At 63.9% G+C, this 41,296-nt stretch carries 53 protein-coding genes and 1 pseudogene; 18 read left to right on the forward strand and 36 right to left on the reverse strand.

The window, feature by feature from the left end; translation table 11 throughout:
- Window positions 1-857: 857 nt before the first annotated feature.
- The 7 genes from V5F48_RS22550 to V5F48_RS22580 all read left to right on the forward strand — a co-directional run bounded on the left by V5F48_RS22550 (window position 858) and on the right by V5F48_RS22580 (window position 7,278).
- Complete coding sequence (locus tag V5F48_RS22550) at window positions 858-1,706, forward strand: electron transfer flavoprotein subunit beta/FixA family protein (RefSeq protein ID WP_394260395.1); 849 nt, start codon at window positions 858-860, stop codon at window positions 1,704-1,706.
- Between the two features lie 34 nt (window positions 1,707-1,740).
- Window positions 1,741-2,853 (forward strand): electron transfer flavoprotein subunit alpha/FixB family protein, encoded by a 1,113-nt coding sequence (locus V5F48_RS22555; protein WP_394110946.1) that lies wholly within the window; start codon window positions 1,741-1,743, stop codon window positions 2,851-2,853.
- Between the two features lie 12 nt (window positions 2,854-2,865).
- Window positions 2,866-4,173, forward strand: a complete 1,308-nt coding sequence (locus tag V5F48_RS22560; protein WP_394110945.1) for an FAD-dependent oxidoreductase — start codon at window positions 2,866-2,868, stop codon at window positions 4,171-4,173.
- 96 nt (window positions 4,174-4,269) lie between these two features.
- Window positions 4,270-4,569, forward strand: a complete 300-nt coding sequence (locus V5F48_RS22565) for a ferredoxin family protein (RefSeq protein WP_011995817.1) — start codon at window positions 4,270-4,272, stop codon at window positions 4,567-4,569.
- Between the two features lie 238 nt (window positions 4,570-4,807).
- A complete protein-coding gene (locus V5F48_RS22570) occupies window positions 4,808-5,575 on the forward strand; it encodes a 4Fe4S-binding leucine-rich repeat protein (RefSeq protein ID WP_394260396.1) in 768 nt (255 codons plus the stop codon).
- Between the two features lie 264 nt (window positions 5,576-5,839).
- Window positions 5,840-6,598 (forward strand): dienelactone hydrolase family protein, encoded by a 759-nt coding sequence (locus V5F48_RS22575; protein ID WP_394260397.1) that lies wholly within the window; start codon window positions 5,840-5,842, stop codon window positions 6,596-6,598.
- Window positions 6,599-6,948: 350 nt separating this feature from the next.
- Window positions 6,949-7,278 carry a hypothetical protein gene (locus tag V5F48_RS22580; protein ID WP_394260398.1) on the forward strand — a complete coding sequence of 110 codons (330 nt, stop codon included), beginning with the start codon at window positions 6,949-6,951 and terminating at the stop codon, window positions 7,276-7,278.
- 532 nt (window positions 7,279-7,810) lie between these two features.
- Here the strand turns inward: V5F48_RS22580 and V5F48_RS22585 are convergent.
- Window positions 7,811-8,296, reverse strand: a complete 486-nt coding sequence (locus V5F48_RS22585) for a hypothetical protein (protein ID WP_394260399.1) — start codon at window positions 8,294-8,296, stop codon at window positions 7,811-7,813.
- 257 nt (window positions 8,297-8,553) lie between these two features.
- On the opposite strand from V5F48_RS22585, the gene V5F48_RS22590 reads away from it, so the two are divergent.
- Together V5F48_RS22590 and V5F48_RS22595 are read left to right on the forward strand one after the other, a co-directional pair.
- Window positions 8,554-8,799, forward strand: coding sequence for a hypothetical protein (locus V5F48_RS22590; RefSeq protein WP_149576295.1), 246 nt, complete (start codon window positions 8,554-8,556; stop codon window positions 8,797-8,799).
- Window positions 8,800-8,913: 114 nt separating this feature from the next.
- Window positions 8,914-9,153 carry a hypothetical protein gene (locus tag V5F48_RS22595; protein ID WP_394110940.1) on the forward strand — a complete coding sequence of 80 codons (240 nt, stop codon included), beginning with the start codon at window positions 8,914-8,916 and terminating at the stop codon, window positions 9,151-9,153.
- 40 nt (window positions 9,154-9,193) lie between these two features.
- On the opposite strand, the gene V5F48_RS22600 is transcribed toward V5F48_RS22595, so the two are convergent.
- The 4 genes from V5F48_RS22600 to V5F48_RS22615 all read right to left on the reverse strand — a co-directional run bounded on the left by V5F48_RS22600 (window position 9,194) and on the right by V5F48_RS22615 (window position 10,735).
- Window positions 9,194-9,628 carry a group II truncated hemoglobin gene (locus V5F48_RS22600; RefSeq protein WP_394260400.1) on the reverse strand — a complete coding sequence of 145 codons (435 nt, stop codon included), beginning with the start codon at window positions 9,626-9,628 and terminating at the stop codon, window positions 9,194-9,196.
- A 61-nt stretch (window positions 9,629-9,689) separates the two neighbouring features.
- Window positions 9,690-9,857: a hypothetical protein gene (locus tag V5F48_RS22605; RefSeq protein ID WP_394110938.1), complete on the reverse strand. Its 168-nt coding sequence runs from the start codon at window positions 9,855-9,857 to the stop codon at window positions 9,690-9,692.
- A gap of 58 nt (window positions 9,858-9,915) precedes the next feature.
- Window positions 9,916-10,239 (reverse strand): DUF6156 family protein, encoded by a 324-nt coding sequence (locus tag V5F48_RS22610; protein WP_394260401.1) that lies wholly within the window; start codon window positions 10,237-10,239, stop codon window positions 9,916-9,918.
- A 46-nt stretch (window positions 10,240-10,285) separates the two neighbouring features.
- The gene (locus tag V5F48_RS22615; RefSeq protein ID WP_394260402.1) at window positions 10,286-10,735 is read right to left on the reverse strand and encodes a Rieske (2Fe-2S) protein; all 450 of its coding nucleotides are present in this window, start codon (window positions 10,733-10,735) and stop codon (window positions 10,286-10,288) included.
- 205 nt (window positions 10,736-10,940) lie between these two features.
- Here V5F48_RS22615 and V5F48_RS22620 point away from each other — a divergent pair, with 205 nt between their 5' ends.
- Together V5F48_RS22620 and V5F48_RS22625 are read left to right on the forward strand one after the other, a co-directional pair.
- On the forward strand, window positions 10,941-11,585 hold the full coding sequence (locus V5F48_RS22620) for a glutathione S-transferase family protein (protein WP_394260415.1): 645 nt from the start codon (window positions 10,941-10,943) through the stop codon (window positions 11,583-11,585).
- Window positions 11,586-11,659: 74 nt separating this feature from the next.
- Entirely contained in the window at window positions 11,660-11,944 is a 285-nt protein-coding gene (locus V5F48_RS22625; protein ID WP_394110935.1) for an aldehyde dehydrogenase, read from the forward strand.
- A gap of 185 nt (window positions 11,945-12,129) precedes the next feature.
- Here the strand turns inward: V5F48_RS22625 and V5F48_RS22630 are convergent, their stop codons facing one another.
- From V5F48_RS22630 to V5F48_RS22640, 3 genes are all read right to left on the reverse strand, one after another.
- On the reverse strand, window positions 12,130-12,525 hold the full coding sequence (locus V5F48_RS22630) for an iron-sulfur cluster assembly protein (RefSeq protein WP_282640212.1): 396 nt from the start codon (window positions 12,523-12,525) through the stop codon (window positions 12,130-12,132).
- Between the two features lie 102 nt (window positions 12,526-12,627).
- Window positions 12,628-13,107, reverse strand: a complete 480-nt coding sequence (locus V5F48_RS22635) for a tetratricopeptide repeat protein (protein WP_394110933.1) — start codon at window positions 13,105-13,107, stop codon at window positions 12,628-12,630.
- Window positions 13,108-13,149: 42 nt separating this feature from the next.
- Entirely contained in the window at window positions 13,150-14,013 is an 864-nt protein-coding gene (locus tag V5F48_RS22640) for a xanthine dehydrogenase (RefSeq protein WP_394260403.1), read from the reverse strand.
- Between the two features lie 382 nt (window positions 14,014-14,395).
- Between V5F48_RS22640 and V5F48_RS22645 the strand changes: the two genes are divergently transcribed.
- The gene (locus V5F48_RS22645; protein WP_138400518.1) at window positions 14,396-14,629 is read left to right on the forward strand and encodes a BolA family protein; all 234 of its coding nucleotides are present in this window, start codon (window positions 14,396-14,398) and stop codon (window positions 14,627-14,629) included.
- Between the two features lie 72 nt (window positions 14,630-14,701).
- Window positions 14,702-15,034: a Grx4 family monothiol glutaredoxin gene (grxD, locus tag V5F48_RS22650; protein ID WP_394260404.1), complete on the forward strand. Its 333-nt coding sequence runs from the start codon at window positions 14,702-14,704 to the stop codon at window positions 15,032-15,034.
- Window positions 15,035-15,419: 385 nt separating this feature from the next.
- Here grxD and V5F48_RS22655 read toward each other — a convergent pair whose 3' ends face one another.
- From V5F48_RS22655 to V5F48_RS22735, 17 genes and pseudogenes are all read right to left on the reverse strand, one after another.
- The gene (locus tag V5F48_RS22655; protein WP_394260405.1) at window positions 15,420-15,644 is read right to left on the reverse strand and encodes a hypothetical protein; all 225 of its coding nucleotides are present in this window, start codon (window positions 15,642-15,644) and stop codon (window positions 15,420-15,422) included.
- Window positions 15,645-15,869: 225 nt separating this feature from the next.
- Window positions 15,870-16,184, reverse strand: coding sequence for a ferredoxin (locus tag V5F48_RS22660; RefSeq protein ID WP_394110929.1), 315 nt, complete (start codon window positions 16,182-16,184; stop codon window positions 15,870-15,872).
- Between the two features lie 52 nt (window positions 16,185-16,236).
- Window positions 16,237-17,442, reverse strand: coding sequence for a DegT/DnrJ/EryC1/StrS family aminotransferase (locus tag V5F48_RS22665; RefSeq protein ID WP_394260406.1), 1,206 nt, complete (start codon window positions 17,440-17,442; stop codon window positions 16,237-16,239).
- Window positions 17,442-17,705 (reverse strand): DUF6129 family protein, encoded by a 264-nt coding sequence (locus V5F48_RS22670; protein WP_282640205.1) that lies wholly within the window; start codon window positions 17,703-17,705, stop codon window positions 17,442-17,444. Before V5F48_RS22670 ends, V5F48_RS22665 begins: the two co-directional genes overlap by 1 nt.
- An 87-nt stretch (window positions 17,706-17,792) precedes the next feature.
- Entirely contained in the window at window positions 17,793-18,122 is a 330-nt protein-coding gene (locus tag V5F48_RS22675; protein ID WP_394260407.1) for a DUF3024 domain-containing protein, read from the reverse strand.
- A 46-nt stretch (window positions 18,123-18,168) separates the two neighbouring features.
- Window positions 18,169-18,411, reverse strand: coding sequence for a nitrogen fixation protein NifZ (locus V5F48_RS22680; RefSeq protein WP_394110949.1), 243 nt, complete (start codon window positions 18,409-18,411; stop codon window positions 18,169-18,171).
- Window positions 18,411-18,728: a nitrogen fixation protein NifZ gene (locus tag V5F48_RS22685; RefSeq protein ID WP_394110926.1), complete on the reverse strand. Its 318-nt coding sequence runs from the start codon at window positions 18,726-18,728 to the stop codon at window positions 18,411-18,413. The genes V5F48_RS22680 and V5F48_RS22685 overlap by 1 nt, the downstream gene beginning before the upstream one ends.
- Entirely contained in the window at window positions 18,725-19,504 is a 780-nt protein-coding gene (locus V5F48_RS22690; protein ID WP_394110925.1) for a 4Fe4S-binding leucine-rich repeat protein, read from the reverse strand. The genes V5F48_RS22685 and V5F48_RS22690 overlap by 4 nt, the downstream gene beginning before the upstream one ends.
- Window positions 19,494-20,033: a tetratricopeptide repeat protein gene (locus V5F48_RS22695; RefSeq protein WP_394110924.1), complete on the reverse strand. Its 540-nt coding sequence runs from the start codon at window positions 20,031-20,033 to the stop codon at window positions 19,494-19,496. The genes V5F48_RS22690 and V5F48_RS22695 overlap by 11 nt, the downstream gene beginning before the upstream one ends.
- A 96-nt stretch (window positions 20,034-20,129) precedes the next feature.
- Window positions 20,130-20,444, reverse strand: a complete 315-nt coding sequence (locus V5F48_RS22700) for a HesB/IscA family protein (protein WP_394110923.1) — start codon at window positions 20,442-20,444, stop codon at window positions 20,130-20,132.
- An 11-nt stretch (window positions 20,445-20,455) separates the two neighbouring features.
- The gene (locus tag V5F48_RS22705; RefSeq protein WP_149576275.1) at window positions 20,456-20,680 is read right to left on the reverse strand and encodes a 4Fe-4S binding protein; all 225 of its coding nucleotides are present in this window, start codon (window positions 20,678-20,680) and stop codon (window positions 20,456-20,458) included.
- Between the two features lie 121 nt (window positions 20,681-20,801).
- Complete coding sequence (gene nifB, locus V5F48_RS22710; protein WP_394110922.1) at window positions 20,802-22,364, reverse strand: nitrogenase cofactor biosynthesis protein NifB; 1,563 nt, start codon at window positions 22,362-22,364, stop codon at window positions 20,802-20,804.
- Between the two features lie 315 nt (window positions 22,365-22,679).
- Complete coding sequence (locus V5F48_RS22715) at window positions 22,680-23,552, reverse strand: SIR2 family NAD-dependent protein deacylase (RefSeq protein WP_394260408.1); 873 nt, start codon at window positions 23,550-23,552, stop codon at window positions 22,680-22,682.
- Window positions 23,553-23,558: 6 nt separating this feature from the next.
- Window positions 23,559-23,774, reverse strand: a complete 216-nt coding sequence (nifT, locus tag V5F48_RS22720; protein ID WP_149576272.1) for a putative nitrogen fixation protein NifT — start codon at window positions 23,772-23,774, stop codon at window positions 23,559-23,561.
- A gap of 192 nt (window positions 23,775-23,966) precedes the next feature.
- Window positions 23,967-25,169, reverse strand: coding sequence for a cysteine desulfurase NifS (gene nifS, locus V5F48_RS22725; protein WP_394260409.1), 1,203 nt, complete (start codon window positions 25,167-25,169; stop codon window positions 23,967-23,969).
- 140 nt (window positions 25,170-25,309) lie between these two features.
- Window positions 25,310-25,576 (reverse strand): annotated as a pseudogene (locus V5F48_RS22730) (NifU family protein); the annotation flags it as partial.
- A 53-nt stretch (window positions 25,577-25,629) separates the two neighbouring features.
- On the reverse strand, window positions 25,630-25,950 hold the full coding sequence (locus V5F48_RS22735; protein WP_394110919.1) for a HesB/IscA family protein: 321 nt from the start codon (window positions 25,948-25,950) through the stop codon (window positions 25,630-25,632).
- A 480-nt stretch (window positions 25,951-26,430) separates the two neighbouring features.
- On the opposite strand from V5F48_RS22735, the gene V5F48_RS22740 reads away from it, so the two are divergent.
- A complete protein-coding gene (locus tag V5F48_RS22740) occupies window positions 26,431-27,018 on the forward strand; it encodes a hypothetical protein (protein WP_394260410.1) in 588 nt (195 codons plus the stop codon).
- A 466-nt stretch (window positions 27,019-27,484) separates the two neighbouring features.
- Here the strand turns inward: V5F48_RS22740 and V5F48_RS22745 are convergent, their stop codons facing one another.
- Both V5F48_RS22745 and V5F48_RS22750 read right to left on the reverse strand, forming a co-directional pair.
- Window positions 27,485-27,943: a Rieske (2Fe-2S) protein gene (locus V5F48_RS22745; protein WP_394110917.1), complete on the reverse strand. Its 459-nt coding sequence runs from the start codon at window positions 27,941-27,943 to the stop codon at window positions 27,485-27,487.
- Between the two features lie 11 nt (window positions 27,944-27,954).
- Window positions 27,955-29,589 carry a flavin monoamine oxidase family protein gene (locus V5F48_RS22750; protein ID WP_394110916.1) on the reverse strand — a complete coding sequence of 545 codons (1,635 nt, stop codon included), beginning with the start codon at window positions 29,587-29,589 and terminating at the stop codon, window positions 27,955-27,957.
- Between the two features lie 321 nt (window positions 29,590-29,910).
- Here V5F48_RS22750 and V5F48_RS22755 point away from each other — a divergent pair, with 321 nt between their 5' ends.
- The 4 genes from V5F48_RS22755 to V5F48_RS22770 all read left to right on the forward strand — a co-directional run bounded on the left by V5F48_RS22755 (window position 29,911) and on the right by V5F48_RS22770 (window position 31,940).
- Window positions 29,911-30,372, forward strand: coding sequence for a hypothetical protein (locus V5F48_RS22755; RefSeq protein WP_394110915.1), 462 nt, complete (start codon window positions 29,911-29,913; stop codon window positions 30,370-30,372).
- A gap of 119 nt (window positions 30,373-30,491) precedes the next feature.
- Window positions 30,492-31,352, forward strand: coding sequence for a sulfurtransferase (locus V5F48_RS22760; protein WP_394110914.1), 861 nt, complete (start codon window positions 30,492-30,494; stop codon window positions 31,350-31,352).
- 12 nt (window positions 31,353-31,364) lie between these two features.
- Complete coding sequence (locus V5F48_RS22765; RefSeq protein WP_394260411.1) at window positions 31,365-31,616, forward strand: hypothetical protein; 252 nt, start codon at window positions 31,365-31,367, stop codon at window positions 31,614-31,616.
- 6 nt (window positions 31,617-31,622) lie between these two features.
- The gene (locus V5F48_RS22770) at window positions 31,623-31,940 is read left to right on the forward strand and encodes a hypothetical protein (protein WP_394110912.1); all 318 of its coding nucleotides are present in this window, start codon (window positions 31,623-31,625) and stop codon (window positions 31,938-31,940) included.
- 382 nt (window positions 31,941-32,322) lie between these two features.
- Here V5F48_RS22770 and V5F48_RS22775 read toward each other — a convergent pair whose 3' ends face one another.
- From V5F48_RS22775 to nifD, 9 genes are all read right to left on the reverse strand, one after another.
- On the reverse strand, window positions 32,323-32,991 hold the full coding sequence (locus tag V5F48_RS22775; RefSeq protein WP_394260412.1) for a nitrogen fixation protein NifQ: 669 nt from the start codon (window positions 32,989-32,991) through the stop codon (window positions 32,323-32,325).
- Window positions 32,992-33,168: 177 nt separating this feature from the next.
- Window positions 33,169-33,462: a ferredoxin III, nif-specific gene (fdxB, locus tag V5F48_RS22780; RefSeq protein ID WP_394110910.1), complete on the reverse strand. Its 294-nt coding sequence runs from the start codon at window positions 33,460-33,462 to the stop codon at window positions 33,169-33,171.
- Window positions 33,463-33,480: 18 nt separating this feature from the next.
- Window positions 33,481-33,681, reverse strand: a complete 201-nt coding sequence (locus V5F48_RS22785; RefSeq protein WP_393994597.1) for a CCE_0567 family metalloprotein — start codon at window positions 33,679-33,681, stop codon at window positions 33,481-33,483.
- A 14-nt stretch (window positions 33,682-33,695) separates the two neighbouring features.
- A complete protein-coding gene (locus tag V5F48_RS22790) occupies window positions 33,696-34,166 on the reverse strand; it encodes a NifX-associated nitrogen fixation protein (protein ID WP_394110909.1) in 471 nt (156 codons plus the stop codon).
- Window positions 34,167-34,174: 8 nt separating this feature from the next.
- Window positions 34,175-34,570: a nitrogen fixation protein NifX gene (gene nifX / locus V5F48_RS22795; RefSeq protein WP_011995771.1), complete on the reverse strand. Its 396-nt coding sequence runs from the start codon at window positions 34,568-34,570 to the stop codon at window positions 34,175-34,177.
- Window positions 34,571-34,594: 24 nt separating this feature from the next.
- Window positions 34,595-36,022 carry a nitrogenase iron-molybdenum cofactor biosynthesis protein NifN gene (gene nifN, locus V5F48_RS22800; protein ID WP_394260413.1) on the reverse strand — a complete coding sequence of 476 codons (1,428 nt, stop codon included), beginning with the start codon at window positions 36,020-36,022 and terminating at the stop codon, window positions 34,595-34,597.
- Window positions 36,023-36,031: 9 nt separating this feature from the next.
- Window positions 36,032-37,933 (reverse strand): nitrogenase iron-molybdenum cofactor biosynthesis protein NifE, encoded by a 1,902-nt coding sequence (nifE, locus tag V5F48_RS22805; RefSeq protein WP_394260414.1) that lies wholly within the window; start codon window positions 37,931-37,933, stop codon window positions 36,032-36,034.
- Between the two features lie 119 nt (window positions 37,934-38,052).
- Window positions 38,053-39,612, reverse strand: a complete 1,560-nt coding sequence (gene nifK, locus V5F48_RS22810; protein ID WP_394110906.1) for a nitrogenase molybdenum-iron protein subunit beta — start codon at window positions 39,610-39,612, stop codon at window positions 38,053-38,055.
- A gap of 84 nt (window positions 39,613-39,696) precedes the next feature.
- A complete protein-coding gene (gene nifD, locus V5F48_RS22815) occupies window positions 39,697-41,202 on the reverse strand; it encodes a nitrogenase molybdenum-iron protein alpha chain (protein WP_394110948.1) in 1,506 nt (501 codons plus the stop codon).
- Window positions 41,203-41,296: the final 94 nt, after the last annotated feature.

Raw genomic sequence — 41,296 nt, forward strand, 5'->3', positions numbered from 1 at the left:
GCCGAGCTCACCGCCTGAGGTTGAACGACTTCGACGGGCCGGCCGCGCGCCGGCCCGTCGCCCCGGACGCCGAGCCGCGTGACAAGCAAAACTGGCTTGCCGCGAATATTTCAGAGGGCTGCGGCGTGACCTTTTCAATACGCTGTTTCATATAGCTTAGGCTTAAGTCTTCTCAGACGTCCCGGTCCCTCGCCTTCGGGCGAGGGACCTTTTGCTGAGGAAGGACCCGCCCTCGCCTTCGGGCGAGGGACCTTTTGCTGAGGAAGGACCCGCCCTCGCCTTCGGGCGAGGGACCTTTTGCTGAAGAAGGACCCGCCCTCGCCTTCGGGCGAGGGACCTTTTGCTGAAGAAGGACCCGCCCTCGCCTTCGGGCGAGGGACCTCTTGCTGAAGAAGAACCAGTCGCCCCTCAGCCGGACGTGCCCGCGGTCGCTTTCAGGGCCTCCGTCTTCAGGGCCTCCGTCCCCTGCGCGCCCCGATCCACCCCCCTTTGGGCGTGTCGCGATACCAACCCGACATGGCCTGAACATCCCGCACCCCGCGCTGGCTGTGTCGCGTCAGCCTCCGGACAGATCTCCCGAAACCTCACCTCCCGCCGTCGCAATTGCGACGCGCCATCGCGAAGCGCTCGCAAAATGACGGCGCTGCAACAGACCGGGGCCACGTCCCAGGCGCAGCTGTCGCCTTCCTGACAAGATTTCGCATCAGGCCATGGGAATGATGGTGCAATCGTGTCGCCGTTTCGCGACAATACTGCTCAAGTCATTGCCAATGCGAACGATTCACAGATGACGTCAGCTTGGTACGCGGTTTGCTAGTCACACTCCGAAGCCGTGGTGAAGGGCTCGGAGCGAATTCATGCACATCGTCGTCTGCATCAAACAGGTCCCGGACTCAGCTCAGATCCGTGTCCACCCCGTCACGAACACGATCATGCGGCAGGGCGTGCCGACGATCATCAACCCCTACGACCTGTTCGCGCTGGAAGAGGCCATGCGGCTGCGCGACAAGTTCGGCGGCGAAGTCACCGTGCTCACCATGGGCCCGCCCTCGGCCGAAGATTCGCTGCGCAAGGCGCTGACCTACGGCGCCGACCGCGCCGTGCTCCTGACCGACCGCTTCTTCGCCGGCTCCGACACCCTGGCCACCAGCTTCGCCCTCGCCACCGCCATCACCAAGATCGGCGAGACCTATGGCGTGCCGGACCTGGTCTTCACCGGCAAGCAGACCATCGACGGCGACACCGCGCAGGTGGGTCCCGGCATCGCCAAGCGCCTCGGCCTGATCCAGGTGACCTATGTGGCCAAGGTGGCCGACTTCGACCCCGCGGCGCGCACCATCACCCTGGAGCGTCGCGCCGAGGGCGGCACCCAGGTGCTCAAGAGCAAGCTGCCCTGCCTCGTCGCCATGCTGGAGGCCACCAACGAGATCCGCCGCGGCTCCATGGAGAACGCGCTGCGCGCTGCCCGCGCCGCAGTCGTGAAGTGGAACGCCAAGGAAGCCGGCGTGGAGGACATGAGCAAGTGCGGCCTGAAGGGCTCGCCCACCATCGTGAAGCGCGTGTTCGCGCCGAGCGCGCGCGCCGAGAAGGCGAAGTTCATCGACGCCCCCGAGGGCGGGAACCTCGCCGAGGCCCTGATCGCGGAAGTGTTTGCCCGCCAGCCCAATCTCGAAGCCGACCTGACCGCGCTGGCGCGCGGCTTCTGACGGCCGTCGACCCAGGAACAGAGAGCCGACCATCATGAGCGAGCCGAAGACACCCCCCGCCCCTGCCGCCGCCGGTGGACGCGCGTCCACCAAGAAGGAACTGCCGGAACACTTCAAGGCGTACAAGCACGTCTGGGTGTACATCGAGCAGGAACGCGGCCAGGTCCATCCCGTCTCCTGGGAACTCATGGGAGAAGGCCGCAAGCTCGCCGACAAGCTGGGCGTGGAACTGGGCGCCGTGGTCCTCGGCGCCGAGGGTGAGACGGTGCGCGGGGCGGTGGCGGAAGCCTTCTGCTACGGCGCGGACATCGCTTATGTCGTTGCCGACCCGGTGCTCACCGACTACCGCAACGAGGCCTACACGTCCGCGATGACGGACCTCGTGAACACCTACAAGCCGGAAATCCTGCTGCTCGGGGCCACCACCCTCGGGCGCGACCTCGCCGGCGCCGTGGCGACCACGCTACTCACTGGTCTCACCGCTGATTCCACCGAGCTGGACGTGGACACGGATGGCTCGCTGGCGGCGACCCGCCCCACCTTCGGCGGCTCCCTGCTCTGCACCATCTACACGCTCAACTATCGTCCGCAGATGGCCACCGTGCGCCCCCGCGTGATGTCCATGCCCATCCGCGTGGAAAAGCCGGTGGGCCGCGTCATCGAGCACAAGCTCGGCGTGGTGGAAGACGACATCATCACAAAGATTCTCAGCTTCCTGCCGGACCGCGATTCCAACAAGGCGAACCTCGCCTATGCGGACGTGGTGGTGGCCGGCGGCATGGGCCTCGGCTCGCCGGAGAACTTCCAGCTGGTGCGTCAGCTGGCCCAGGCCATGGGTGCCGAATTCGGCTGCTCGCGCCCGCTGGTGCAGAAGGGCTGGGTGTCCTCCGATCGGCAGATCGGCCAGACCGGTAAGACCATCCGCCCCCGGCTCTACATTGCCGCCGGCATTTCGGGCGCGATCCAGCATCGCGTGGGCGTGGAGGGCGCCGATCTCATCGTCGCCATCAACACCGACAAGAACGCCCCCATCTTCGACTTCGCCCATGTGGGCATCGTGACCGACGCCGTGCGCTTCCTGCCCCTGCTGACGGAAGCCTTCTCCAAGCGCCTGTCTGCCCACTCCCGCGACAAGCTCGCCAGCTGAAGGATAGCTCCGATGATCGACGAAAAATTCGATGCCATCGTCGTTGGCGCCGGCATGGCCGGCAATGCGGCGGCCTACACCATGGCCAAGCGCGGCCTCAAGGTGCTCCAGCTGGAGCGCGGTGAGTATTCCGGCTCCAAGAACGTTCAGGGCGCCATTCTCTACGCCGACATGATGGAAAAGATCATTCCCGACTTCCGGGAAGACGCCCCGCTGGAGCGCCATCTGATCGAGCAGCGCTTCTGGATGATGACGGACAATTCGCATACCGGCCTGCAGTACCGGTCTGACGAGTTCAACGAGGAAAGCCCGAACCGCTACACCATCATCCGGGCGCAGTTCGACAAGTGGTTCTCCAGCAAGGTGCGCGAAGCCGGCGCCCTCGTGGTCTGCGAAACCACGGTGACAGAGCTGGTCCAGGACGCCTACGGCAAGGTGATCGGCGTGAAGACCGATCGCGGCGGCGGCCAGATCCATGCGGACGTGGTGGTGCTGGCGGAAGGCGTCACCGGCCTGCTCGGCACCCGGGCTGGCCTGCGCAAGATCCCCAAGCCCACCGAGGTCGCCCTCGCGGTCAAGGAAATGCACTTCCTGCCGCAGGAGGTGATCGAGCAGCGCTTCAACCTCAAGGGCAACGAAGGCGTCGTCATCGAGGCGGTCGGAACCATCTCCAAGGGGATGACCGGCATGGGCTTCATCTATTCGAACCGGGAGTGCATCTCGGTCGGGCTCGGGTGCCTGGTTTCGGACTTCCAGGCCAGCGGCGTCTCGCCCTATCAGCTGCTTGAGAAGTTCAAGAGCCACCCGTCCGTCGCCCCGCTGCTGGAAGGCTCCGAGGTGAAGGAATATGCCGCCCATCTCATTCCCGAGGGCGGCTACAATGCAATCCCGCAGCTCTACGGAGATGGCTGGGTGGTGGTGGGCGACGCGGCCCAGCTCAACAATGCCATTCATCGCGAAGGCTCGAACCTCGCCATGACCTCGGGGCGCATCGCGGCCGAGGCGGTCTTCCAGGTCAAGTCCCGCAAGGACCCCATGACCGCCCAAAATCTGTCGCTCTACAAGAAGATGCTGGACGACAGCTTCATCATGAAGGATCTTAAGAAGTACAAGGATATGCCGAAGCTTCTGCATATCCAGTCGCAGAACTTCTTCCTCACCTATCCCCAGTTGGTCAACAAGGCCATGGAGAACTATCTGCGTGTCGATGGCACGCCGAAGAAGGAGAAGCAGAAGCTGACGATGAAGTCCTTCGTCTCCGCGCGGTCGTGGGCGGGCCTGTTCGGCGACGCCTTCCGCCTCGCGCGCGCCTGGCGCTGACGTCCTTTTCGGTCAGCCTTCTTAAGCTCGAACCCTGATTTGCTCGAACCCAGGCGGCGGATGTGATCCGCTGCCGCCAACCTTCGGGAGTTTCCCATGGCCACTACCGAAACCGCCGTTCGCGTCGAAGACAAGCTCTTCCAGAACCGTTACCTCGTGGATGCCGGCCGCGCCCACATCAAGGTGCGCCCGCATACCACCCCCTCCCCGGCCCTCAAAGCCCTGCTCACCACCTGCCCTGCCAAGTGCTACGAGATGAACGACAAGGGCCAGGTGGAAATCACCGCTGACGGCTGCGTCGAATGCGGCACCTGCCGCATCATCGGCGAGCCCTCCGGTGACATCGAGTGGAACTATCCGCGCGGCGGCTACGGCGTGCTCTTCAAGTTCGGCTGACACCCCGGGGCATCTTCCCACCGACTTTTTTCAAGGAAGATGTTTCCCCTATTTTTCATCGGATTTGTGCGCGCGAGCGGACAGCTATTGCGGTCAAGTGTTGAAACGCCTCCGGAGCGCCGACGATGAGCGCTCCGGAGGCGGTATTTTGATATGCCGTCCGGGCGCAGCGCCCTTATGTGCCGCCCACTGGAACAGTTCGATCTTCCCTCCTAGATTAGGTGCGGGAGGACGACAGATGTCCGCACATAAGGCTGAAGAGCCAGATACCACCATCGAAGCCCTCGACTGGCAGGGGCGCCCATTGCGTTGCCAGGATTGTCCGCATGAGGACATTCACGCCGAAGGCCGCTGCGACCTGGGCAAGGTCTGCGTGGCGGATCGCCGGCGCAAGCGCATTGACCGTTTCTTCTCCCAGAATGCTGCGCTGGCCGCCCGCTATCTCGACCATCCCTATTTCGAAGTGCGGGCGCTAGCCGCCAAGCATGCCAGCGTATTCCTGCTCGCATCGCTGAAGGATGATCCCGAGCCGGATGTGCGCGTGGTCGTCGCCACCCGGCTGCCGGCTGCACGGGTGAAAGAGATGCGTTTCGACCCGGAGCCCCGGGTGCGCATGGCCGTTGCCGAGCGCCTGGACGGCAGCGACCTCGTCGCACTGCTGGCGGATAGCGACTATCAGGTGCGCATCGTCGCGGCCCGCCGCGCCCCGCCGGACGCGCTGGTGTATCTCATGCACGATCCCGAGACCGATGTCCGCAGGGTGGTGGCGCGACGGTTACCGCAGGCCCAGCTTGCCCGCATGACGGCCGATGACGATCCCCTGGTGCGCCTGGTGGTGGCCGAGCATCTTGATCCCGACCGCCTGCCGCCCCTCGTCGGCGATCCGGACATGCGGGTCCGCTTCGTCGTTGCGGAGCGGATCGATCCTCGTTTTCTTGCGCCGCTGGCCGAAGACATCGTGCCGCCCGTGGCCGAGGTGGCGCGCCAGCGCCTTGGGGCGTCCTGACACAGAGCTCCCAACACACGTTTTGGCAAGAAAGGTCGGCGGACGGGTCCGCCGACCTTTTTCTTTGGGAAGATTGCGACCGACAATCATTTTCAAGTGAATACACCTGAAAACGGCGGCCGGTCCGCATATCCGTAATATTCCTGACTAGACAAGCGTCACGACACTTCTCTTGGCATCCAAACTGCATGGTTAAGCCGTTGATGAATGGCAGAGCGAGCGCCACTGCCCCGATCGAGAAGACGCTCGAGAACCGAGGATGCCATGATCGAAGTCACAGCGAATGAAGTGAAATTCTCCGCCTATCGGGCGGATCCCGAAGGCACTCCGAAGGGTGCCGTGGTGGTCCTGCAGGACGTGTTCGGGGTGAATGCCGACATCCGCAAGATTGCGGACGGCTTTGCTGCCGCCGGCTATGTCGCGGTCGCGCCATCCTTGTTCGACAAGGTGAAGTCCAACATCGAGCTTGACGCCTCGGCCGACGCCGAGGGCCGCTCCCTCACCGCCGAACTGGGCACCGACTGGCCGATCGAGGCCATCCAGGCCACCGTGGACACCGTGAAGGGCGCCGGCAAGGTCGCCCTCGTGGGCTATTCCTGGGGCGGCTACCTCGCCTATCTCGCGGCCAACAAGGTCAAGGGCCTCGCCTGCGCCATCGGCTATCACGCCGACGGCCTGCTGGAGGGGGTGATGGAGAAGCGTCGCATCCCGACCCTCATTCACTTTGCCGAGCAGGATCCGCTGATGCCCGAGGAAGACCGGGTCCAGTTCCGTGCCCGCCGGCCGGATGTATCCGCCTTCTCCTATCCCGATGCGTCCCGCGGCTTTGGTTATGAGGCCGGGCCTGCTTACAATGCGGAAGCGGCGGAAAAGGCCCAGGAGCGCACCCTGTTCTGGATCTCCCAATATGTGGTGGGCCAGGGTCCGGTGCTGCTGAAGAATGCGGGCGCCTACGCCCAGGCCAAGACGGAAAAGAAGCCCAAGAAGAAGGCTGACGACGACATGGGTCCGCCCACCGACTGACGCCGTCCGGTCGAGAGCATGTTCCACCCGCTCCGGGGTCAAGGAACATGCTCAGGCTTGCCCGGTCGTCACGCTTGCCAGATGGCCACGCTTGCTCGGCCTGAGATTGCGTTCGCGCGTCCCGCATGGTGGTTTGATCCACCAGCGGGATGTCCCGTCCCGATGCCCTGGAGCGGCCTTGCCGCCCGCCCCCTTGGGGATGGCTGCGGCCGTAGAGGCAGGGTCTCGCGAAGACTTGCGCGATCTCCGCTTTGCTGTCGATTCGGGATGGAAATATTTGCCGACTTGGTCCAAGCTCAAGGACGTTTCATCGGATACCGCCGACGCGGAAGTCCATCAAGGACGCCACCATGAGCGTGATCGAACATGATTTCGGCGCCGGCAAGCGGCGCAAGGAAAAGCGCTTCCGGGAACTGCTGAGCCTGGACGCCCTGCATGAACAAAATGTCCGGGCCAATCCGCTGCCGTATCTGGAGCGGGCGAGCGAGCGCATCTTCCAGCTGGAGCGCATATTGTTCGAGGCCGCCCTCGCCGGCCGGCCACCGGCTGAGGGCGATGCCGCCGGCGAGACCGTCACCATCAGTTCCGCCGAGTATCAGCGCCTGGTCGCCTGCCGCGCCGTGGTGGAGACCGCCTTCGCGGAAATCCAGGCCCGGCCCGAGAGTGACGACAGCGTCTAGAGACGCGTGTCATTCGATCAGATGTGATGCAATCTCACCGACGTGCCCGAGAGGGTTTTCCGCTTGCTCTGGCACACGGCAAATCACACGAGATGCCCGAAAACACGCAAGAGGCGCGCGGAGACGCGCTTTTCTGCTTGTCCGCTGGCCCGCCCGCTCGAATGCCAAGATAGACCAAGCCAAGATCTGCCGAGCAAAGATAGACCAAGCGCCGCCCGGACCGCACTAGAGCATTTCCCCGTTTCACTGAATCGGGGAAATGCTCTAGGTTATTGAGTTTACGCGTTTTCATTACGCGAACCGGTATCCACTTCGCTCGAAAACGCTCTAGGTTCGTCGACCATGGTGCAGCAACCGAGGCACGCCAACCAGGATACGCCAAGCGATCTGCTCAGACAGGCGATGAGCTTGACCCATCGCCTGTCTGGTAAGCGCCTGTCCTGGCAAGCGCCCGCGGCGCAGGGCACACCCGTCACGGCCCGGTCAATGACCGGGCCGTTGGCATGACGCCTTCACCGATGGACCGATCCCGTCAATTGTGGACCGAAGCCGGCGGTGTCCACTGATAGAGATCGCCCCAGCCGCTCTCTGCCTTCACCTCATGGGTGAAGCCCAGTTCGCCGAGGGCGGCCGCAAAACCGAGCTGCTCCCCGGTCTTCACGCTGGCGAGAAGCGGCACCTTCTTGTCCTGCAGATCGCCGAGAAGGGCCGGAAACACCTTGTCCTCGCGCACCGCCGGGGCCACGGCCGCATAGGCCACATGAATGGCCTCGCTGTTGCGGAAGCCCCATTCGAAATCGTCGCGGCGCGCCAGAAGGGCACCGACGATGCCCTTTTCATTGTCCACCAGCACCGGCGACAGGCCGGAGGTGCAGCAGGCCATCAGCTCGGACAGAAGGCTCTCCTGCTGCATCTCGTCCTCAACCTTGAAGGGGATGTCGGACGACACCTGGCGCAGCAGCCCCCAGATGCCCTGCACGTCGCTCAGCGACGCCATGCGTCGGGTCAATTCGGCCATAACATCTCTCCAGCGAAAACAAAAAATAACTTGCAGATTTTAGATGATCCGGCAGAATTTACAATATTGGTGATGGCTTCTGCTGAAAAAATCGAAAATGTCGCGAAGCATACCTGCTTGCGGCCTTGCTGTCGGATGCGCGACACGCTCGCCTCTCGGGCACGCGATTCCACGTTTCCACATCTGGCAAGAACCTTGCTCACCCCTCCGGAGCGGGGCTTGGAAGATGTGCTCCGCCTTATCTGCTGGAGCAAGGCATGTCAGAGAGTGAAGGCTTTTTCATCGACTGGGACGGCAACGCCCGCAGCGTCTCCGATCCCGGCGGCGGATATGTGTGCGACACCGACATGGTGGCCAAATACGTAGCGGTGAACACCAAGACCGGAGCACTGGTGCACGAAGGCACCTACTACAAGACCATCGAAGCCATCGCAAAGGCCGGCATCAAGGCGTCCTTCGTGCCAGGCTCCCATCCCTGGGGCTCGAAGAAGGACGGATTCTGAGCAGGCGGGCGGGCGCCCGCGCCCGCCCCTTGCCGCCACATATCGCGCACGCCGAAAGGCGGCGCACCGGTGAAGACGCACCCCGCGCACCCGACGCGAAAAGGAGACTCGGCGATGGTCCCGACGACGATTCTCATCGATGAGGCCCCCCGCTGCGTCGTTCGCCCGAACGACACCAAGGACCTCAACCGCTTCCTGCGCAATGCAAAATCTTACCTTCTGGCCGACCAGCCCGAAGGCAAGATTACGCACCGCAGCGCATCGGACGAGGAATTGGCGAAGTGGCGCAGCGCCCTCGCCCTGCATCAGGCCTGGGGCGGATCGGACGAGGATTTCTTCGGCGTCCCGCTTTAGGGCCGCGCCACCCAAAACTCAGGGCCGCGCCGCCCAAAACTCAGGGCCGCGCCGCGTGGCCCGTGGTATCGTGGGGATTGCCGGCGGTGTTGCGCATCCAGTCGGCAAGCTTCGCCATGGCGCCGTAGACCTCGTCGCGCGCCGCCGCGTCCGCCACGGTCTCATCCAGCGCCTCGCGCATGCACAACAGCCAAGCATCGCGCTCGCTGTTGCCGATGGTAAAGCCCATGTGGCGCTGGCGCAGGCGCGGATGGCCCTTCTCCACCGAATAGAGCTTGGGTCCGCCGGTCCATTCGGTCAGGTAGCGCTTCAGCACATGCTTGGTCTGGGCGAGATCGTCCGCATGCATGGCGCGGATGCCCTCGGCCTCCGCCAGCGTATCCATACGGTGGTAGAAGGCCTCGACCAGCCGGTCGATGACCACAGCGCCGCCCAGGCGCTCGAACATGGGTACCGCCTCGACCGTGTCGGACATGGGTCAACCTCACGCAAAGGGGTCACAACAAAAGCTGTCGACCGTATGGGCGGTAACCCGCCTATTCGTCCATGTTGGGCAGAAGAATCACTTCCGCCGGCGCACCCGCGCCCTGGGCCTCGACGAAATCGAACGCCGAGACGAGGGAGAGCCCGCCGTCGCTTTCCATCAGCACCACCGCGTCCGGCGGCAGCTTGCCGAGCGCCTCGATGAGTTGCGCCACCGTCATGCCCGTCCCTCGCCCGTCCCGCCGAAAAATCCCGGCCCTGATCCCGCCACGGCTGCGCTCAGCCCGGCCCCAGCGGCGCGCCCGCCTCGTCGAAGGCAAGCACCACCGTCTCTTCATCCATGGTCACCTCGGCCCGGCACAGCGCGCCGTTGCCGTGATACTCATAGCGGTGCGCCAGCTCGACCTCGCCATAGACCATCTTGTCGAAGCCGGTCAGCAGTCCGTCCGCCGCGAAATACGCGCGGATGAAGGTGTTGCGATGGGTCAACTGCGCCTCCGGAATGGCCTCCACCAGCCGGAAGGGCAATTTCACGCCCGTATAGGTCGTGTAGAAGCGGCATTCGCCCGCCCCCACGGCCGTAGTCTCCAGATCACCCGTCATCCCGTCTCCACCCCGGACATCTTCTTGCAACGCGATCCCGGCCCCGTCAGTCGGGCGAGATCATGATCTCCATGGTGTCGTCGAAATCGTCATACGGGAAGGGGCGCTGCTCTTCTTCCACCAGCCGCACCCCGCACAGGCACACGTCGCGGCCGACAACCGCAAGGGCGATCGGCTCCAGGTGCTTTCCCTCGCAGGCGCCTTCCACGCAGGCGCCACTCTCGATGTCGAACAGGGAGCCATGGCGGCCGCAGCGCAGGCGCGTGCGATCCGCGTTGAAGAACTCTCCGCCGCCGATATTCAGCCAGGTGCCCTGGTGGGGGCAGGCATTCACATAGCCCGCAAATTCCCGGACCGCGGTGCGGATCACCACGATGCGGAAGGGACGCGCCTCGCCATCATCCATGACCCGGGACAGGTCGAACGCCTTGGCCGTGCCGGGAGAAATCTGTTCAATCTCGCAGATGGCATAAATATCGATTTCGTCGGCAGACATGCCCATCCCGCTCCCGTCCTGCCTGAAACGCGCCGGCCTGACCATGCCGGCCCCTGTCGCAAATGAAACAGACTGTCGGACTTCCAGCCGCTGCAGCGGCCGGGCTCCGAACTGCCCCGATATTTGCATGAAGCATGCCGACTGCCGCCTTCCCCGCCGGGGGGCGCACGAGGATGCGCGCGAGGGATGACGCCTGATGGCCGCGATGAAGTTCTACATGACGCCCGGCTCCTGCTCCACCGGCATCCACATCATCCTGGAAGAGCTGGAAGAAGTCTTCGAGGCCCACGTCGTGAACCTGCCGGCCGGCGACCATTTCAAGCCCGAGTACGTGGCGGTGAATCCCAAGTCCACCATCCCGGCGCTGGTGCGGCCGGACGGCACCGCGCTGACCGAGGTGGTTTCCATCGCCTACTGGCTCGCGCACAGCCGCGGCCGGCTGTGGCCGGCCGACGCCGATGCGGCAGCGCGGGCCCTGGAGGCCATGGTCTATGTGGTAGGGACTGTACATGGCCAGGGCTTCGCGCGCATCTTCTCCACCCCGACCTTCGCCGCCAGCCCCACCGACCGGCCCAAGGTGGAGACCCTGGGCCGCGACATCGTCAGCCAGGGCTTCTCCATCCTCGACCAGGCGCTCACCGGCCGCGACTATGTGGCCGGCGAATTTTCCGCCGCCGATCCCATCCTGTTCTATGTAGAATTCTGGGCGGACAAGACCGGGATGGATTTGCCCCCCAACCTCGCCGCCCACTACCAGCGCATGCTGGATCGGCCGGTGGTGCAGCGGGTGCTGCGTGAGGAAGGCTACAATCTGGCCCTGCTCGGCGTGACGCAAAGCCTTCCCAACTGACATCGCGTGCCAACTGACATCATTTGCCAACCGACCCGATTTGCCAAACGTTCAAGCCCACAAGGAGAGTGCCCATGGCCGACATGTTCGTGGTGACCGAAGAAAACCGGGACGACATGTCCCGCAAGGCAGGCATCTTCCTCTATTCAGAAACCAGGCTCTGGCTGGAGGATGCCTGCGTGCACCGCACCGACGGTCCGGCCGTCATCTCCCCCGACGGGGTGGAGCGCTGGTACGTCCGCGGCACCGAGGTGACGCGCGGCGTCAAAGCCTTGTTTTCCGAGAACAAATGGCCGCTCACCAAGGGCCTCGACACCGACGAGAAGCGCGCCCGCTTCGCCGCGCAATTCCTCGGCTGAGAATTTCAGGGCTAGAGCGTCTTCCGTTCGCTCCGGCTCACGGCAACCGCTCTAGAGTATTGTTTTGACGCGTTTTCTTTATGCGAACCGGTATCCACTTCGCTCGAAAACGCTCTAAGCGCCATCTGAAACGGGAATGGCCGGCGCATGGCCGGCCATTCCTAAAGTCACACGCATCGATGGGATCAGATCAGTCCGAGCTCCAACTGGACCTCGTCGCTCATCCGCGACTTGTCCCATGGCGGATCGAACACCAGCTTCATCTTGACGTCCGAAACCCCCGGAACCACGACCACCGCCTCCTGCACCCAGCCGAGCATCTGCCCGGCGACCGGGCAACCCGGCGCGGTGAGAGTCATGTCGATTTCGACCAGGCCCTCGTCCTTGACCTCAATACGGTAGATCAGGCCAAGATCGTAGATGTTCACCGGAATTTCAGGGTCGGTCACCGTGCGCAAGCCGGCGATGATGGCTTCCATCAACGCCGCTTCATCTTCCGCAAACTCATCAATGCTCCGCACCTCACCATGGAGGATCATCGTGGTCGGAGCGGCAATGCCGTGATCACTTGGCTGAGTCATTTGCCGATTGCCTCCTGCCCCCTCGTCATACATTCCAGTAGCAAGTGCAATGCCAACGGCACGCCTGATACCACGGTGCGACCGGCTTTCCCACGCCGGGCCTCAGTCGAGCCCTTCCGCCAGGGCGGCCACCACCGGCCAGCCCACCGCGCCGGTGGGATCGAGGACCTTCAGGGCCTCAAGCTTTTCGGCGGCCTCATCGGGCCGGCTCTGGCGCAGATGGATGAAGGCCAGTGCCTTGAGCGTGTAAAGGGCAAATCGCCCCGGCCCGTCGGGCAAAACGTCGTGCGGCTGCCACCTGCGCCAGTCCAGGTCCCACCCCGCCTGGCTCGCCGCCTCCTTCAGGCCGCCCTCGGCCGCGGATTCCGCCTCATCCAGATTCCCCTGGTAGGTGTGGATCTTGTAGAGGCAGAAATAGACCGGCAATTCGGCGGGCGCGGTGGCGAGCGCCTGGCGGAACAATTCGTCCGCCCGCTGGCGATCGCCGCGATAGGCGATGACGCCCTGCTGGAGCAGCGCGTTCACCGCATCCGACACCTCGCCGAAATTGATGACATCCGTATTGGGCAGCAGGTCGATCATGACTTCGGCCCTTCGTTGGGGCTGGCGAAAGGCTTCAACCGATCATTTCACCAGATAGGGATGGGACGGCGCGTCGGCGGTCCGGGCCGTGCGGAAGGTCAGCGCCCGGCTCACCGCCTGGGCGATGACCAGGGCCCGGGCATCGAGCCCGGTCCAGTCGGCACCGCGACCGCGGGGGTCGATTTCCAGAAGCTTCACGCCCGAAGGCACTTCCGTGCCGTCCCGCACCACACCGCGCACGACACCGTCGAACGGCGCGCAGATGGACTCGCCGCCGAGATAGCCGATGTGGAAATCCTTGAAGGCGCGGGCACCGATCTCAATGGCGGTGTGCCAGCGGCCCGGCACCTTCGAATGCACGAAACGGTCGGCTGCCGCACTCCCGAGGGGGCGGGCGATCCCGTCCGGCGCGTCGGTGGGGCCGTGCTGGATGATCTGGCCTTCCTTGCCGGGACGCGTCTCGATGGCGAGGTCGCAATTGGCTCCGCCGCTGAACCCGGGCCCGAGCCCGATGGTGAGCTTGGCGAGGCGCCGCAGGTCCGGGGTCACCTGATACTTGTTCATGCGGGCATCGACCAGCAGATCGATGGTGCCCAGCACGATCAGGTCCAGCAGGCCGAGGCTGGTGACCAGCACCGCATTGCGCGCGAGGCCGGCGCGAACATGAACCCCGGTGTCCGCGCGCTCCGCCTTCACCCCGTCCACGCTCACGTCATCCTCGAACAGCGCGTCGTGGAACGCCATCTTGCGGCGAATGACCGGCGGCATGGGATCATGGGAGAGGACGACGCTGTAGCCGCCCCGATGCAGTTCGACCGCAACGGCCGAGGCAATCTCGTTAGTCCCCAGAATCGTTGCGAAAGCGCGGCGCGCGCGCGTTCGGCCCTGCTGTTGCAATTCGCTCATGACGGCTCTCGTTTCCTCGGGGCGACACTTTGTAAGCAAGAGCCGGGCCGCTTGGAACGCCTGCAAGTTGAAGCGCCGGATTGGCCCCGGAGCCGCTCCCGAGGCCTGACCGGACGCCCCCACAGCGTCCCGCATGGACCCCGCCTGAACCACACGGCCGAAGGGCTGTCACGTTTCCGACAGGATACGCCCACGGTACACGCCAAAGGCGCAGCCTTGGCGAACTGATGCCAATTGCCGGGTCGATCTCCCCCTCTGCAACACGGTGAAGGCGCTATCCGATCCCCTTGCCGAACCGGTTGATCAGCGCGTGCTCTGAGCGGGCATCAAGGCACTTGGTTTCGACCTTGCATGGCAACGCGCGAAACCAGGAGACAATGTAATGGCTATGGCCGCAGAGGAAATCGAGCGCCTCGTGAAGGAGGCGCTTCCCGACTCGCAGGTGGTGATCGTCGACCTCGCCGGCGACGGTGACCACTATGCCGCCCGGATCACTTCGGAAGCATTCCGGGGCAAGAGCCGGGTGCAGCAGCACCAGATGGTCTACGCCGCGCTCCAGGGCCACATGGGCGGCACGCTCCATGCCCTGAAGCTGGAAACGCTCTCCCCGAAATAGGATGCCCGGTTCAACCGCATCGAGGCGGTCTTGTTCCTTGCTTCAGTTTTTCTTCACACCGGAGTTCTTGCCATGGCCAGTTCAGCTGAACGTATCCAGGAAATTATTTCCGCCAGCGACGTGGTTCTCTTCATGAAGGGCGTGCCCGCGGCGCCGCAGTGCGGCTTTTCCTCCGCCGTCGTGCAGGTGCTGGCCCAGGTCGGCGTGCCTTACCACGCCGTTGACGTGCTGCAGGACCCCTTCGTGCGTGAGGGGATCAAGGCCTTCTCCAACTGGCCGACCATTCCGCAGCTCTACATCAAGGGCGAATTCGTCGGCGGCTGCGATATCGTGCGCGAGATGTTCCAGGCGGGCGAGCTGACCGCGCTCCTCGCCGAGAAGGGCGTGGCCGCACCCGTGGCCTGATCGGACCTTGCCCGGCACCCACACGGGCGAGATCGTCATAAAAACGGCCCGCCGGCAATCCTGCCGGCGGGCCGTTTTCGTGAGTGAGCCGTTTTCTGGGTTCAGCCGTTTTCTGGGTTCAGCCGTTTTCTTGGACGAGTCGTTTTCTTGGGTAAAAATCCGCCTGGCTTGCCGCCGTCGGAAGTGCAGATCTGAAGCGCCGGATGATCGTAGACGCGAAAAAGCTCCGGCGAGCCGAAAGGCTTCGCCGGAGCTTTCGCTGCAAGGCAACCTGTCGCAAAGCAGATACCAACCGCGCGCCTGAAAAACACCTGCGAGGCGGGCGACTACGTAGTCGCCCGGATTGCGCCGTGCGCCACGGACGGCTTCAATACAATCCAGTTGATCACGCGGCCTTGGTGGTCGCTTCGGTCTTGAGCGCATCCACCACCGAGCGCGTGAGACGGAAGACACCGCGGCCGCCGGCCAGGGCCTGATAGCTGTCCGCTGCCTGATAGGAGAGGAAGTTGAACCAATCCTGCGGGTCGAGACCCACAGGGCGTTCGCTGATCTCCACAATCGTGCCGTTGGGAGCGAACCGCGCGTGAATGATAACCGTTTCGGCGTCCATCGTGCTTCTCCACTTTGACCTCGTCGCGAACCGGCAGATCCCCATCCCCTCTTCGCGACGACACTAAAAATTAGAAACGCCTACCGGCGGCACGGCATGCCGCAGCCCGTCCGGCATCTGAACATCCGTCCTGTCGTGCCAGCGGCAGGGCGGATTTTCTTTTGCCTGCCGTGATAACGGCAGAAAAGGAGCGCCCCGAATCGTGGCGGGGCGCCCCGAATCCCATCAGAGGCCAGAGAACTCGCCGAGGAGTTCCACCGTCACATTCTCGGTGCCGAGAACGGTGATGTACTTGGCCAGGCGCGACTTCGAGCCCACGCCCACGATTGCGTCAAGCAACTCGTTCTCCTCACGCGAAGTCTTCGAGAGACCCTTGCGGCCCTCCTGCACGAAGACGTGGGACGCGCTGCCGTCCTTGTCCGACGCCTGCCGCACGGCAAGACCCGGCTCAACGGTGATGAGCGCTTCGAGGAGGTTCGTCCCTTCCGCAACCTCAATGGTCTTTCCGGCGGGCATAACCTTCAACGTAACCGTGGACATCATAAGCTCCTGTCGTTTCAACTTTTGTGGTTGGGTGCGATATTATTTGCCTTCAGTAGATGGCGGCGCCCGCCCCTACATTGATCGAGGCATCCTTCATCGTTGCAACGATGAACTCGATTTCGTCCTCGGACAGGTGCGTGTGGAACGGCAGGGCAATCGCCCGGTCGGCCACCTTCTCGGTCACGAGGAAGTCGCCCTTGCGATAGCCGAGGTCGAAGTAATGGCGCTGCAGGTGCAGCGGCGCGCTGTAGGCCGCCGATTCGACCTTCTCCACCTTCAGGTCGTCCACGATGGCGTCGCGGCTCGACTTGGAGAAGCGGGTGCCCAGATGCACCACGTAGAGGAACCAGTTCACCTCCGTCACGTCCGGTCCGATGAATGGATCCTTGATACCCTCGAAGGACTGGACATACTTCTGGTAGAGATGCTCGACCGTGTGACGCTGTTCGAGAATTTCTTCCAGCCGCCCCAGCTGGGCGAGGCCAAGCGCGGCGGTCACGTCGCTCATGGCGCCCTGGTAGGGCGCACTCATGGAGACCACGACGGACGAACGCTCGTCGAGCCGGTGGGAGCGAAAGCGCCGGAGCCCCACCGCCACGTCGATGTCGTCAGTCACCACCATGCCGCCCTCGCCGCACACCAGCGGGAAGGGCTGTGAGAAATCGAACACGGATGTGTCGCCGAACGTCCCAACCAGCGCACCCTTGTAGCGCGAGCCGATCGCCTCGGTGGAATCCTCGATGAGGGCCAGACGGTTCGTCCGCGCCAGCTCCTGGAAAGCGGTCCAGGGCGCCGGATGGCCGTTGGCATTACCGGCGACGATGGCCTTGGTCTTCTCCGTGATCTTTGCCGCCGCCTTCTCGGGAACCAGGGTTCCGGCCCAGTAGTCGATGTCGGCGAAGACCGGACGCGCGCCGGAAAGGCTCACGGCATGAACCGTCTCCCGGAAGGAATGGGGCGAACAGATCACCTCGTCGCCGGGGCCGATGCCGTAGGCCTTGAGGGTGTAGAGCAGGCCCATGGTGCCGCTCGGCACCGCCACCGCATATTTTCGGCCGAGATAGCCGGCGAACTCCGCCTCGAATGCCTCGGCGGTCGTCCCGCTCGACAGCCGCGGGGACTGCAGAGCCTCGGCGACCGCCTGAAGCTCGATCATCGTAATGTCGGGATCCGACAGCAGGATCGACGTGTCTTCGCCCTCCGCATCGTCGTCGGCGGGCAGGTCGGCGTCGTCAATGAGATCCATGTCGCTCATCACGCGCTCCGTCGGGCGAGGATGACACCGGTCGCGCTCGCGGGATCGAGCGTGATGTGCGCGCAGTGATCGGCGGTATCGAGCAGATGGATGTCGTATGTCGAATAGGTGCGAAATGGCGCCTCCGTAACATCGGAAGCGTCGCATTGGGTCCACGACAGCGCGGGAAACCGCCGGCGCAGCTCGGCAAACACAGGCCCGGAGGCGTCCTCGGCCGTGAGGACCTTCTCGATCTCGGAGAGGTCGCTGTCGCTGAGGGCCATAACTAACTCTCCCTTGCCGAAAATGAGACACATCCGCGTCTTCTGTCGCGGGCCGAAGTCCCCATGCAGGATCATTGCCAAATTAGATCATTGCCAAAATTTGCGGTCGCTATCGTCGTTGAGGAGATCGAGGACCTCCTTCAACCGGTCATGGGTGCTGTCGAGCTCCCACAGGCAGGTGCCGTGGTTTTTGCGGAAGAGCTGCCAGCCGCCCTCCTCCGAGTCGAACAGCAGCAGGGCGATGTCCACCACACCGCCCTCCGGATCGATGTTGCGCGAGCAGCACGCGCTTTCGATGCGATAACCGCCCTCGGTGGCAAGCACCCGGGGCGTGACATAGCGATAGCGCTTGCGTGCCTTGATGGCGCGCTCGATGCGCTTCTTGTCGAGATCGTTCGGATGAGCGGGCAGCCTCATCGTCTCGTCTCTTTCCCAATCCAAGCCGTCCCGGCTCTGCAAAGGTTCACTCGAGCGGGGAGATCTCTTCCTCGAGGCACCCCACCACCAGACGTTCGGTGAACTCGATCAAATAGATGGGCGTGTTGGTGTCCGTATGCGTCCCCACCTGGACGATCTCGCCGGTGGTGCCGAGGCCCACCAGCAGCGCCTCTTCCGGCATCTCCGGGTAGGAGCCGTCGTTGTAGAGGTCGATCAGGGTCTTGACCTTCTGGCCCCACTGATACTTGGGGTTGCGCGGCTCGAGGATCATGCTTTGGGTGCTCCGGGCAGGGGAATGTCCATTTCGTCGCGCGGGATGGCGCTTTCGAGTTCCTTGCGCTTCATACCCACGCGATTGCCGCTTTCGGTAAATTCGACGCCGTAGATATAGAATTGCTGCAGGAAGGTCCCGATGGAAACCACGTAGCCGACCTCGCCCTTCTTCGCGAGAATCTCGCCGATTTCCTTCCCGGCATAGGTTCCGTCGTTGCGAATGACCCGCTTGGCCTTCACCTTTTCACCGAAGTTGAAGTACGGCGGCTCTGAGACTTCGACCACATCACTGTCACGGACAATGTTGCTCATAGCGGCATCTCCCTCAAAAGCTCCCCGCCCGCCTTCGCGCGGGATCGGGCGACCTCGCGCACGAAGTCGTCATCGTCATCGATCAGCTGCGACACCTGGGTGGGAGCGATACGGCTCGCCACCTCGTAGCGCACCCGCCAGTCCGGATCGGCGACGAGCGCGGAGAGAAGATCGGGGGCCAGGCGCTGGGCCACCTCCAGGCGCACCTGGGGGCTCCTGTCGTTGACCATGCACAACAGCCATTCCCCCGGCAGGCGCTGGGCGACCACGCGGCGGACCTCGGCTTCCGGATCATCCACCATGCGTGAGAGCAGCGGCGGCGCGATGCGACGCGCCACGACGAGCCGCACGTAGTAATCCTCGTCCGCCATCATGGGGGAGAGATCGGCATCCTCCAGCAGCGAGACGATGCGGATGCGGACCTCACGATGGGGATCCTTGCGCAGGGGCAGGATCTTGGTCTTCGGCAGGCGACGTGCTGCGTTCCAGCGCACCGTCTCCTCCGGATCATTGAGCAGCGCCGGCAGCACAAACACGTCCGCGTGCTTGGCCGCGATGGCGCGCACCTCGAAATGGTCGTGCCGCACATAGGAGTTGGCGAGCGCCGGGTTCCAGTTGAAGAAGCGGTCGATACGCCGGGCATAGCGGTCGTTCACGCAAGCCCGTCGCAGACTGCATTTTCCTGCCGCCAGGAGGTCCTGGTGGGCGCACGAGGAGCAATCGACGTCTTCCCCGAGCCAGGTCTTGGCTTCGTCGATGTCGTCTTCAGTCATCATCGTCCTGCCCTGCCCTGTTCAGCACGTCGAGCAACAGCCTTGCACCGACCTTGTCGGTGGGATCGAGCTCGAGCAGCTTCATCACCGCGGCCCGCCCCTCTTCCAGATCGCCGAGGCGCATGTTGAGGTAGGCGTAGCCCTTGAGCGTAAACAGGAAGAAGCGCGGCATCAGCCGGTCGTAGCGCGAGAATTCCGCATCCTGCGCACACACGTCTCGCCAGTCCGCCGGCAGATTGGTCTCCCGCTGCGCCTTGGCCAGGCACACGCGAGCCACCTCCAGGCATTCCTGGAGCCGGCCCTTGTAGAAATAGAAGCGGTAGAGACCGATCAGCACCGCCGCATGACCCGGCGCCAGCGCCTCGGCCTGCCGCAGATGGGCTTCCGCGACTTCATCCTGCTGGTAGGAGAGGCCGGCTTCCCACAGATGATACTGTGCGTCCTCCGGCAGCCCTCCCCCCATCACGGCGCTCGCGAGGAGCGCCTCGGGGGTGAGGAAATCCGGATCGCCCGAAACCTGCGAGCCTTCCATTCCTGTCCCCTTGTTTTCCTCTGCAGCCCTCCGACCGGGAGCCGGCTGCGCGTGACGCATGTCCGGGGCGGGTGAACCGCCCCGGCACGTCACGGTTCAGTGCGTGTGCGAGCTGCAGGTGGCCGCATTGGGATCCTGGAACACCAGGCCCGTCTTGGCGGCCGTGTCGGTGAAGTCGATGGTAACGCCATCAAGCAGCATGCGGCTTTCCGCAGGCAGGAACAGCTTGAGGCCGTCCTTCTCCACCACCGCATCGCCCGGCGCCGGCTCGGGCAGCACCGCGATCTCGGCATTGAGCCCGGAGCATCCACCGGGGGTCACATGCATCCGGAAACCGGCGCTGGGACCGCCGTCGGCCATGATCATCATGCGAATGAAACGCTGGGCCGAACGGGTCATCGTGAAGTTCATCGCGTCTCTCCTTACGCGGTGGGCTGATAGCGGGGATATGCGTTGTCGATGACGCAGGTATCGTCCACCGGGCAGACCGCGGCGCACTGGGGCACGTCGAAGTGGCCGATGCACTCGGTGCACTTCTTCGGGTCGATCACGAACGTCCCGTTCTTTTCAAAAATGGCCACGTTGGGACATTCCGGTTCGCAAGCCGAGCAGCTCGTGCACTGCGACGCCACGATTTTCAACGTCATGGGATGCTCCTTTGATGCCGAGCGCGCGATCTGATCGGCAGGACGGTCTGTTTGCTTGAACTTGAAGATGGGTCCGCCCAGGCTGTTTCAACCTGAACGGACCCAGCCCTTGTGGGGTCGATCAGGCCGCGTTGATGAGCGCGCCCTGGCGGATCTCGGCGTCGCCGCGCTCCGCATGCTCGATCTCGCCGGTCTTCACCTTGTTCAGGTATTCCTTGAACCAGGTGATGGCCGACTTCTCGATGAACTCGTGGGCGAACCCGTCCACCGGCTCGATGCCGGCCTTCACGAGGTCAGCCTTCGGGCAACCGCCGATCTTCGCCACGAACACCGCATGGCAGTCGTTGATGGCGCGGATGATGGTCTCGAGGCTGTCCTCCTCGCCGTAGCCGCCCTGGCAGTACAGGTCGACGCGGCGATGGCCGACGAACTTGGCGCCGCCGGTGGAGAGTTCCCACACCTGGAACTCCTTGGCGTGGCCGAAGTGCTCGTTGATGAGGCCCGAGCCCTTGGTGGCCACAGCCACGAGCAGCTTGATGTCGCTCTGCTCGCCGGCGAGGGCTTCCATCTCTTCCTGCTTCGCGGCAACCTTCGCCACGCGCTCTTCTTCGACCAGGGCCTGGTAGGCCTTGCGGCTGTCGAGGTCGTAATTGACCTCCATGGCCATGATCTTGTCGGTGGTGAACTCCGCAGAGCGATCCTCGCCGAGGAGGCCCACGGCGTCGGCGCGGCACTGGCGGCAATGCCGCATCATGTTCATCTCGCCTTCGCACGAATCCTGGAGCGCCTTGAGCTCCTGGGCCGTCGGGCCGCGCTGGCCGTTGAGGCCGAACACGGTGCCGTGCTCCGGTGCCGAGATGAGCGGCATGATGTTGTGCAGGAACGCGCCGCGGGACTTCACCGCCCGGTTCACTTCGACAAGGTGCTTGTCGTTGATGCCGGGGATCATCACCGAGTTGACCTTGCAGAGGATGCCACGCTCGGTGAGCATCTCCAGGCCCAGCATCTGCCGGTCGGTGAGGAGCTTGGCGGCCTCGTAGCCGGTGTAGCGCTTGTGCTTCCAGAACACCCACGGATAGATCTTCGCGCCCACTTCCGGATCCACCATGTTGATGGTGATCGTCACGTGGTCCACGTTGAAGCCGGCAATGGTGTCCACGTGGTCGGGCAGGGCCAGGCCGTTGGTGGACAGGCAGAGCTTGATGTCGGGGGCAGTCCGGTTGATCAGCTCGAAGGTCTGGAAGGTCTTCTCGGGATTGGCGAGCGGATCGCCCGGGCCGGCGATGCCGAGCACGGTCATCTGCGGGATGGTGGACGCGACCGCGAGCACCTTCTTGGCCGCCTGCTGGGGGGTCAGCTTTTCGGAAACCACGCCGGGGCGGGATTCGTTGGCGCAATCATACTTGCGGTTGCAGTAGTTGCACTGGATGTTGCACGCCGGGGCGACGGCAACGTGCATACGCGCATAGTGGTGGTGGGCTTCTTCAGAATAGCAGGGATGGTTCTTCACCTTCTCCCAGATCTCGGTGGGCAGGTCGCCCTGGCCAGCGGACGAACCGCAGCTGGCCTTGCCCGAGCCGCCGGACGTGCCGCAACCCTGGTGGTCGGCCTTGGCCTGCATGGCCTCGGCCAGCTTGTCGGCCACTGCGGCTTCGCTCGTCTCGTGCTGTGTCGACGCGTGCATGAATCTGCTCCTCGCTTCCAGCAGGATCCCAATAAAAATCCTTGGATAGGGATGAGCAACTGGCGTGCCAGCCGCACTACGCATAAATACGTAATGGATTTCAGAACCTTAGAGATTTTCGCCAGCTGTCGGCTTGCCAACATGCGCCACGCGGGGAGCGACATGTTGGAAAAGTTACATCGTCATACGTTCGGTTTCGGCCGCATTATTGATCTTGATCAATGCAGGCCCGAAACCCACACAAGGCCGCAAAAAGCAAAGAGAGCATGTCCGGGTGGGACATGCTCTCTCCGAGGATCGCGAAAACGAAAACGATCAGGCGGCAACCGACATGATGATGTCCAGCGCCTTGGGCAGTGGCATGGCGATGGGCGTGATGGCGTGGACCAGCAGGAAGCGCAGCTCGTTCTTGGTCAGCACCGCTTCGTCCACGATGGCGAAGTGGGGCAGACGCGAGCGCTTTGAAATCTGACGCGCATAGGTTCGCAGCATCTGGTCGTGGAAGCGACAGCCCAGGAACAGGAAGCTGCGCTCGGTACGGCGGTTCTTCACCACGTCCGGGATCGGCGTCTGAATGTCGATCTCGGTAAGGACCTCCACATAGTCGGCGTCGGAGATCAGCCAGTTCTTGGCCGGCGCGACGCTGCCGTGGGGCTTGTAGAGAACCGTCTGCCAAGCCTCGGCCGCGGCGCGGTCGGTCTCGGTGCCGGCGGGGTCATAGAAGCGATACCAGCGGTCCTCGCCGATGCCGGCGCGGGTGATGCCCTGCGCCTCGCCCCAGCCCTCGCGGCCCTCCAGCGCCGACCGCATGGCGCCGTCATACCAGGTGTCCACGATCAGCGGCAGGTTCAGGCCGGCGAGGAAGGCATGGAACGGCAGCGGCGCCACCGGCGGCGCGAACGCATCGGCCATGAGGGCCGAGACGGTGGAGCGGTGCTTCATGCTCTCGATGTGCTGGGCGGCGGCCCAGGCGTTGCCCTTGGCCCGCTTGGGCAAAGCGACCTTGGTGCCGAAGAAGGCCGCAAGGCCTTCCGGCGTCACCGGGATGACGGGCGACGACAGCTCCAGGAGGCCGGGCCCCAGATAGGGCACGGCCTTCCCGGCGACGAGCTCCGCCGCCACGTCCTTCAGGACGGCTTCGGCGTCGGCGAGCTTCAGCGTCTCGATATTGGCGACGGAAATATTCATGTCAGATCACTCCTCCTCGCCGCGCTTCTTCGCGTTCACGGTGATGGGGAGGGTCGTGCCCTCGGCCATCTCCGGCAGATCCAGCACCCAGCCGTTGGCGATCTTGATCCAGCCGCCCCACAGGGTCTCGTGTTCGCTCTCGACGATCGGCTCCTCAAGGTCCTTTTTAGGAACGTAGATGGAAAGGCCGATCTCCGGAGAACGGCGAATCATAATCTTCATACAACTGACTCCTCGATCGGCCTGGACTCGCCGCTCTGACCCGCGCCGACATCCATGCGATGTCGTTCGTGGACGTTCCTGATGCGCCCGGCGACCGTCATGGCGGTCGGCATCGGGCGCGCATTTACTGGTGCGCACGCATATCCCGTTGCGAGAATGACGCGCGCCACACGAAACCTAGCCATGGCTGAGCTAGACATGGCTGGCCGCAGGTGCACCGTCCGCCCCCTCCCGCGCGAGCCAGGCCGGCGACATGGCGCGCAGGCGGGTGACGATCTCCGGCAACGCCTCCAGAACCCGGTCCACGTCCTCGCCGGTATTCTCCCGGGAGAGCGACAGGCGCAGGGCGCCGTGCAGGGCCGTGGACGGCAGGTTCATGGCCCGCAGCACATGGGACGGCTCCGTGGAGCCGGAGGTGCAGGCCGAACCGGTGGATGCGGCGACGCCGGCCTTGTTGAGATTGTGCAGCACCGCCTCGCCGTCGAGATATTCGAACGCGATGTTTGCGGTATTGGGCAGGCGGTTCTCGCCATCGCCGTTGAGCAGGGTGTTGCTCACCTGCTGGAGAATGCCCTGTTCGAGCCGGTCGCGCAGCGCCTTCACCCGGGTGCGCTCATCGTCCATGTGCTGGAGCGCCAGGTCCGCCGCCGCACCCAGGCCAATGATGCCCGGCACGTTCTCGGTGCCGCCGCGCCGCCCGCGCTCCTGGTGACCGCCGCGAATGAGGGGACGGAACTTCACGCCCTTCTTCACATAGAGCGCGCCGATGCCCTTCGGCCCGTGCAGCTTGTGGCCGGACAGGGACAGCATGTCGATGGCGGTGGATTTCAGGTCGATGGCCACCTTGCCCACCGCCTGCACCGCATCGGTGTGGAACAGGGCGCCCACCGCCTTCGCCTGTTCCGCCAGCTCCGTCACGGGGAACAGCGTCCCGGTCTCGTTGTTGGCCCACATCACCGAGGCGACGGCGGTCTTCGCAGACAGCGCCCTGGCATAGGCATCCACATCGAGCCGGCCGTGGCTGTCCACACCGATGAGATGCACCTTGATGCCACGCGTCTTCTCGAGATGCGCGACGAGGGTGAGGATCGCCGGGTGCTCCACCGTGGAGGTGACGATCTCGTCCCGGCCCTCCTGGGTCTCCAGCGCGGAGAGAATGGCCGTGCTGTCGGCTTCCGTTCCGCCGGAGGTGTAGATGATCTCATGATCGAAGGCGGCGCCGAGCAGCGCCTGAAGCTGCTTGCGCGCCGTCTTCAAGGCCTCGCCCACGTGTTCGCCGAAGGCGTGGGTGGACGAGGCATTGCCGAAATGCTCACTGAAGAACGGCAGCATGGCCTCGACCACAGCGGGGTCGGTCCGTGTCGTCGCGTTGTTGTCGAGATAGACAGGCCGCACGGCAGCACCCCTTCGATCGTCTGAGCCTGAGGCCCGCCGCCTCAGCGCGTCGGCGAGGGGACGGCGGGAGCCGAAGCCACCGGAGCGGCCGACGAGGTGGGAGCAATGCTCTTCAGGCTCACCAGCGGCTTGTTCTGCGCGCCGGCCACCGGAATGAGACGGATCAGCTCGCCCAGGCGCTCCACGATCTTGGTCTGGATGCCCTCAATAGTCTCGCTCGCCAGCTTGCAGAACACGCAGGCACCGGTCATCTTCACCATGACCTTGTTGCCGTCGATCTCGACGAGCTCGCAGTCGCCGCCGTCCCGCACGAGGTTTGGACGGATCTCCTCGATCACCTCGCGGATAATGGCTTCACGCTTGGCTTCGCGGGTAAGCGGAGCGGACTCTTCGGTCTCAGCCAACATCGCTCTGTCCTCTGTGTGATTTGAGTTCGGCCCGCAGATCAGGTCCAACCGGCTCAGCCGAAGGACTTGCCGCAGGAACAGCTCGAAGTGGCGTTCGGATTTTCGAAGGTAAAGCCGGAGCCCTCCAGGGCCACGACGAAATCGATGACGGTGCCGGCGAGCAGCTCGTGGCTCTGGTTGTCCACGAACACCTTCACGCCCTCGCGCTCGACCACAGTGTCGTCGGGCTCGGCGTCGCCGACGAGGCCCATCTTGTACTGGTAGCCGGCGCAGCCGCCCGTCTCGACCATGATGCGCAGCCCGCTAACCGGCTGATCGGCGCCCAGGATCGCGTCCCGGACCGCATGCAAGGCGCTGTCGGTCAAATTGATCATCGCTCGACCTTCGCTAGGAGGTTGCTTCGGCCCTCCATCCAGCAAGCGCCGTGCCAGAGAGCAACGGACTGATTTGCCTTATTTTTCAGGATTTCAGCTGTTGCCTTTGCGACGCGTGTCCGATTCCGAACAACACCGAGGGCGGCTTCTGGCGCCCCTGTCGCGTCGGGCCGGCGTCGGCGCCGCCGGCCCGACTATCCCCTCCCGGTCCTTGATTTCGCACCATTGCGCGCGGACCGACGCCGATCGGGGGATGGCCGATTGTCGCGCTCCGCCCCCGCGGGGGCTGCCGTATCGCGGCGCGGCAAAGGGCTTGCATGGTGGACGCGCCTGCCCCCTTGCGCGGGCGGCACGCCGAACGGGGTTCGGCGGAGAGCGGCGCCTTCGAGCCCGGTTCCTTCGAGCCCACGAAGGTGCGCCCCTGCTCGCGCCCGTCTGAGACCGTCTGAGAGTTGTGTGCTGAACCGGAGACTTTTTTTGATGACTGCGATCGAGAACACCCCCCTGGGCCGGCTGGATAAAGAGGGGCGCCTCCTGAATGCCGTGCTCAAGCAGCCGACCAAGCCCGGCCGCTTCGACTTCCGCGGCGACATCGCCCTGAAGTGGCAGCAGCAGATGGCCGACGAGAAGCGTCCGCCGGAATACACCATGGAGCAGGTCATCACCTACGTGGAGGAGGGCAAGCCCACCATTCCCGTGCTGGCGGGCTACCTGCAGAATTTCGCCTTCCTCTCGGACGTGGCGGACGTGCTCGGCGACGCGCTTGCCCCCGACGGCAAGTACTTCATCTTCTGCAACAACATCGACCTTCTCGCGAAGTATCGCGTCACCTATGGCGAAAAGACGTTCTACGTCCTGCCCTGCGATGAATCCACCGTATGGAAGGAAATGACCGATCTGCTCAGCATCGACAAGAATGATGTCAAGAAGCTGGACACCGCCGGCAAGACCGACAAGGTGCTCGATGCCGCCCTGGGCTGGCACGAGGACTACGAGACCATCACCTATGAAAAGGGCGTCTCGATCATGGAGCCGGTGAAGAACCGGAACGCGAACCGCCCGGTCTGATCCCTCAGAGCATTTTCGAGCGAAGTGGATACCGGTTCGCGTGAGGAAAATGCGTCAAAACATACTCTAGAGCGATTACCGTGAGCCAAAGCGAACGGAAAACGCTCTAGGACCCTGAACCGGACCCTCGGCGGCTTCACCGCGAGGGCCCGGTGCGTTGGGAGGTCCGATATCGGAGCTTCAGTCATTGCGGGCGTGCCTGCAGCAGGAACACCGGGCTGCAGAAACACCGGGCGCCGGAAGCACCGGGCGACTGGAACCCCGGCGAGTTGGCAAAATCCTGCTCTCAGGTCCCCGATCTCAGGTCATGGCGGGAAACGACCGTCATGCGAAAGACGGTCGTGCGAAAGACGGTGCAAAACAGGCGTCCCGCCCCTTCCTCCGCTGAAGCTGCTTTCCGGCCAAGGCTATCGGGAGCTCCCGCAGGGGATGCGGGTCCCTGATGACCCGCCCCACGAAGCTGCGTTCAGACGCCACCGCCCTCGTCGGAGCACGAGGTAATTTCCTCATCCTCGTCCTCGACCTCTTCGGCCAGCGTCACGCCCGTCACGCAGATATCGTTGTCGATGACACTGAGGGCCACCGAGGTCAGGCTGCGGCCCTTGCAGGGTCCGTCGACGCACACGCCGGTGCCCAGCTCGAACAGGGCGCCGTGCTTGCCGCACATGAGGCGGATGCCGTTGGGGTCCAGGAACTGGTTGCGCTCCCAGTCCAGCTTCACCCCGTCATGCGGGCACAGGTTGACATAGCCGAACACCTGCCGGCCCCAGCGGACGACAATCAGGTTGAACGGCTTCTCGACGCCGTCCTCGACCTTCATCAGTTCGAAGCCACGCGCGCGCTGGCTCGGAATGTCGCTCATGGAGCAGACGACGTAGGCGGTGCCGACCTCGGGCACGTTTTCTTCCGCGATGCTCGGTTCCATCTTGTCCTCGTTCACGATGCACTCGTCAGGATCGGGCCCTTGCGGGGACCCGCGCCAGGGGGAAGGGCGTTACCCGCCTCTGCCTTGGCAAGCAGGCGGCGGTTGGCGGCAAGGCAGAAGTCGCGCCAGGCGGCCGCGACGTCGCGCAGGATGGTCTGCACATAATCCTTCGACAGATGATGCTCGCCGGGGAAATTGGACAGGGCGCAGGACGTGCGGTTGAAGGCGATGATGTCGTCGAGCAGGGTCTGGATGAAGTCGCGGAACGGCAGTTGCACGTCGCTCATCAGGGCCGAGCGACCCTTCTCCACCGGCACGCCGGCCATGTCGAAGGGCAGCGTGTCCAGCATGTCCGCGGCGCGCTCGTAGATGTCCTCGATGGCACCCAGCATGGCCAGCTGGGTCAGTTGCTCGCGCTGCTGGGTAGCCAGCGCCCGGTTCAGCCGCACCCGATAGGCCTCGAAGGCCGCATCGTTCAGCGTCGCGACCCAGGCGGAGAAGCGCGCCAGACTGGCCGCGTTCACCGAGAGCCCCTCGGGCAGAGCCACCTCGTCCTCATCCGACCGTGCGCGGGCGAGTGCCCGGTCGATGCGCCGCGCCGCCTCCAGCGCGCCCTCCAGATAGCCCGCGCCCTGGGTCGCGGTCTCCGAGCCGCCCAGATAGAGCCGCCCGTCCCACAGGGGCCGGCGCAGCAGCGGATTGGAGAAGGCCACATGCTCACCCTGCGGCTCGGCGCGATCGCGGGCGGAGCAGGTGAAGGGCTCCAGGGCCCAGTCCTGATAATGCTGCTCGGCGCCCTCGGCGGCGCTGCCGAACACCTGCGCCATCTGGCTGTCCATGAGCATGGGCAGGCCGACGGCAAAGGCCTCCCGCAGGTCCGGCGGGAAGCTCAGGAAGCCGCCGAGCGCCGCCTTGGTGCCGGTGGCGTCGCAGGCATCGAAGATCTCGCCCACCACCGCCTGTTCGTGGGTGACGAAGGCGTTGCCCGACTGGCCGGCCTCCCGCCAGAAAGGCGTGGCAAAGGCCATCACCACCTTCGCCTGCGCCGCCATCCAGGTGGGGGCCGCACCCATGGCGTCGCGGGTGGCTGCGTCAAGATCCGGCGAAAAACGCACGGTTTCCGCCACGAGGCGCGGCGGCAGCGCGATCACCACATGCCGGGCTTCAACGGTGAGAAAGGCGTCGTCGACGCGGAAGGTGAGCACCACATGGTCGCCGAGGTCCTCCACCTTCTGCAGCACGTGGCCGAGCCGGATATCCTCGTCGCCCAGGCCGTCAGCGAGCGTCGCGACCAGCCGCGCCATGCCCCCGGCGACGCGACGCGCCCCACCGTGAACCTGCTGGGCGAAACCCTGGGGACCCTTGTCCGCCTCGGTCAGGTGGAGCACCGCCCCCTCGTCGTGCTGGGCAAAGCTGGACAGGCCGAGGTCCGACACGAAGGCCGTGATGAGCGGCTGCGTATCGGGCCAGAACCAGGTGGGGCCGAGATCCAGCGCCTCCCCGGTTGCGGCCGGGACCGCAGAGAGGATGCGACCGCCGAGGCGGGCACGTGCCTCGAACAGGGTAAGGCTGCGGTCCGCCTTCTTGAGGGAACGCGCCAGGGCGAGGCCGCACAGCCCGCCCCCGATGATCGCTGTGTCCAGCATGGATTTCAGATCCCCTGCGTGTCGCGTTTTTGGAGCCCTTGCAAGATTCGCGCACAGCCGGAATGGGGCGGTTTGTGGTGTCCCTGGCGGGGTCCGCGTCGGATTTCCCGCGAGGTGCGACGCATTTCCGACAAGCCGGCGACGACCTCCGACACGGCGGCCACGGACTGCGCGCGGCCGGGGAACCGCGTGCGGACAAGGCTTTGCATCAACCGACCGGTATGTGGGAAGGGAACCACGGGACGCCCCCGCGACTGGCATGAAAATTGATCAAACTGGGGGGACCCGTACGTCACACCCGATTGTCTAGTGGAGATTGCAATGATCGTCGCGTCGGAATTCGCCACCCGCTCCCTCGAGGAGATCAAGGAGCTGCTGGCGGGCGGCACCCTGACCGTCTATTCCGTGGCCCGTCCCGTGACCGCCGACCATGCGGTGGACCGCAGCGGCAAGCTCGTCGCCTATACCTTCGCCACGCCGGCCTTCGCCACCCCGTCCGAGGACGGCTCCGAGGTGCCGAGCTTCGTCGCCGAAGCGGTGAATGCTTCCGACGTGGGCACCCCCGGCTTCGCCCGCGCAGTGACCGCCGACGGCAAGGTCGTCGCCGACTTCTCTGCCGGCCCCGGCGACCGCGAGATCAAGTTCTCGGAAGTGTCCTTCTCCGCCAACGCACCGGTGAAGGTCATGAAGTTCAAGTTCAACCCGGAAGGCGGCTGGCCGGAGCGCGTCGACTATTACGAAGCGCACCCCCGCCCCGGCTACAGCCTGCCCAAGGTCCGCTGAGCCGACCCGCGGATTGCGCGCAGCACTCCGTTCCGTTCCACGATCGTCTGCCGGGCGTCCTGCCCGGCAGACGCGGAAACTACCCGATGTCCGAACCTCGACAGGGAGAGACTTGCGTCATGTCCACCGTTCTTCCCGGACCGTTGGTGAGCACCGAATGGCTGGCCGAGCATCTCGAAGCGCCGGACGTGAAGATCCTGGACTGCACCTGGCTGCATGAAAGCAGCAACATGGACGGGCGCACCCAGTATCGCGGGCGGCACCTGCCGGGCTCGGTTCATTTCGACATCGACCATGTGGCGGACAAGAGCAATCCGCTCCCCCACATGATTCCGCCGGCGGCCGAGTTCGCCAAGAAGGTCGGCCTGCTCGGCATCGCCAACGGCGACAAGATCGTGGTCTACGATCGCCTGTGCGGTGGCGCGGCCGCGGCCCGCGTGTGGTGGATGTTCCGCATCTTCGGCTACGACGACGTGGCGGTGCTGGACGGCGGCTACGGCAAGTGGGTGAAGGAGAAGAAGCCTTCCGACATGTCGCCGGTGCGCCCTGAGCCCAAGACCTTTGCAGCCACCTTCAATCCCGCCCTCGTGCGCAACATGGGCGAGATGGTGGCGAACCTGTCCGGCAAGGCCGATCAGGTGATCGACGCCCGCGGCCCGGCCAAGTTCGCCGGCACCCAGGACGACGTTTTCCCGGTGAAGAAGAAGGGGCACATTCCCGGCGCGGTGAACCTGCCCTGGGGCGACCTCATCGTCGAGGAGAGCGGCGTCCTGATCGAGCCCGACGCGCTGGCGGCCCGCTTCGCGGCGGCGGGGATCGACATCACCAAGCCGGTGGTTGCGACCTGCGCGTCCGGCACCATTTCCGCGGTGGTGCTTCTGGCGCTGTTTATTCTCGGCAATACGACCGCCGCGCTCTATGACGGCTCGTGGGCCGAATGGGGCCTCGCCGAAGATACGCCGGCGGCGGCGGCGGCCTGACGGGAGACACCCATGGCCGACCTTCTGCCCCTCATCAGCGACGGCGAGGAGTTCACGCTCCTCGCTTCGGATGACAACACGCATTTCGTGCTCCGCTTCAAGCCGGACGCACTCACCGCGGATCTTTCCGGAGAGGACGCGGAGCGCTTTCGCGGAGATTATGAAACCGTGAAGTCTCAATTTCCGGACTGGAGTTCGGATCAGGTACTGGCGCAGCTCTGGGACCAAGGCGGTTACAGTTGGCTCGCAGCTCAGGACGGGTGACTTAAAATGGCTACCACGCTCATCAAGACCACTTCGGACGGGCGCAAGCTCGAAGTTTCGGGCCTCGCCATCCTCCTCGACGGTCAGCTTGAATCCTTTGACCTCACCGAGATCAAGCTTCATCCCAACTGCCGGAAGATCTGGTCGGTTCATCCCGAGGCTACCCACCTTGCCGGTCGCGTGACCCTGACGAAGGATGAGGCGGACCTGGTGGAAAAGGCCTTCAAGGAGGCCGAGGCCGAGATTCTCGCCAGCCCCGCCGCCATCAACGAGCGCTTCCGCATCGCCATGATGTGGCGCGCCCGCAGCGAAGGCATCGAGTGACGGCCGACGCGCCGCCGGCTGCCTCCTCTCCCATAGAAATGCCCGGCCCGATCCACGGCGCCGGGCTTTTTCGTCGGCCAGCAAACCCATGCGCAATCCTTCGGCTGTTCTTCGCCAGGATCAGCCGCGGCAATGGCTGGAATAGTGTTGGCGCAGTACGCCGACCTTGGCGCCGCGTGCGTGCGCGATTTGCTCAGTCACCGCACCGTGTGAACTGAAAATATGCCGCCGTGTTCGATCGTGCGCATTTTCGATCGAAGGGGATAGCCGCGCGTGAGGCGTCCGGGATTGGACTGTGATCCCCGGCAGGTGAGGCAACAGGACCGCAGCTTTGCACGGCTCATCGGCGGCGGGCGGATCGAATCCGCCAAAGGCTTCCACTCTATTCGGCAGCCTCGGGAAGAGCATCCGAGCGCACTTGACCGAGCGACGCATGGGAATTGGCTGAACTATGGCCGTTGCGGGCGAGCCGCGATTCCCCGTCCTCCGCCCCGAAGCAGACGTGAAATTCGTCGCAATCCGAGCACACCGGTGCGGCGCACAGGGTAAATCCCTCCGAGCCGCACACCATGCGGTAGAGGAACTTCTTCCACTTCATGTCCTGTTGATTTTTCCGCGCCAGTGGCGCGAACCGCCGGGTCATGAGCTCCCGCAGCTCCTGACGGTCCCGCAGGCCCAGGTCCTGCCACAGGTGGTGAGGCGACTGGCACCGGCGCGCGATCATCGCGATGAAATGAGTCTGCAGCCGACCGGCGTCGGAAGAATAGATGCCGAGAATGTCGCGAACCGACTGCTCTTCCGCCTCAACGGCGACGGCACGTTCACTCACCTGCCGATCAAGCGTTTCGACCGCTTCTGGAAACAGGATGCCGGCGAGCTCGAGAAAGGCGGCCTTGTCGAGGCCCAACGCGTCCAGGCACTCACACCCGTCCCCCTCCGCCTCGGAGAAGGCGATCGCGGCAATGGAGGCCGCCACATGAACATCGAAAGGGTCGCCGGCCGAAGAGATCGATGAAGCAATCAGCCAGTCATAAACATCTTCCGCGGCCATGCACCCACTCCTTATACCAACGGTCTTCTGTCATCGACCGATGCCAAGAGGGTATCGCACAGGCCCCGTGTGGGCTTGGGGCCGACGGCCCCGGTCTTCGACCGGGGCCGAATGAATAAGCACAAGTACCCCGCCGGCGTTCCACCCCGGAACCAGATCCGCTACCGGATCTGGCGGTCAGGCCGCGGCTTCGTGACCGTGAACCTGGCAATTGGCCGGACAGACACGCGCACACGCACCGCAACCGATGCAGGCGCCCGTGTCATTCATGACCATCACCTTCTTTTCGACCTCTTCGTCCTCGTCATCATCGAGCGAGACGACTTCGCCGTCCTCGTTGATGCCCTTGAGCGTCATGACGTCCCGGCCGCAGACCTTGAAGCAGCGCCCGCAACCGATGCATTTCTCAGCGTCGATATCGAGCAAATAGTCTGGCTGCCAGGCTCGACCATCTCGGGTTTCCGTTGACATTTCGAAAAAGCCTTCAGGTTAGGCGGCCTCAAGTGCTTTCAGGTCCGCGCGCTTCTTTTCCAGTTCGGAGAAGGCGCTATGCGCCCTCTTGGCGACATCCATGATCGTCTCCCAGCTGATGGGGAGTTCCTCGGACAGATCGTGGAGGTCCATTTTTGCCTGTGTGGCCTTGGCGGACAGCTTCTTGATTTCGGCCTTGAGTTCTTCCACGTCGCTCATGGTGCACCTGATCTTCAGTAATTGGCCACTTCGGGGAACTTCCGGATCATCTCGACGCCCGAGGCGACGAACTTCGTTCCTTCTTCGCCAAGCTTGCCGAGATTGTCGAAACCGTAGCGGTGAACATCCCGCAGCTGCTTGTTGACCACGATCAGGCGCCCACCGATGAGCACCATGCGGCCGAAGCCTTCGTGGCTCATCTTCAGCATGGGCGAGATCATCACCTTGGTCTCACGTTCGATCATGAGGCACACGGCGTTGAAGAACAGCTCCATGCGCCAGATGGTCTCGGGATCAGGATCGCCGATGAGCGGAAGGGCACGACGCGCCTCCTTGTCGACGATATAGTCCGCGATCAGATCGAGATCCGCTTTGCTTTCCCACGCGCCGTGGGTGTCCTGGGCGCGCCAGACCTTGATGAGTTCCTTGACGAACGGATTGTCTTCTGCCGACACCGGTTCGATCACTTGCGCTGCTTCGGACATGTTCATCCTCATTCATCAAAATCGAAAGTACGTTCCTGGCCCTTCGACATCACCTTGCGCAGCCAGGGCGGCGGGGTTCCGCGGAGCACCGTGGCCAGCTTCTCGATGAGGTCTTCGATCTCCTCGGGCTGGTTCACCTTCATGGGGTGGATGTTGTTCGCCACCACCCGCGCTGCTCCGGAGCCGCCGATGGCAGCCACATAGAGGATCGCGCAGTCCTTGATCGCCTCGATCTTCGGGGCGAGCTTATCTTCGTTGCCGTCTTCCTTCAGGTCGCCATCGAATTCGATAGCTTCCACGAAATGATGGCTCTCCGGACCCACCTCATAGATGGCGATATTCTTCGCCCACCCGAAATGGGCATCGACCCGCTTGAGGTCCTGGGTTGCAAATGCGACTTTCATGGGAGGGTGCGCCTCTGCTCGTTCTTAGTGGTGGGCCGTACTCACGGCGGTGCCGTGGGTGGGCGTCGCCGCCGTGGTATGGGACTGGCCATGGCCATCCTTGTCCCACGGATTCTTCCAGGTGTCCGGCGTCACCTCATGGTTCGCCTCGTGATCGGCGATGCAGAGGTTCGCAAGGGTAAAGATCAGCTCACGGGTGCCACGGTAGCCGGAAAACATCCGGTGCCCGGCGCCGATGCGATCGAACATGGGAATGCCGATGCGGTGAAACGGAATGTTCAGGCGTTCCGCCGCCTGCCGGCCGTGGGAATGGGTCAGCAGCAGATCGCAGCCACGCTCCTTGGCCAGCATCTCCAGGTCCTCGAGGTCGCCGAGCAGAACCTCTTCCGCCTCAAGCTTCTCGAACACCGGCGACTGGGTCGTTGTGACGGCAGCGGTGATGTGCGCGCCCATCTCGTGGAGCATGGACGCCACGTCGAACAACAGGTCCGGCTCGGCGCCGATGGCGAGCTTGCGCCCCCCCAGATGGAAATGGGCGTCCAGCATGGCGTCCACCAGCTGGCCGCGCTGCCGCCGATACTTCTTCGGCACCTCGCGCCCCGAGATTTCGCTCAGGAACATGAAGAATTCATCGTTGGGGCCAAGCCCGCACAGCCGTTCAAACAAACGATACGGAACCCCGGTCTTCTTCTCCATGGCCTCGGCCGCCCGGCGCATCTGCGCTCCGATGGCGATGGTCCACGACGCCCCGCCCATAGTGGCAATCTCTTCCACGCCGATTCCACCGATGGTGGTAGGCGTGAAGTCGTCCGGGATGTGCCCGTCCAGCGAACCCGCGAGATCCGGCAGGAAGAGGGGCTCCAGGCCGAAATCCTCGAAGATCGTACGCAACTCGTCGAGGTCGCCCGGCTGAAGGTGCGAACCCGGCAGCACATTGATGCGCCTGGGGTCGCGCTTGGCATCGGGTTCCGGCGTCTTAACCAGCACTTCGACTAACTTGGCGACCGTCTTCTCCCAGCCGTCCTGAAAGGCGTCCTTGAAGTCGGGCGTCGAGACATAGACCATGGGGAAGTCAGCGAGCTGCGGATACTTGGCGCGGATCATCTTGATGTAACCGTCCACGTCGTCACCCTTGGTCTCGGTGACGCCGGTGGAGCAAATGCCGATGATCTCGGGCTTGGTTCGATTGTAAATGTTGAGAACCGCCTGCTCCACATTGTCGAGCCCGCCGAGCACTGTGGCCACCTCGCTCATGGCGGTGGTCTGGAGCGGGATCGCCTCCTTGAAGTGCCGCACGAACAGCACCAGACCGAACGAGGTGCAGCCCTGGGAGCCGTGCAGCAGCGGCATGGCGCCCCGTAGCCCCATGAAGGCGAGCGCGCCGCCGATGGGCTGGCTCATCTTGAGGGGATTGACCGCGCAGGCTTTTTTGCCGTGGACGAATTTCGCCATTCCGCCCTCCTATTCCGCAGCCACGAGCGTGGCCGGGGCGTTGGCATTCGCCGCCGCGGAATCCAGCATATCCTCGATGCGCTCGGCACAACCACCGCAGCCACCCGTGGCCTTGGTCTGCGCCTTCACCTCGGCGAGGTTGGCCGCGCCGGCGTGGATGGCATCCTCGATGGCGCCCACATCCACGCTCATGCAGTTGCACACCTTCTTGGCGCGCCGCTTGGCCTCCGCCGCGACCGGGTCAAGCTCAGGCTCTTCCGCGGGCGCCAGGCCGCGCGCCTCGAAGATCTCCTCGATGCGACCCGCACAGGCACCGCAGCCGCCGGAGGCCTTGGTGTGGGTCTTGACCCCTTCCACCGTGGTGAGGCTGTGGGCCACGATGGCGTCCTCGATTGTACCGAGGTCGACGCTCTTGCAATTGCAGATCTTCTTGGACCGGCGCGCCTTCTCGGCGGCCACCGGATCGGCCGCAAGGGCGGCGGCCTCCGCTTCCATCTCCGCGATGGCGCGGTTCTGCCAGTTGTTGGCGGGATTGTCCCACGGGGCGGGCTTGCGCACCTGCTCCCAGATGGGGTTGTAGAGCGCCTTGTCGATCTCCTCGACCAGCTTCACCATGCCAATATAGCCCATGTAGGCGTGGTGGCGCTCCTGGTTGATGTCGAGCCACGGCATGGACGCCTTGAGCGCGATGAACTGCGAGCGGCCGCCCGAAAGCATGATGTCGGCCTTCGCATCCTTCAGCATCTTGTACATTTCGCGGGGCGTCATGTCGTCGATCATGTGGGCGTCCTGCCCCATGAGTTCCTTGATGCGCTCCTTGTCCTCGCGCGTGGACTTCTTGACGGAGGTGCCCACCAGCTCGAGACCAGCTTCCTGCAGCGCCGCCACCACCGACCAGGACTTCACGCCGCCGGTGATCAGCAGCACCTTCTTGTCCTTGAAGCGGGCCTTATACTTGGCGATGGCCTTCCAGGCATTCGCCTCCTCGCGCTCGATGAGGGCCTCGGTGCGGTCCATCAGCTCGGGATCGGCGCCGCGCTCGATGAGCATGCGGGCAATCTCACGGAGCGAGTCGGAGGAGTCTTGAATACCGTAGAACGAGCCCTCGAAGAAGGGGATGTCGTAGCGCTCCTCCATCTTGCGGGCCACGTTGATCATGGCCTTGGAGCACACCATCATCGCCGCCTTGGCGCGGTGGGAGGAGGCCACGTCCTTGTAGCGTCCGTCGCCCGAGATGCAGGCCATGATACGGATGCCGAGCTCATCGAGCAGCGGCTTCACCTGCCACAACTCACCGGACAGATTGTATTCGCCGATGATGTTCAGGTCGTAAGGGGTGGTATATTCCGGCTCTTCGGTGCCAATGACGTGCTGGAGAATGGCCTCGCCCGCAAGCTTGTTGCCGAGATTCTTCGGACCCACGAAGCCGGGAGAGTTCACCGGGATCACCGGCGTGCCGAACTTCTCCTTCGCCGCCTTGCAGACCGCATCGATGTCGTCGCCGATCATGGCGGGCACGCAGGTCTGGTAGACGAAAACGGCGGGCGGGTTGTACTTCTCGATGATTTCCTTGATGGACTTGAACAGGCGCTTCTCGCCGCCGAACACCACGTCGGTCTCGTTGATGTCGGTGGTGAAGCCCGTGCGCCAGATCTGCGAGCCGGACGACTTCGCGCCGCGATTGTCCCAGCTGTTGCCCTCGCAAGCGATGGGGCCGTGCACGAGATGGGCGACGTCGGTCAGGGGCTGAAGGGCGATCTTGGCGCCATCGAAGGCGCAGCCGCCGGCGGCACCGCCGGGCTGAAGCTGCTTGGTGCACCCCTTCTTCTTTTCCGCCTCCGATTTGTTCTGGTTCTTCGCGCAGCTTGGCTCGTTGAAGACTTCCTGGATCGTGGCGGAAACGGAGCTCATGGATCTCTCCTTCGAGAAGCGGGCTGTGTAAAGATCAGAACTTCCGAAAAGGGCTGCTCCCGTTCGGGCCGGCCCGGGCGGGGCCCCGGGCCGGATCGAGTGTCGTCAGACTTCTGCGATCAACGGATGATGTCGAACGAGTAGTCGGTCTTGGCGGGGACGATGGTGTTCTGGTCGATGGTGTCGAAGATCTTGTCGAGGATCCACACCAGAACGTTCATGCCGCCCTGATAGCCCCACACCGGGTAGCGGTGGTGGTGGTGACGGTCGAACACGGGGAAGCCGATGCGGATCAGCGGGGTGCCGGTGTCGCGCTCGAGATACTTGCCGTAGGTGTTGCCGATCAGGAAGTCCACCGGCTCGGTGAAGAGCAGCGAACGCATGTGCCAAAGGTCACGCCCGGGATAGACGTTGCAATTCTGGCCGAACGGCGAAGAGTCGAACAGCTCCTGCACCTTGTCGGCCCACTTCTTGTTGCCGTTGGTGGCAAGCACGTGGGTCGGCTCGGCGCCGAGCTCGAGCAGGAAGGCGGCCAGGCCGAGGCACAGGTCCGGATCGCCGTAGATGGCGAACTTCTTGCCGTGGATATGGGCGTTGGAGTCCGCGATGGCGTCCACCAGGCGGCCACGCTCCTTGGCGAGCTCTTCCGGGATCGGCTTGCCGGTGATGCGCGAGATCGCCATCAGGAACTCGTCGGTGCCCTTCACGCCCACGGGGTGATTGAAGGCAACCACTTCCTGGCCGTGGTTGGCGATGAGCGGCAGGGTCTTCTCGGTGCAGTATTCCTGCATGGAGATGGTGGCCTTGGCGTGCAGCGCGTTGGCCGCCTCTTCCAGGGTCGTGCCGCCGTCATACATGCGGAATTCGCCGTCGGTGGGGGTGTCCCACACTTCGGAATTGTCGGCGAGGATGGTGTATTCCACGTCCATCAGGCCGAACAGGCGCTTGACTTCACGCAGGTTGCCGACGGTGTAGCCATCGAAGCCGCCGATGAAGTTGATCTTCTCGTTGGGCTCGCGGACCAGCTTCGGCGCGGTGCCGGCCTTGCCGTCCCAGAAGTGCTCGAAGATGCCCTTCATCACGTTGTCGTAGCCGGTGATGTGGCTGCCGACGAACGCCGGGGTATGGGCGAAGGGAACGTCGTATTCCTGCGGAACCGAACCCTTTTCCTTGGCGGTCTTGATGAAGGCGTTCAGGTCGTCACCGATGACTTCCGCCATGCAGGTGGTGGAGACCGAGATCATCTTCGGCTTGTACATGCTGTAGGTGTTGGCGAGGCCGTCAATCATGTTGTTGAGGCCGCCGAACACCGCCGCATCTTCCGTCATGGAAGAAGACACGCAGGAGCTGGGCTCCTTGAAGTGACGCGAGAAGTGCGAGCGATAGTAAGCGACGCAGCCCTGCGAACCGTGCACGAAGGGAATGGTCTCCTCGAAGCCCACGGCGGCGAACACGGCGCCGAGCGGCTGGCAGGCCTTGGCCGGGTTCACGGTCAGAGCTTCGCGGGCGAAGTTCTTTTCCTTGTACTCGGGCGTCTTGGCCCACTCGCGAACACGCTCGACTTCGGCCGGATCGCGGGGGTTCTCGAACAGCTTCTTCTTGTTGGCCAGCATCTGCTGGTACTCGGGACCGCGGAACAGCTCGAAGTGATCGAGCACGTTATCTGCATTCTGTGGCATCTCGAACCCCTATGGGTGGGTCAATGGGATCAAGCCCGCCGGGTGCCCCTCCCCGAAAAGGGGAGGGGCTTCGGGCTCAGGCGGTCACTCGGCTGCGAGCAGGCCGGGCTGCGCGGGAGCCTGCTTCCACGGAGCCCTGGTCATCTTCCAGACGGGGGAGTTGATGGCCATGTCCATGTCGCGGGCGAAGATGGCGAAGCCGTCATAGCCGTGATACGGGCCGGAATAATCCCAGGAATGCATCTGCCGGAACGGCACACCCATCTTCTGGAACACGTACTTTTCCTTGATGCCCGAGCCGACGAGATCGGGCTGGACCTTCTCGACGAACTTCTCGAACTCATAGCCGGTCACGTCGTCATAGATGATCGTGCCATCCTTGACGTAGTGCTGGGCCGTGCGCTGATAGTCGTCGTTGTGGCCGAACTCGTAGCCCGTGCCGACCACTTCCATGCCGAGATCTTCGTAGGCGCCGATCACGTGACGGGGACGCAGGCCGCCCACGTACAGCATGACGGTCTTGCCCTCGAGCCGCGGACGGTACTTGGCAATGACCGCGTCCATCAGGGGCTGGTACTTGGCGATGACGCGCTCGGCGCCTTCCTTGATCTTGTCGTCGAAGTAGCCGGCGATCTTGCGCAGCGATTCAGCGATCTTGGACGGGCCGAAGAAGTTGTACTCGCACCACGGGATACCGAACTTCTCTTCCATGTGACGGGAGATGTAGTTCATGGAGCGGTAGCAGTGCAGGACGTTCAGCTTCGCCTTCGGGGTCGCCTCGAGCTCGGCGAGCGAGCCGTCACCGGACCACTGGGCGATCACGCGCAGGCCCATTTCCTCGAGCAGGATGCGGGAAGACCACGCGTCGCCGCCGATGTTGTAATCGCCGATGATGGCGACGTCATACGGGGACGGATCGAAGCGGGGAGCCGCATTCGGGTCCATCTTGTCGAACACCCAGTCCCGGATCGCATCGTTGGCGATGTGATGGCCGAGCGACTGGGACACACCGCGGAAGCCCTCGCAGCGGACCGGCACGATGGTCTTGTTGTCGTATTCCTTGGACTTCGCCTTGGACACGGCTTCGATGTCGTCGCCGATGAGGCCGATCGGGCACTCGGACTGGACAGTGATGCCGTTGTTCAGCGGGAACAGGTCCTGGATTTCGTCCATGATCTTGGCGAGCTTCTTGTCGCCACCGAAGACGATGTCCTTTTCCTGGAAGTCCGAGGTGAACTGCATCGTCACGAAGGTATCGATACCCGTCGTGCCGATGTAATAGTTGCGGCGGGCGGCCCAGCTGTACTGGCCGCAGCCCACCGGGCCGTGGGAGATGTGGATCATGTCCTTGATCGGACCCCACACCACGCCCTTGGAACCGGCATACGCGCAACCGCGGATCGTCATCACGCCCGGGATGGACTTGATGTTCGACTTCACGCCGCAGTCGGACTTGCCGGATTCATGGACGTTGAGGTGCTTCGCGCGGCGCTTCGCGGTCTTCTCGGGATAAACCTTGAGAACTTCCGCGATGATCTCTTTGTTACGCGCCTTGATTTCAGCAACGCTTTGCGGTTGGGCCAAGCTCATTTCGCAATCTCGCTCTCGTTTTGGATGCCGGGTGAAGGCCGGCCCCGCAATTGGGGCCGGCCTTGCGGGGTCAACCTCAGGCGGTGAGCTCGGA

Origin of the sequence: Xanthobacter autotrophicus ATCC 700552, assembly GCF_043194565.1 — a bacterium.
Taxonomy (GTDB): domain Bacteria; phylum Pseudomonadota; class Alphaproteobacteria; order Rhizobiales; family Xanthobacteraceae; genus Xanthobacter; species Xanthobacter autotrophicus_F.

Excerpts from the sequence above, each read along its gene's own strand:
- V5F48_RS22770 (WP_394110912.1), top strand. The coding sequence starts at position 31,623 with ATGGCTACCACGCTCATCAAGACCACTTCGGACGGGCGCAAGCTCGAA.
- nifK (WP_394110906.1), bottom strand. The coding sequence starts at position 39,612 with ATGCCACAGAATGCAGATAACGTGCTCGATCACTTCGAGCTGTTCCGC.
- V5F48_RS22685 (WP_394110926.1), bottom strand. The coding sequence starts at position 18,728 with ATGAGCAACATTGTCCGTGACAGTGATGTGGTCGAAGTCTCAGAGCCG.
- V5F48_RS22560 (WP_394110945.1), top strand. The coding sequence starts at position 2,866 with ATGATCGACGAAAAATTCGATGCCATCGTCGTTGGCGCCGGCATGGCC.
- V5F48_RS22630 (WP_282640212.1), bottom strand. The coding sequence starts at position 12,525 with ATGACTCAGCCAAGTGATCACGGCATTGCCGCTCCGACCACGATGATC.
- nifX (WP_011995771.1), bottom strand. The coding sequence starts at position 34,570 with ATGAAAGTCGCATTTGCAACCCAGGACCTCAAGCGGGTCGATGCCCAT.
- V5F48_RS22775 (WP_394260412.1), bottom strand. The coding sequence starts at position 32,991 with ATGGCCGCGGAAGATGTTTATGACTGGCTGATTGCTTCATCGATCTCT.
- V5F48_RS22665 (WP_394260406.1), bottom strand. The coding sequence starts at position 17,442 with ATGAGCGACATGGATCTCATTGACGACGCCGACCTGCCCGCCGACGAC.
- V5F48_RS22640 (WP_394260403.1), bottom strand. The coding sequence starts at position 14,013 with ATGAGCGAATTGCAACAGCAGGGCCGAACGCGCGCGCGCCGCGCTTTC.
- V5F48_RS22715 (WP_394260408.1), bottom strand. The coding sequence starts at position 23,552 with ATGAATATTTCCGTCGCCAATATCGAGACGCTGAAGCTCGCCGACGCC.
- V5F48_RS22595 (WP_394110940.1), top strand. The coding sequence starts at position 8,914 with ATGGTCCCGACGACGATTCTCATCGATGAGGCCCCCCGCTGCGTCGTT.
- V5F48_RS22750 (WP_394110916.1), bottom strand. The coding sequence starts at position 29,589 with ATGCTGGACACAGCGATCATCGGGGGCGGGCTGTGCGGCCTCGCCCTG.
- V5F48_RS22645 (WP_138400518.1), top strand. The coding sequence starts at position 14,396 with ATGGCTATGGCCGCAGAGGAAATCGAGCGCCTCGTGAAGGAGGCGCTT.
- V5F48_RS22600 (WP_394260400.1), bottom strand. The coding sequence starts at position 9,628 with ATGTCCGACACGGTCGAGGCGGTACCCATGTTCGAGCGCCTGGGCGGC.
- V5F48_RS22615 (WP_394260402.1), bottom strand. The coding sequence starts at position 10,735 with ATGTCTGCCGACGAAATCGATATTTATGCCATCTGCGAGATTGAACAG.
- V5F48_RS22705 (WP_149576275.1), bottom strand. The coding sequence starts at position 20,680 with ATGACGTTGAAAATCGTGGCGTCGCAGTGCACGAGCTGCTCGGCTTGC.
- V5F48_RS22695 (WP_394110924.1), bottom strand. The coding sequence starts at position 20,033 with ATGGAAGGCTCGCAGGTTTCGGGCGATCCGGATTTCCTCACCCCCGAG.
- V5F48_RS22785 (WP_393994597.1), bottom strand. The coding sequence starts at position 33,681 with ATGAGCGACGTGGAAGAACTCAAGGCCGAAATCAAGAAGCTGTCCGCC.
- V5F48_RS22660 (WP_394110929.1), bottom strand. The coding sequence starts at position 16,184 with ATGTCCACGGTTACGTTGAAGGTTATGCCCGCCGGAAAGACCATTGAG.
- V5F48_RS22690 (WP_394110925.1), bottom strand. The coding sequence starts at position 19,504 with ATGATGACTGAAGACGACATCGACGAAGCCAAGACCTGGCTCGGGGAA.
- V5F48_RS22635 (WP_394110933.1), bottom strand. The coding sequence starts at position 13,107 with ATGATCGACCTGCTGCCCAATACGGATGTCATCAATTTCGGCGAGGTG.
- nifD (WP_394110948.1), bottom strand. The coding sequence starts at position 41,202 with ATGAGCTTGGCCCAACCGCAAAGCGTTGCTGAAATCAAGGCGCGTAAC.
- V5F48_RS22675 (WP_394260407.1), bottom strand. The coding sequence starts at position 18,122 with ATGAGGCTGCCCGCTCATCCGAACGATCTCGACAAGAAGCGCATCGAG.
- V5F48_RS22765 (WP_394260411.1), top strand. The coding sequence starts at position 31,365 with ATGGCCGACCTTCTGCCCCTCATCAGCGACGGCGAGGAGTTCACGCTC.
- V5F48_RS22790 (WP_394110909.1), bottom strand. The coding sequence starts at position 34,166 with ATGTCCGAAGCAGCGCAAGTGATCGAACCGGTGTCGGCAGAAGACAAT.
- nifT (WP_149576272.1), bottom strand. The coding sequence starts at position 23,774 with ATGAAGATTATGATTCGCCGTTCTCCGGAGATCGGCCTTTCCATCTAC.
- V5F48_RS22610 (WP_394260401.1), bottom strand. The coding sequence starts at position 10,239 with ATGACGGGTGATCTGGAGACTACGGCCGTGGGGGCGGGCGAATGCCGC.
- V5F48_RS22565 (WP_011995817.1), top strand. The coding sequence starts at position 4,270 with ATGGCCACTACCGAAACCGCCGTTCGCGTCGAAGACAAGCTCTTCCAG.
- nifB (WP_394110922.1), bottom strand. The coding sequence starts at position 22,364 with ATGCACGCGTCGACACAGCACGAGACGAGCGAAGCCGCAGTGGCCGAC.
- V5F48_RS22745 (WP_394110917.1), bottom strand. The coding sequence starts at position 27,943 with ATGGAACCGAGCATCGCGGAAGAAAACGTGCCCGAGGTCGGCACCGCC.
- V5F48_RS22740 (WP_394260410.1), top strand. The coding sequence starts at position 26,431 with ATGACTGCGATCGAGAACACCCCCCTGGGCCGGCTGGATAAAGAGGGG.
- fdxB (WP_394110910.1), bottom strand. The coding sequence starts at position 33,462 with ATGTCAACGGAAACCCGAGATGGTCGAGCCTGGCAGCCAGACTATTTG.
- grxD (WP_394260404.1), top strand. The coding sequence starts at position 14,702 with ATGGCCAGTTCAGCTGAACGTATCCAGGAAATTATTTCCGCCAGCGAC.
- V5F48_RS22605 (WP_394110938.1), bottom strand. The coding sequence starts at position 9,857 with ATGACGGTGGCGCAACTCATCGAGGCGCTCGGCAAGCTGCCGCCGGAC.
- V5F48_RS22585 (WP_394260399.1), bottom strand. The coding sequence starts at position 8,296 with ATGGCCGAATTGACCCGACGCATGGCGTCGCTGAGCGACGTGCAGGGC.
- V5F48_RS22625 (WP_394110935.1), top strand. The coding sequence starts at position 11,660 with ATGGCCGACATGTTCGTGGTGACCGAAGAAAACCGGGACGACATGTCC.
- V5F48_RS22700 (WP_394110923.1), bottom strand. The coding sequence starts at position 20,444 with ATGAACTTCACGATGACCCGTTCGGCCCAGCGTTTCATTCGCATGATG.
- V5F48_RS22570 (WP_394260396.1), top strand. The coding sequence starts at position 4,808 with ATGTCCGCACATAAGGCTGAAGAGCCAGATACCACCATCGAAGCCCTC.
- nifN (WP_394260413.1), bottom strand. The coding sequence starts at position 36,022 with ATGGCGAAATTCGTCCACGGCAAAAAAGCCTGCGCGGTCAATCCCCTC.
- V5F48_RS22755 (WP_394110915.1), top strand. The coding sequence starts at position 29,911 with ATGATCGTCGCGTCGGAATTCGCCACCCGCTCCCTCGAGGAGATCAAG.
- V5F48_RS22620 (WP_394260415.1), top strand. The coding sequence starts at position 10,941 with ATGAAGTTCTACATGACGCCCGGCTCCTGCTCCACCGGCATCCACATC.
- V5F48_RS22575 (WP_394260397.1), top strand. The coding sequence starts at position 5,840 with ATGATCGAAGTCACAGCGAATGAAGTGAAATTCTCCGCCTATCGGGCG.
- V5F48_RS22590 (WP_149576295.1), top strand. The coding sequence starts at position 8,554 with ATGTCAGAGAGTGAAGGCTTTTTCATCGACTGGGACGGCAACGCCCGC.
- V5F48_RS22670 (WP_282640205.1), bottom strand. The coding sequence starts at position 17,705 with ATGGCCCTCAGCGACAGCGACCTCTCCGAGATCGAGAAGGTCCTCACG.
- V5F48_RS22655 (WP_394260405.1), bottom strand. The coding sequence starts at position 15,644 with ATGGACGCCGAAACGGTTATCATTCACGCGCGGTTCGCTCCCAACGGC.
- V5F48_RS22735 (WP_394110919.1), bottom strand. The coding sequence starts at position 25,950 with ATGATCAATTTGACCGACAGCGCCTTGCATGCGGTCCGGGACGCGATC.
- V5F48_RS22550 (WP_394260395.1), top strand. The coding sequence starts at position 858 with ATGCACATCGTCGTCTGCATCAAACAGGTCCCGGACTCAGCTCAGATC.
- V5F48_RS22580 (WP_394260398.1), top strand. The coding sequence starts at position 6,949 with ATGAGCGTGATCGAACATGATTTCGGCGCCGGCAAGCGGCGCAAGGAA.
- V5F48_RS22760 (WP_394110914.1), top strand. The coding sequence starts at position 30,492 with ATGTCCACCGTTCTTCCCGGACCGTTGGTGAGCACCGAATGGCTGGCC.
- V5F48_RS22555 (WP_394110946.1), top strand. The coding sequence starts at position 1,741 with ATGAGCGAGCCGAAGACACCCCCCGCCCCTGCCGCCGCCGGTGGACGC.
- nifE (WP_394260414.1), bottom strand. The coding sequence starts at position 37,933 with ATGAGCTCCGTTTCCGCCACGATCCAGGAAGTCTTCAACGAGCCAAGC.